At 43.2% G+C, this 48,724-nt stretch carries 49 protein-coding genes, 1 pseudogene and 1 riboswitch (1 of these 51 only partly in view); of the genes and pseudogenes, 23 read left to right on the plus strand and 27 right to left on the minus strand.

Annotation, left to right across the window (positions count from 1 at the left end):
* Window positions 1-1,411: the 5' portion of a DNA mismatch repair protein MutS gene (gene mutS, locus DU53_RS11065; protein WP_063728662.1), read on the minus strand. The gene continues 1,061 nt to the left of window position 1, outside the view; only the first 1,411 of its 2,472 coding nucleotides appear in the window; its start codon is at window positions 1,409-1,411; the stop codon falls past the left edge of the window.
* A 66-nt stretch (window positions 1,412-1,477) separates the two neighbouring features.
* A complete protein-coding gene (locus DU53_RS11070; protein ID WP_063728663.1) occupies window positions 1,478-2,095 on the minus strand; it encodes an ATP-dependent Clp protease proteolytic subunit in 618 nt (205 codons plus the stop codon).
* Between DU53_RS11070 and obgE the strand changes: the two genes are divergently transcribed.
* The 6 genes from obgE (at window position 2,094) to DU53_RS11100 (ending at window position 8,276) form a co-directional block, all read left to right on the plus strand.
* Window positions 2,094-3,407, plus strand: coding sequence for a GTPase ObgE (gene obgE, locus DU53_RS11075; RefSeq protein ID WP_063728665.1), 1,314 nt, complete (start codon window positions 2,094-2,096; stop codon window positions 3,405-3,407). The two genes, DU53_RS11070 and obgE, sit on opposite strands and share 2 nt — an antisense overlap.
* On the plus strand, window positions 3,391-3,987 hold the full coding sequence (gene nadD, locus DU53_RS11080) for a nicotinate (nicotinamide) nucleotide adenylyltransferase (RefSeq protein ID WP_063728667.1): 597 nt from the start codon (window positions 3,391-3,393) through the stop codon (window positions 3,985-3,987). The genes obgE and nadD overlap by 17 nt, the downstream gene beginning before the upstream one ends.
* Window positions 3,974-4,918, plus strand: coding sequence for a tRNA-dihydrouridine synthase (locus DU53_RS11085; RefSeq protein WP_015869442.1), 945 nt, complete (start codon window positions 3,974-3,976; stop codon window positions 4,916-4,918). The genes nadD and DU53_RS11085 overlap by 14 nt, the downstream gene beginning before the upstream one ends.
* 113 nt (window positions 4,919-5,031) lie before the next feature.
* Window positions 5,032-6,075 (plus strand): L-threonine 3-dehydrogenase, encoded by a 1,044-nt coding sequence (gene tdh, locus DU53_RS11090; RefSeq protein ID WP_041289055.1) that lies wholly within the window; start codon window positions 5,032-5,034, stop codon window positions 6,073-6,075.
* 2 nt (window positions 6,076-6,077) lie between these two features.
* Complete coding sequence (locus DU53_RS11095) at window positions 6,078-7,259, plus strand: glycine C-acetyltransferase (RefSeq protein ID WP_063728669.1); 1,182 nt, start codon at window positions 6,078-6,080, stop codon at window positions 7,257-7,259.
* A 66-nt stretch (window positions 7,260-7,325) separates the two neighbouring features.
* Window positions 7,326-8,276 carry a calcium/sodium antiporter gene (locus tag DU53_RS11100; protein ID WP_201030084.1) on the plus strand — a complete coding sequence of 317 codons (951 nt, stop codon included), beginning with the start codon at window positions 7,326-7,328 and terminating at the stop codon, window positions 8,274-8,276.
* Between the two features lie 83 nt (window positions 8,277-8,359).
* Here the strand turns inward: DU53_RS11100 and DU53_RS11105 are convergent, their stop codons facing one another.
* Window positions 8,360-8,812, minus strand: coding sequence for a ferritin family protein (locus DU53_RS11105; RefSeq protein WP_063728673.1), 453 nt, complete (start codon window positions 8,810-8,812; stop codon window positions 8,360-8,362).
* An 891-nt stretch (window positions 8,813-9,703) separates the two neighbouring features.
* On the opposite strand from DU53_RS11105, the gene DU53_RS11110 reads away from it, so the two are divergent.
* The 7 genes from DU53_RS11110 (at window position 9,704) to DU53_RS11140 (ending at window position 13,970) form a co-directional block, all read left to right on the plus strand.
* Window positions 9,704-10,048: a DUF1292 domain-containing protein gene (locus tag DU53_RS11110; protein ID WP_015869447.1), complete on the plus strand. Its 345-nt coding sequence runs from the start codon at window positions 9,704-9,706 to the stop codon at window positions 10,046-10,048.
* A 77-nt stretch (window positions 10,049-10,125) separates the two neighbouring features.
* Complete coding sequence (locus DU53_RS11115) at window positions 10,126-10,791, plus strand: 5'-methylthioadenosine/S-adenosylhomocysteine nucleosidase (protein ID WP_015869448.1); 666 nt, start codon at window positions 10,126-10,128, stop codon at window positions 10,789-10,791.
* Window positions 10,792-10,818: 27 nt separating this feature from the next.
* Window positions 10,819-11,157 (plus strand): histidine triad nucleotide-binding protein, encoded by a 339-nt coding sequence (locus tag DU53_RS11120; protein WP_015869449.1) that lies wholly within the window; start codon window positions 10,819-10,821, stop codon window positions 11,155-11,157.
* 4 nt (window positions 11,158-11,161) lie between these two features.
* Window positions 11,162-11,776: a class I SAM-dependent methyltransferase gene (locus DU53_RS11125; protein ID WP_153020858.1), complete on the plus strand. Its 615-nt coding sequence runs from the start codon at window positions 11,162-11,164 to the stop codon at window positions 11,774-11,776.
* A complete protein-coding gene (locus tag DU53_RS11130; protein WP_063728675.1) occupies window positions 11,757-12,434 on the plus strand; it encodes an energy-coupling factor ABC transporter ATP-binding protein in 678 nt (225 codons plus the stop codon). Before DU53_RS11125 ends, DU53_RS11130 begins: the two co-directional genes overlap by 20 nt.
* A gap of 36 nt (window positions 12,435-12,470) precedes the next feature.
* Window positions 12,471-13,292 (plus strand): energy-coupling factor ABC transporter ATP-binding protein, encoded by an 822-nt coding sequence (locus DU53_RS11135; protein ID WP_063728677.1) that lies wholly within the window; start codon window positions 12,471-12,473, stop codon window positions 13,290-13,292.
* Window positions 13,293-13,295: 3 nt separating this feature from the next.
* On the plus strand, window positions 13,296-13,970 hold the full coding sequence (locus tag DU53_RS11140) for a DUF554 domain-containing protein (protein WP_063728679.1): 675 nt from the start codon (window positions 13,296-13,298) through the stop codon (window positions 13,968-13,970).
* Here the strand turns inward: DU53_RS11140 and DU53_RS11145 are convergent.
* The 5 genes from DU53_RS11145 to DU53_RS11165 form a co-directional block, all read right to left on the minus strand.
* The gene (locus DU53_RS11145) at window positions 13,963-14,814 is read right to left on the minus strand and encodes a thiamine pyrophosphate-dependent enzyme (RefSeq protein WP_063728681.1); all 852 of its coding nucleotides are present in this window, start codon (window positions 14,812-14,814) and stop codon (window positions 13,963-13,965) included. The genes DU53_RS11140 and DU53_RS11145 overlap by 8 nt on opposite strands.
* A complete protein-coding gene (locus DU53_RS11150) occupies window positions 14,811-16,337 on the minus strand; it encodes a 2-oxoacid:acceptor oxidoreductase subunit alpha (RefSeq protein WP_369816085.1) in 1,527 nt (508 codons plus the stop codon). The genes DU53_RS11145 and DU53_RS11150 overlap by 4 nt, the downstream gene beginning before the upstream one ends.
* A gap of 191 nt (window positions 16,338-16,528) precedes the next feature.
* Window positions 16,529-16,690 carry a rubredoxin gene (gene rd / locus DU53_RS11155; RefSeq protein WP_015869456.1) on the minus strand — a complete coding sequence of 54 codons (162 nt, stop codon included), beginning with the start codon at window positions 16,688-16,690 and terminating at the stop codon, window positions 16,529-16,531.
* A 14-nt stretch (window positions 16,691-16,704) separates the two neighbouring features.
* Window positions 16,705-17,061 (minus strand): class II SORL domain-containing protein, encoded by a 357-nt coding sequence (locus DU53_RS11160; protein ID WP_063728683.1) that lies wholly within the window; start codon window positions 17,059-17,061, stop codon window positions 16,705-16,707.
* A gap of 119 nt (window positions 17,062-17,180) precedes the next feature.
* A complete protein-coding gene (locus DU53_RS11165; protein ID WP_063728685.1) occupies window positions 17,181-18,020 on the minus strand; it encodes a PHP domain-containing protein in 840 nt (279 codons plus the stop codon).
* Window positions 18,021-18,231: 211 nt separating this feature from the next.
* On the opposite strand from DU53_RS11165, the gene DU53_RS11170 reads away from it, so the two are divergent.
* The 3 genes from DU53_RS11170 to lnt are packed head-to-tail and all read left to right on the plus strand — an operon-like array spanning window position 18,232 to window position 21,529.
* Window positions 18,232-19,191 (plus strand): ExsB family protein, encoded by a 960-nt coding sequence (locus DU53_RS11170; RefSeq protein ID WP_063728687.1) that lies wholly within the window; start codon window positions 18,232-18,234, stop codon window positions 19,189-19,191.
* 2 nt (window positions 19,192-19,193) lie between these two features.
* Window positions 19,194-20,036, plus strand: a complete 843-nt coding sequence (locus DU53_RS11175; protein WP_063728688.1) for a Cof-type HAD-IIB family hydrolase — start codon at window positions 19,194-19,196, stop codon at window positions 20,034-20,036.
* Window positions 20,033-21,529 (plus strand): apolipoprotein N-acyltransferase, encoded by a 1,497-nt coding sequence (gene lnt, locus DU53_RS11180; RefSeq protein ID WP_063728691.1) that lies wholly within the window; start codon window positions 20,033-20,035, stop codon window positions 21,527-21,529. Before DU53_RS11175 ends, lnt begins: the two co-directional genes overlap by 4 nt.
* 5 nt (window positions 21,530-21,534) lie before the next feature.
* Here the strand turns inward: lnt and DU53_RS11185 are convergent, their stop codons facing one another.
* The 8 genes and pseudogenes from DU53_RS11185 to DU53_RS11215 all read right to left on the minus strand — a co-directional run bounded on the left by DU53_RS11185 (window position 21,535) and on the right by DU53_RS11215 (window position 28,259).
* Window positions 21,535-22,317, minus strand: a complete 783-nt coding sequence (locus DU53_RS11185) for an inositol monophosphatase family protein (protein ID WP_063728692.1) — start codon at window positions 22,315-22,317, stop codon at window positions 21,535-21,537.
* Complete coding sequence (locus tag DU53_RS13245) at window positions 22,310-23,065, minus strand: hypothetical protein (protein ID WP_304438657.1); 756 nt, start codon at window positions 23,063-23,065, stop codon at window positions 22,310-22,312. The genes DU53_RS11185 and DU53_RS13245 overlap by 8 nt, the downstream gene beginning before the upstream one ends.
* Window positions 23,025-24,671, minus strand: coding sequence for a phenylalanine--tRNA ligase subunit beta (pheT, locus tag DU53_RS11190; protein ID WP_255358916.1), 1,647 nt, complete (start codon window positions 24,669-24,671; stop codon window positions 23,025-23,027). The genes DU53_RS13245 and pheT overlap by 41 nt, the downstream gene beginning before the upstream one ends.
* A pseudogene (gene pheS, locus DU53_RS11195) lies at window positions 24,668-25,704 on the minus strand (phenylalanine--tRNA ligase subunit alpha). The gene pheT and the pseudogene pheS overlap by 4 nt, the downstream one beginning before the upstream one ends.
* 32 nt (window positions 25,705-25,736) lie before the next feature.
* Complete coding sequence (locus tag DU53_RS11200) at window positions 25,737-26,171, minus strand: Fur family transcriptional regulator (protein ID WP_015869465.1); 435 nt, start codon at window positions 26,169-26,171, stop codon at window positions 25,737-25,739.
* Window positions 26,172-26,269: 98 nt separating this feature from the next.
* The gene (locus tag DU53_RS11205) at window positions 26,270-27,157 is read right to left on the minus strand and encodes a hypothetical protein (RefSeq protein WP_015869466.1); all 888 of its coding nucleotides are present in this window, start codon (window positions 27,155-27,157) and stop codon (window positions 26,270-26,272) included.
* Between the two features lie 15 nt (window positions 27,158-27,172).
* Window positions 27,173-27,706, minus strand: a complete 534-nt coding sequence (locus DU53_RS11210; protein WP_015869467.1) for a hypothetical protein — start codon at window positions 27,704-27,706, stop codon at window positions 27,173-27,175.
* Window positions 27,699-28,259 (minus strand): RNA polymerase sigma factor, encoded by a 561-nt coding sequence (locus DU53_RS11215; protein ID WP_015869468.1) that lies wholly within the window; start codon window positions 28,257-28,259, stop codon window positions 27,699-27,701. The genes DU53_RS11210 and DU53_RS11215 overlap by 8 nt, the downstream gene beginning before the upstream one ends.
* A 105-nt stretch (window positions 28,260-28,364) precedes the next feature.
* Between DU53_RS11215 and DU53_RS11220 the strand changes: the two genes are divergently transcribed.
* Together DU53_RS11220 and nth are read left to right on the plus strand one after the other, a co-directional pair.
* Complete coding sequence (locus tag DU53_RS11220) at window positions 28,365-29,771, plus strand: aminopeptidase (RefSeq protein ID WP_015869469.1); 1,407 nt, start codon at window positions 28,365-28,367, stop codon at window positions 29,769-29,771.
* Window positions 29,764-30,396, plus strand: coding sequence for an endonuclease III (gene nth, locus DU53_RS11225; protein ID WP_015869470.1), 633 nt, complete (start codon window positions 29,764-29,766; stop codon window positions 30,394-30,396). The genes DU53_RS11220 and nth overlap by 8 nt, the downstream gene beginning before the upstream one ends.
* Here nth and DU53_RS11230 read toward each other — a convergent pair.
* Both DU53_RS11230 and DU53_RS11235 read right to left on the minus strand, forming a co-directional pair.
* Window positions 30,350-31,918, minus strand: a complete 1,569-nt coding sequence (locus DU53_RS11230) for an iron ABC transporter permease (RefSeq protein ID WP_063728696.1) — start codon at window positions 31,916-31,918, stop codon at window positions 30,350-30,352. The genes nth and DU53_RS11230 overlap by 47 nt on opposite strands.
* A gap of 20 nt (window positions 31,919-31,938) precedes the next feature.
* Window positions 31,939-32,925 carry a thiamine ABC transporter substrate-binding protein gene (locus DU53_RS11235; RefSeq protein WP_015869472.1) on the minus strand — a complete coding sequence of 329 codons (987 nt, stop codon included), beginning with the start codon at window positions 32,923-32,925 and terminating at the stop codon, window positions 31,939-31,941.
* A 37-nt stretch (window positions 32,926-32,962) separates the two neighbouring features.
* Window positions 32,963-33,065: riboswitch (TPP riboswitch) on the minus strand.
* 79 nt (window positions 33,066-33,144) lie between these two features.
* Here DU53_RS11235 and mfd point away from each other — a divergent pair.
* Genes mfd through DU53_RS11250 form a run of 3 tightly spaced genes read left to right on the plus strand, consistent with a single transcriptional unit; the run spans window position 33,145 to window position 38,178 of the window.
* Window positions 33,145-36,201 (plus strand): transcription-repair coupling factor, encoded by a 3,057-nt coding sequence (mfd, locus tag DU53_RS11240; RefSeq protein WP_015869473.1) that lies wholly within the window; start codon window positions 33,145-33,147, stop codon window positions 36,199-36,201.
* Window positions 36,182-37,513 carry a tRNA uridine-5-carboxymethylaminomethyl(34) synthesis GTPase MnmE gene (mnmE, locus tag DU53_RS11245; protein WP_148208044.1) on the plus strand — a complete coding sequence of 444 codons (1,332 nt, stop codon included), beginning with the start codon at window positions 36,182-36,184 and terminating at the stop codon, window positions 37,511-37,513. The genes mfd and mnmE overlap by 20 nt, the downstream gene beginning before the upstream one ends.
* Before the next feature lie 8 nt (window positions 37,514-37,521).
* Window positions 37,522-38,178: a hypothetical protein gene (locus tag DU53_RS11250; protein ID WP_063728698.1), complete on the plus strand. Its 657-nt coding sequence runs from the start codon at window positions 37,522-37,524 to the stop codon at window positions 38,176-38,178.
* 82 nt (window positions 38,179-38,260) lie between these two features.
* On the opposite strand, the gene DU53_RS11255 is transcribed toward DU53_RS11250, so the two are convergent.
* The 9 genes from DU53_RS11255 to DU53_RS11295 are packed head-to-tail and all read right to left on the minus strand — an operon-like array spanning window position 38,261 to window position 45,833.
* Window positions 38,261-38,803: a 2-oxoacid:acceptor oxidoreductase family protein gene (locus tag DU53_RS11255; protein WP_015869476.1), complete on the minus strand. Its 543-nt coding sequence runs from the start codon at window positions 38,801-38,803 to the stop codon at window positions 38,261-38,263.
* A complete protein-coding gene (locus DU53_RS11260) occupies window positions 38,800-39,555 on the minus strand; it encodes a thiamine pyrophosphate-dependent enzyme (protein WP_015869477.1) in 756 nt (251 codons plus the stop codon). The genes DU53_RS11255 and DU53_RS11260 overlap by 4 nt, the downstream gene beginning before the upstream one ends.
* A gap of 2 nt (window positions 39,556-39,557) precedes the next feature.
* The gene (locus DU53_RS11265) at window positions 39,558-40,625 is read right to left on the minus strand and encodes a 3-methyl-2-oxobutanoate dehydrogenase subunit VorB (RefSeq protein ID WP_015869478.1); all 1,068 of its coding nucleotides are present in this window, start codon (window positions 40,623-40,625) and stop codon (window positions 39,558-39,560) included.
* A gap of 13 nt (window positions 40,626-40,638) precedes the next feature.
* Window positions 40,639-40,866, minus strand: coding sequence for a ferredoxin family protein (locus tag DU53_RS11270; RefSeq protein WP_041289064.1), 228 nt, complete (start codon window positions 40,864-40,866; stop codon window positions 40,639-40,641).
* 4 nt (window positions 40,867-40,870) lie between these two features.
* On the minus strand, window positions 40,871-41,548 hold the full coding sequence (locus DU53_RS11275; protein ID WP_015869480.1) for a cobyric acid synthase CobQ: 678 nt from the start codon (window positions 41,546-41,548) through the stop codon (window positions 40,871-40,873).
* Complete coding sequence (gene buk / locus DU53_RS11280; protein WP_015869481.1) at window positions 41,526-42,617, minus strand: butyrate kinase; 1,092 nt, start codon at window positions 42,615-42,617, stop codon at window positions 41,526-41,528. Before buk (DU53_RS11280) ends, DU53_RS11275 begins: the two co-directional genes overlap by 23 nt.
* Window positions 42,618-42,619: 2 nt before the next feature.
* Window positions 42,620-43,522: a bifunctional enoyl-CoA hydratase/phosphate acetyltransferase gene (locus tag DU53_RS11285; RefSeq protein ID WP_015869482.1), complete on the minus strand. Its 903-nt coding sequence runs from the start codon at window positions 43,520-43,522 to the stop codon at window positions 42,620-42,622.
* On the minus strand, window positions 43,519-44,589 hold the full coding sequence (gene buk / locus DU53_RS11290) for a butyrate kinase (protein WP_015869483.1): 1,071 nt from the start codon (window positions 44,587-44,589) through the stop codon (window positions 43,519-43,521). The genes DU53_RS11285 and buk (DU53_RS11290) overlap by 4 nt, the downstream gene beginning before the upstream one ends.
* Window positions 44,590-44,600: 11 nt before the next feature.
* On the minus strand, window positions 44,601-45,833 hold the full coding sequence (locus DU53_RS11295; RefSeq protein WP_015869484.1) for a PLP-dependent aminotransferase family protein: 1,233 nt from the start codon (window positions 45,831-45,833) through the stop codon (window positions 44,601-44,603).
* 343 nt (window positions 45,834-46,176) lie between these two features.
* On the opposite strand from DU53_RS11295, the gene DU53_RS11300 reads away from it, so the two are divergent.
* Together DU53_RS11300 and DU53_RS11305 are read left to right on the plus strand one after the other, a co-directional pair.
* Window positions 46,177-47,547 (plus strand): ArsB/NhaD family transporter, encoded by a 1,371-nt coding sequence (locus DU53_RS11300; RefSeq protein WP_015869485.1) that lies wholly within the window; start codon window positions 46,177-46,179, stop codon window positions 47,545-47,547.
* A 13-nt stretch (window positions 47,548-47,560) separates the two neighbouring features.
* On the plus strand, window positions 47,561-48,724 hold a 1,164-nt coding region (locus DU53_RS11305; protein WP_235599828.1), incomplete at its 3' end, for an alanine--glyoxylate aminotransferase family protein.

The raw sequence follows: 48,724 nt of genomic DNA on the forward strand, positions 1-48,724 counted from the left end.
CTTTCGATACTTCGATGAAGTAACCAAAGACCTTGTTATATTTGACCTTTAGATTGTTTATTCCCGTCTTTTGACGTTCTCTGAGTTCAAACTCTTTCATTTTGTCCTGTGAATGCTCAAGAAGATCCATCAGTTCGTCGAGCTCTTCACTATAACCCCTGCGTATTACCTTTCCCTCACCGGGTGCAGCAGCAGGTTCATCACTTATTGAAGCTTCTAAAAGTTTTCTTTCCTCTTCAAACAATTCTATATCTTCAGCGATTACAGAAAGAACGTCATTGGAATACAAGAGTTCTTTTATCAGGGGTAAAACCTGCAAGGTAGTTCTCAAAGCTTGAAGATCACGTGGAATCGCTCGACCGGTAGCCAGCCTCGATGATATTCTCTCAATATCGAATGCTTGACGGAGATACTCCCGGAGCTCTTCGAGCAGCAACGGATCAGAATAGAAAGCCTCAACGATATCAAGCCTTCTCTCAATTTTCCCCAAATCCTTCAAGGGATTAAGAAGCCATTCCTTCAGCTTCCTTCCACCCATAGAAGTTACAGTAGCTTTTAAGGTTTGATAGAGGGATCCTCTTCTTTCTGAAGGCAAAATAGAGAGATTCTCTATTGTTGAAGCATCAAGATACATGTACCCGGATCTTCTCAGTACTCGGGGAAGAGAAAGATGCTTCAAGGGTTTGAATTGAGTCATCTCTATATATTTGAAAAGCGCACCAAGCACAATGATCTCAGCGGAAGAGATTTCAAGCGCATCGATAGAGGCAAGTTCGTAGAAACGTTTTACATATTCGACACTGGAAGAATACGCAAAATGCCACTCCTCAAGAAATTCCAAGAAAACATTGGAAAGTTCCCCCGTTATTTCCTTCTTCAACGGCTTTAACTTCTCGTTCATTATCAATTGAGAAGGTGCCGTTCTGTACAAAACATCTTTAAGATCTGAAAGGCTTTCGCAACTGGTTACCGCAACATCACCAGTGGATATATCTGCAATCACAAAGGGAAAAACTCCCTTTTCTTCAGATACTGCCGCTATGAAGTTATTTTCTTCAGACGATAAAAGATCATCTTCGATCAATGTACCAGGCGTGATCACTCTTGTTACTTCTCTTTTGACGAGTCCTTTAGCGGTTGCAGGATCCTCCACCTGGTCACAAATAGCAACCTTATATCCTGCAGAAATTAGCTTTTTCACGTACTGATCCAGTGCATGATATGGGACGCCGGCCATAGGATGGCCGTTTCGTGAAGTCAGGACAAGTTGAAGCTCTTCTGAAATAACCCTGGCATCTTCAAAAAATGTTTCATAAAAATCTCCGAGCCTAAAAAGAAGGATACAATCTTTATATTTCTCTTTTATTTCAAGATACTGTCTCATCATTGGTGTCAGACTTTTGTTCTTCATTGCTATCACTCCATATAAGCCTAAAAACCGGCGCTTAGCGCCGGCGATTTTTCAAAAAATGGATCGTCAAGCCTTCTTAGCAACCTTCAATTTTCTCGGCTCTATAACCTTATCTACCAGTCCATATTTCACGGCCTCTGCGGGGCTCATATAGAAATCTCTATCTGTGTCCTCTTCTATCTTTTCCTTCGGTTGATTGGTGTGATGACTGAGAATCTCGTTTATCTGATCCCTTATAAAGAGCAGTTCACGAGTTCTTATCTCAATATCTTTTGCTGTTCCTTCGGCTCCGCCCCATGGCTGATGAATCATTATTCTGGAATGTGGTAACGCAAATCGCTTTCCTTTGCTTCCGCCAGCGAGTATCACCGCAGCCATTGAAGCAGCCATACCAATACATATCGTGCTGACATCTGGTTTTATATACTGCATTGTGTCATAGATCGCCAGTCCTGAAGTTACAGAACCACCCGGGCTATTGATATAGATACTTATATCCTTATCCGGGTCTTGAGATTCTAAGAACAACTTAACTACTGAATTTTGCGCCGGCAAAACAGCCATAATCCTATCGGTTACCACAAAGGAGTCAAACCCTATGTTCACTATTCTTTCCATCATCACTTCCTCCTTTTGCTTAACAGTGTTATTATAACATATGAGAAGAATGCGGAGGTGTACCATGATACCCACAGGCGAGAGTTTAGTAGACACGGGAAAAATATTTGTAAAAGCCGGAAAAGGCGGCGATGGTGCTGTTTCTTTCCGACGTGAGAAGTACATACCTTTCGGCGGCCCAGATGGTGGCGATGGTGGCAACGGTGGTAATGTTTTCATTCGAGCGACCACAAGCAAGAATACATTGCTTGAATTCCAGAGCAAAAAGAAGTTCGAGGCAGAAGACGGTGAAAACGGGTCAGGAGGAAAAAAATACGGGAAAAAGGGAAAAGATGTCATAATCGAAGTTCCCGTAGGAACACTTGTTTACGACGCGGAAACCGGAGAATTACTCGCCGATCTATCTTCACCGGGAGACATTGTTTGTGTTGCAAGAGGCGGCAAAGGTGGACGTGGAAATGTTCACTTCGCAACCTCAGTTAATCAAGCACCAAGAGTAGCAGAAGCAGGAGAACCGGGCGAAGAACGCAAAATATATCTAGAGTTAAAACTTCTGGCAGACGTTGGCTTGATAGGTTTTCCAAATACGGGAAAATCCACGATCATTTCAAAGATCTCCAATTCGAAGCCAAAGATTGCTAACTACCATTTCACGACCCTTGTGCCAAACCTCGGGGTTGTGAAACTGTCTCCAGAACACGGGTTCATAGTCGCTGATGTTCCTGGACTCGTGAAAGGTGCCCACAAAGGAGCTGGCCTCGGGCACAATTTTTTGAAACATGTGGAGCGTTGCTACCTTCTCGTCCATGTGCTGGATATAGCAGAAACTGAAGATAGAGACTTCATTCAGGATTATTATGATATCCGCAAGGAACTGGAACTTCACAATGAGGAGCTGGCCAAAAAACCGGAAATTGTTGTCGGAAACAAAATCGATGTCCTCAGCGATGAAGAGATTGAAAAACGCGTAAAGCGGTTTTATGATAAAACCGGGAAAAAAATTCTACCTATATCGGCTATTCAGGGCAGAAATATAGACAAACTAAAATGGGAGATGTGGGAAAAGATAAAAACACAAAAAACATTTCTTAAAAAAACGGGTGTCGCTTCACAGAAAAAAACGCCAAAAGTAAAACCGGTATCGCGTGAAGCTCCGGATCCTTCCGAATTCTTCATACACAAAGATTCAAAAGGAAGGTATGTTGTCGAAGGACCTGCGGTTGATTACTACGCAGAAAAATTCAAGGTGGAAAATCAAGATAAATTCTTACTGGATAAGCTCGAAGCCGGAGGTCTTTCGGAGAGACTGAGAAAGATGGGAGCTCAGGAAGGTGATATCGTTGTGATCAGAGGGCGTGAATATGAATACATGGAATAAAAGATACGGCATCTTTGGGGGATCATTCGATCCGATACACGTTGGACACGTCATTATTGCGACGAGGGCCATTGAAGCCCTCTCGCTTGATAGATTATACATCGTTCCCGCGTATATTCCACCACATAAAACTTCATGTAATGCAGATTTCCAGACGCGTTTTAATTGGATAAAACGCGTTTTTAAAGGTGAGAATAAAATCTTCGTATCGGATTTTGAAGCCAGACGGGGCGATACCTCCTATTCCATCTTCACCATAAGGCATTTTGCAGCTCTTTATGGCGATAAACCTTTCTTTCTCATCGGTGAAGATAGTTTTTATGAGCTAGATGAATGGTACAGCTATCAGGCTATCCTGGAAGAAGCCATTCTCGTGGTTTATCCTCGGGTAAGGAAAAACGTCCCTGAAAGGAAACCTCCAATATCTCCTTCAGAAAGAAATGTGCATTTTCTCAAAGCACCTCTCATCGAGATTTCTTCAACTGAAATAAGAGAAAGGATCAAAGAAGGCAAAAGCATTCTGGGAATGGTTCCGTGTTCTATATCTGAGGAGGTAAGAGCATTTTATGCCAGAAAATGAAGTCGGTCTTGCACCCATGGCGGGCTATACGGATGAAGCAATGAGGGCCATCTCTCTCGAATGGGGAGCAGATTTTGTTTTCAGTGAAATGTTGAGCGTTGAAGGAGTTTTGAGAAATGATCGAACCACACAAAAAATCATTCCGGAAACCCCGTGCAGGATCCAGCTGTTCGGAAATGACATCGCGCGTCTTGCCATGGCTGCAAAAGCCGTTCTTGATAAAGCCACATGGTTTGACATTAACGCCGGTTGTCCAGTGAAGAAAGTTGTAAAACGGGGAGCGGGAGCTGCGCTTTTAAGAGAACCAGAAAAATTAAACGCCATGATTCAGACATTGAAAGGCATTTCAGATTTGCCAGTATCTGTGAAGATCAGGCTTGGGTGGGATAAAAACGAGGTGGTAAAGATCGTCGAAAGACTTGTTGAATCCAGACCTTTCGCGATAATGGTTCACGGCCGTACCGTCGTTCAAGGATATTCTGGTGTTGCAGATTGGGAATCAATCGGTAAAGTGGTAAAAATCTGCAAACCTCATGGAATAAAAGTTTATGGTTCGGGTGATGTCTTTTCTCCAGAAAAAATTGTAGAAGCTTTCGAAAAGTACGGAGTCGATGGAGTTTTAGTGGCACGCGGGGCAATTGGAAACCCGTGGATCTTCAGCCAATACAAAGAACTGAAGCAAAAGGGAAGTTACACAGTCCCGGATCCTCATGAACGCTTGAAGGTCTTTGCAAAACATCTCAAGAAGCTGATCGAATTAAAGGGAGAAGAAAGAGCGATAATCGAGTCGAGAAAACACTTTGTGGGTTATTGCAAGGGATTACTAAATGCAACAAAGATGCGAAGAGAATACATGAAATTGAAAAACAAAACGGATGTCGAGAATTTTCTTATGCAGTATGGATTAGATATAAAGAGCTTAAAACTATGAATCGCTCAAATAAGCAATTAGGGTGCTCTATTTGTTTTTTGAAAAGAATATTTCATAAGATAAACTAAAAATGAGAGATTATGAATAAGGAGGCTGGGGGCTTGAAAAAAACAATGAAAGCTATTGTCAAAGAAACATGTGGTCCCGGTTTTTCATTGAAAGAGGTTCCTGTTCCAGAGGAACTAGGGCCAAATGAGGTTCTTGTAAAAGTGGATAAAGCATCGATCTGCGGAACGGATGTTCACATCTATGAATGGAACGAGTGGTCTCAGCAAAGAATAAAACCGCCGCAAATAGCAGGGCATGAATTCACAGGAGAGGTTATAGAGGTTGGCGAAAATGTTTCCATGGTATCTGTTGGAGACAGAGTTGTTTCCGAAACGCACATCCCTTGTATGAAATGCTTACAGTGCAAAACCGGGAAAATGCACATCTGCAGAGACATGGAAATTCTCGGAGTTGACAGGGATGGTGTCTTTGCCAAATACGTAAAGGTACCTGAAATTGTTCTCTGGAAAGTGGATAAAGGGATTCCCGCAGAGTACGCTTCGATAATGGAACCCTTTGGAAATGCTGTACACACAGCTCTTGTAACAGATCTGACCGGTAAAAACGTTTTAATTACGGGTGCCGGGCCAATCGGCGTAATGGCTGCCGCCGTTGCGAAAGCCTCAGGAGCAGCCCGGGTCATAGTTACCGAACTAAAAGACTTCCGCAAATCACTTGCGAAAAAAATGGGAGCAGATGTCGTGCTCGATCCCAGGGAAATAGATGTTCCTTCAAAAGTAAAAGAACTAACTGAAGGTAACGGTGTGGATGTACTTCTCGAAATGTCCGGAAATGTCAACGCTCTTGTTCAGGGGCTTCAAAGCATAACCAACGGTGGAGTAGTTTCGCTCCTTGGAGTGTTCCCTGGCAGTATCAGCTTCGATATCAATTCCCTGATTATCTTCAAAGGCCTCACAGTTTTTGGAATCACTGGTCGTAAGATGTTTGAAACCTGGCAAATAGCAACCCAATTATTAAAAAACAACGTTGTGGATCTATCTCCTATTGTCACTCACATTGTAAAGATGGAAGACTGGGAAAAAGGCTTTGAAGCTATGATGAGTGGTAGTTCTGGTAAGGTAATAATAGATATTTCCGAGGGGGTGTAAGGATGTTCGATTATAACGAATTCTCAAAAGAGCTAAAAGAGCTCGAAGAAAAAGGTCTTCTCGTTAGAATTAGAACATTACAAAGTCCTCAGGGAGCCTGGTTAACGATCGACGGGAAAAAGGTTTTGAATCTTTGTTCCAACAACTATCTGGGTTTAGCGTTCAATGAAGAGCTTAAAAAGGCTGCCATTGAAGCAATAGAAAAATGGGGTGTCGGTCCTGGAGCAGTTAGAACGATAGCTGGAACACTCGAAATTCACGAGCTTCTTGAAAAGGAACTTGCTGAATTCAAGAAAGTAGAAGCAACCCTTGTACTTCAGTCAGGTTTCAACGCGAATCAAGCAGTTATTCCGGCAATAACCACAGCTGAAGATGCTATTCTCTCAGATGAACTAAACCATGCGAGTATAATCGACGGAGTCAGGCTTTCCAAAGCGAAACGCTACGTCTGGAAACACAGAGACGCTGAAGACCTTGAAGAGAAACTGAAGCAAGCCAAAGCTGAAGGTTCAAGAAGACTATTGGTAATCACTGATGGAGTCTTCTCAATGGATGGAGACCTCGCCCCGCTTCCTGAGATCGTCGAAAAATGTGAAAAATATGATGCTCTGCTCATGGTAGATGACGCTCACGGAGAAGGGGTACTCGGAAGTCATGGTCGTGGAATCGTCGATCATTTTGATCTTCATGGAAGAGTCGATATTGAAGTTGGAACCCTTTCCAAAGCCTTCGGAGTAGTTGGCGGATTTGTTGCCGGTAAAAAAGAGCTCATAGATTATCTAAAACAAAAAGCACGTCCTTTCCTGTTCAGTAGTTCGCTTTCACCAGCAGAAACTGGTGCCGCTCTTGCTGCCGTGAGAATGCTCAAAGCTTCCGATGAACTGGTTAAAAAGCTCTGGGATAATGCCAGTTATTTCAAAACGGAAATGCAGAAACTGGGATTCGATACAGGTCACAGTGAAACCCCAATAACTCCTGTCATGCTTTACGACGCCAAATTGTCATCTCAGTTCAGTAAAAAACTATTTGAAGAAGGAATATTCGCCCAATCTATCGGTTATCCAACCGTTCCAAAGGGTAAGGCAAGAATAAGAGTTATGATAAGTGCCGTCCACACGAAAGAAGATCTCGATTTTGCCCTTGGAAAATTCAAAAAAGTCGGTAAAGAACTTGGTGTGATATAATAATTACCAGTCGATACCATGGCGATGGTGGGATTTCCACCATCGCTTTTTATGGAGGCGAGCGTATTGCTAAACCTCTTCTTACTCGCGATTGGTATTTTTCTTCTATTAAAAGGAGCAGATTACCTCATAGATGGTTCGGTTGCCCTGGCTAAAAGGCTTGGCGTCTCAGAACTGTTTATAGGTCTTACAATAGTAGCTTTTGGAACGAGCGCACCAGAGCTGGCCGTTAGCATACAGGCAGCCGTTAAAGGGTCAGGAATAGCCATAGGAAATGTTCTTGGCTCTAATATAGCAAATGTCGCTCTGGTTCTTGGAGCCAGTGCCCTGATCCGGAAGATAAAAGTCTCGAAATCCACCATGCGCTCTGAGATTCCCTTTGTCATCCTCATATCTCTGGCCACGGGTGTGCTGCTGTTGAACGACGGATTCGTGATCAGCAGGTATGAAGGTATCGTTTTACTGTGTTTCTTCATCATCTTTATTGATTATGTGTACGGTATGGCAAAAAAAGACATCTTCAACAAAGAAACCGTCGTTGAATCGAAAGTCGAAAATATCCTGGAGAAAAACATCGCGCTTGCGTGGCTCGCTACTCTTGGTGGGATGGCAGGTGTTATTTTCGGTGGCGAGATGGTGGTCAAGTCAGGAATTGTACTCGCGAAAACTTTTGGTGTCAGCGAAACTTTGATTGGCGTTACCGTTGTTGCCGTGGGGACCTCTTTGCCTGAACTCGTTACCTCGATTGTTGCCGGTATCAAAAAACAGGCAGATTTAGCCGTTGGAAATATCGTTGGTTCAAATATTTTCAACCTTCTTGTGGTACTGGGCATATCCTCACTCGTATCTCCAATAAAAGCGGACAGACCCGTAACACAGGACATAATTTTCACCATCGCAACGGTTACGATCCTTCCATTTCTTGCAGGAAAAAAGAGGACTCTGGGAAGATTCTCGGGAGTAATATTGCTCGCTATCTACGTTCTGTATCTTTGCATGAGCGTTATAGCAAAATAATATGTTCTGTCCAGCCCAGTCTTCACAGCAAAATCTGCTATTCCAACAACATCATACTGATGTTATAGATGAAGAACAAAACCTTACACATAATTACGGAATGCTTTCGAAAGTTCTTCCAGATGCCTTTCTTCCTCTCTGATTATCCTTTCCAAGAGTCTCTTTTTTGGAATGTATTCTACCAATCTCTTGTAAAATTCGATAGTGTCTTTTTCAATTTGCACAGCAGCTTTCACCGCTTTTTCCAGATCATCTATAAACTTTTCAGCATCTTCAAAAGAGAAAATGGAAATCTCTGCGAGACTTTTTAAAAAATCAGCATTTTCAATCTCATAAGGCTCAGCGTCCGTTTGTTCATCTTTGAATTCTTTCATCAAATCTCGGAACCATTCCACATGCTCCTTTTCCTGCCTGGCAAGACTTTCAAATAAGACTTTATTATAACCAGGCGACCTATCCGCTAGCTTAGAATAATAGGAATAACCTTTCTCCTCAATTTCAATTGCAATCTCCAGTAGTTCTGTAATACCTATCATAAAATCCCCCTTTTCTAGCCAGAATTATAACTACTTCCATTATACAAACTATGCTCATCACAACCAAAGCCTATGTACACCGTGGAACGTTCAACCTAGAAGAAGAAAGCGAGATTGAATGTTGGAGATTGGAGAAAACTGCTTCGAAGCGGAAGTGCTGAGCTGCGCTCAGGAGGCTCACGACGTTGACGCTCACGAGGTTGAGGCTTGCGGACGCTGATAAAAGTCGAGATTCGAGAAGTTAAGTACTGTAGATCCTGAGTCAAGTTCAGGATGACGAGTTATATTTGCATGGCTGTAATAAAACGCTGTTTTTTTATTGTTGGGAAGAACACGTTCTGCCCTTTGTGGTTACAAGAATTTGCCGTTGGTCGTCTTACCTTCTCGGATTCTCTTTTCTCGGATCCCGGGTTTTAACAGCATGCTGTGCCCCTACATTACTAACCAACATGAACAAATCTAACCTGTCATCCTGAAAAACGCGTAAAGTACAGATTCTGGATTAAAGATTTCCAGAATGACAAAGAGGGGCAACGTGCCTCGTTAACCTGACACTTATTCCCTAACCTGTCATCCTGAACTTGATTCAGGGTCCCTCCTAGTCACCTGCGAAGCAGTTCGCACCCCTGACGTAGTCAGGCTTACCCCCAGCGTAGCAGGGCTTACCCACGCGCAGCGTGCTCACCAGCCGCACAGCGGCCCTCTCGGTTCTCGGACTCTCGGACTCTCGGTTCTCGATTTTTACGTACAACGCACAACCTACAACCGACAACGATTCTGGTCGTCGCACAGCAACGACCAGAACTCTGTAACACATTCTTAATAGTCAATAATTGATCATCGTGTTAGTATCTCTTGGTCGGTATTTTTTGATTTACGGAGGTATTTAACATGGTTGATGGAACAAATGATTTTCAGGATTTTGTTGCGGGACACGATTCTAATGGTCACGAGCATCTTGAGATGTTCGCTATAACGGATGAGGCTGGTCAGGAGCACAATTTTGCCCTTATCGAACAGTTTGAGCACAATGGCGGCCTGTATTGGGTATGTCAGGAAGCTTTCTTTGAGGATGATGACAAGATAAGATTCGACGAAGAATCCTTTGTGGTATTCAAAGCCGAACAGGACGACGATGGGAATCTTTACCTGAACTCCCTGGAAGATGAGGAATTCGAGTCATTCCAAAAAGCCTGGGAAGCTAGCTTCGAAGAAGAAGAAGAAGAAGAGAACTAAAATTTCAAAAAAAGATAATTGAGGGAGCGTAGCTCCCTCTTTTTTGTGGCGTTGTATAATTTAATAGGGGTGTTATTATGATTTTAGTGATGAGCGTTTTTAATCCTGAGGTCAAACCACTGCTTGAGGTAATGTTGAAAATCGAAGAAGGTGAGCTCCTTGGAAGGTCTTACACCAGAGGTCTCATCGGAAAAAATGAGGTAGTTGTGGCGAGCGGGTTCGTAGGAAAAGTGGAAACCGCAGCTCTGGCGCAGAAGTTCATCGATGAATTTTCACCAAGGTTGATCGTGATGACATCCGGTGCGGGCGCGATAGACAGTTCCATCGAACCGGGAACGGTTGTAATAGGGAGTGAATTTCTTGAGTATGACCTTTATTTGCCACTGCGTTCCGGACATATAAGCGTTCCCACAACTGCTTCGGTTGCCCTGGATCATATAAAACAGTTGATGCCCGATGCAACCTATGGAAGGATCATCACGGGGGATCAAATTCTGGCGGATACTAAAAAGCGCGATGAGTTGTTCAAACAGTATCACGCATGTTGCCTCGATATGGATTCAGCGGCTCTCGCGCGTGTTGCCAAAATGAACAGAGTACCCTTTCTGGTTATAAAGGTTATTCTGGACAAGTGCGATGAGAACAGTGAGAATGACTTCGGTATCAATTTCGAAAGATACGGGCAGAAACCGGCGAAGATTCTTGCTGAATTGCTGAGGACCCACGTTCTCGAAATTAAATGAATTTTCGATTTCGCAGGGAGGGATAAGATGAATTGTATTTTCTGTAAGATAATCGCTGGCGAGATACCAGCTGGCAAAGTTGCGGAAACGGAAAACTTCCTTGCTTTCAGAGACATCAATCCCGTTGCTCCTGCACACATTCTGGTTGTTCCAAAGAAACACATGGAAAAACCTGGTGAATTGGCTCTCCTAGACGGGGATATTCTCAAGGAACTTTTCAAACTCTTCCAGGATATAGCCGAAAAGGAAGGTATAGCGGAATCCGGGTTCCGCACTCTCGTGAATACCGGGCCAGATTCCGGCCAGGAGGTTAAGCACCTCCATTTTCATATAATTGGTGGAAGAAAACTCGGAAAGATAGGGTGAATAGATGAGTTTGGATAAGGATTTTGAGCATTATTATACATCGAAACCGACTTCACCTTTTAAGGTGAAGGAGGTTGTTCTTTCTTTGAAAAACGGGAGAATGTATAAATTCAAGACACCATCGGGAGTTTTTTCTTTTGGGCAGATTGACAAGGCGAGCAAGCTGCTTATTGAACATGCCATTATTGGTGAGACTGACCGGCTCCTTGATCTCGGCTGTGGTTACGGTGTTATTGGGATCACCCTGAAAAAAGAAAATCCTGATATCTCCCTTTGCATGAGCGATGTAAATGAAAGGGCTTTGGAGTTCGCAAAGATCAACGCTAAGAATAACAATATCGTTGCGGATATAAGGCTTGGAAATCTCTATGAACCGTGGAAAGACGAGATTTTTGACAACATTGTCTGTAATCCCCCTATCGCTGCGGGAAAGAAGGTCTGGGAAAAGATTATAGTTGAAGCACCGGATCATCTTTCAGCAAAGGGAAAACTCCAGTTGGTAGCTTATCATAACAAAGGCGGAGAAAGGCTCAAAAAAATCATGAAGTCCGTCTTTGGTAATGTGAGGGAAACGGTGAAATCAGGAGGAATAAGGGTTTATGTGTCCATCAAGCTCTGAGATTTTGCTAGAACTGGAAGATATTTCTTATGAAATAAATGGAAAAAAGGTACTCAATGGAATAGATTTGAGAATTTTTAAAGGGGAGTTCTTTGGGATTTTGGGATCAAACGGTTCGGGCAAGACGACTTTGCTCAGGCTTGTTCTCGACCTTATAAAATCTACAAAAGGTGAAGTTCGAAAAGCTAATACAGTTGATATTATCGGTTACATCTTTCAGAATCCTGATAATCAAATTGTTGGATCCAGTGTCGAAGAAGACATAATCTTTGGACTTGAGAATCTCGGGCTTACTGTTGAAGAGATTAAAACCCGTGTAGATGAGACACTCAAAACTATGGGATTGGAAGATTTAAGAGATGTTGATACCATCAGTCTTTCAGGAGGACAAAAACAGCTATTGTGCATCGCTTCCATCGTTGCTATGCGACCTGAAGTTATCCTGATGGATGAACCTTACAGTATGCTCGGCAGGGGAGAGCGGAGAAAGGTTAAGCCAGTTGTTGAAGGTCTGATAAATAAGGGAACTGCGATTGTTATGGCTTCGACCAGGCTGGAGGAACTCTGTAATTGTCATCGTGTTGCGCTTTTGGAATCAGGCCGTTTGGTTTTTCTTGGCCCTCCTGAAGAGCTCAGGAAAAAAACAAGAACTTCTTGAAAGAACTGGAATCTACATTCCGCTGGTGTGTTAGTTATGTTGAGATTTGAAGTGGTAACGCACATATACAATTTTGGAAGCCCTTACGAGCGAAAAGCTCTCGAGGTTGTATCTTTTGAAATACCCAAAGGTGGTTTTTTGCTGGTTTTAGGGGAAAATGGATCCGGAAAGACCACCCTTCTCATGCTCGCTTCCGGACTTATGAAGCCAACTTTTGGGGAGATTTATGCTTTCAATGAAAAGTTAGAGAATGGGGGAAGCAAGAATCTCAGGAAAAGGATAGGGATACTGTTTCAGTTTCCTGAAAACCAGTTTTTTGCCGAAACCGTTGAAGAGGAAGTTAAATACGCGGGAAAGAACTTTGAAATACCTTCTCTAGAGAAACGCTTCGATGAAGTTATGCAAATGGTTGGGTTGCCTGCTGAAAAAATTGCCAACCTTTCCCCTTTCAAACTTTCCGGTGGGGAGATGCGAAGAGTTGCCTTTGCCAGCGTGTTGATATATTCACCGGAACTGCTGATTCTGGATGAGCCAACCGCATCGCTGGATTATATGGGAATAATTCAAATTAGAAAAATCCTTTCTAAGATTCATGAAAACAACGGAACGGTGGTTGTTTCAACACATTGGCCTGAATATTTTCTTGATATGGCTTCCCATGTTTTAGTCTTGAAAGAGGGGAGGAAAGTGTTTTTCGGAGGCGTGCGCGAATTTCTTTTGCATTCTGAGAAAAAACTGTTAGAATATGGATTAACACTCGACGGCGAGTTGAGGTTATTGAAGCATTTTTTTGAAAAGCATGGAAGATTGCCTGAAAAAAGGTCTGAGTTGACTAAATTCAATGGAGGGGAAAGGTGATACATGTTCAACATCTCTGTTTTAGTCAATACCGCAGCTATCATAATTGGTTCAATCCTCGGAATCTTCTCGGGTAAAAATCTCAGCGACAGATACAAAGATGTTCTTTTCAAGATTATAGGTTTGCTTACCCTTGGACTGGGGGTAAAGATGTTCCTTGATTACCATAATGCAATGGTTGTTCTTGGAAGCATGGTTATCGGCGGTTTGATTGGTGAAAAGTTTGATTTAGAAACAAAGATAGGGCGTTTAACAGGGAATAAAAACAACCAGCTTTACGTGAAAGGATTCATAACCGCAACGGTGCTTTTTCTTGCAGGCCCTATGACCGTTATAGGTTCGATACAGGCGGGGGTACAGGGAAACAATGAGATTATATTTATAAAATCCCTTATGGACGGAATATCTTCAGTGATGCTCGCGGCCTCTTTTGGTACGGGAGTTCTTCTCTCTGCGGTTTCTGTGTTTGTCGTACAGGGGACCCTGGTTTCCCTTGCAGGGTTTCTCGAATTTTTGCAACAACCCGCCTACATGGGGGATTTCTCCGGAGTCGGCGGCCTCATGCTCCTTGGCCTGGGGATTCGATTGCTGGAGATAAAAGAAATCAAGGTTGGAAACTTCTTACTGGCTCTGATCATATCCCCTCTTTTGACTTATCTCACTCAGTTGTTCATTTGAAGCTTTCAAGCTCTTCAAGCACTTCTTCACTTTCCCTGATCTCAATGAGTTTCGTTCCGGATTTCAAAACCGGATGTAATTCGTGAAATGTGAGCTTTTTGTTGAGATAGATGATCCCCATGGGGATTTTATCACCAAATTCAAGTGCCTTTTCAAAGGCTTTTAATCTATCGGTCGGGTCGTATGAAGGGTCTTTTTCGTTGACGTCATAAAGTCTTGATTTGTACCACGCAAAGGTATTCACTTTATTGAAGGAAACACAGGGATGCATAACGTCCACGATAGAGAATCCTTTATGTTCAATAGCCGCGGAAAGGGTCTTTTTGAAGTGGTCTTTATCACCAGACCATGTTCGTGCGACAAAGCTGGCGTTAAGGGCTATTCCCATAGCTATGGGATTTAAGGGTTCGTTTATTACTCCCCAGGGTTGAGCACTGGTGATCTGGTTTAATTCGGTGGTGGGCGATCCCTGCCCCTTTGTGAGACCGTAGATTCTATTGTCGTGAACGATAACCGTTATATCCACGTTCCTCCTGATTCCATGAATCATATGATTTCCACCCTCACCATACATGCACCCGTCACCGGATTCAGCGATGACCACAAGATCCGGGTTGGCAACCTTTGCAGCGAAGGCAACGGGAATACTCCTTCCATGAAGACCGTTGAAGAAGTTGACGTTCAGGTAATGGGGCATCTTTGCAGCCTGGCCGATTCCCGTTACCATAAGAACCTGATCTGGTTCGAGCCCCATATCCTCAAGGGTTTCAGCGAGGAATTGCCTTATCGGAAAATTACCACATCCCGGGCACCAGGCTGGAGAGCTGTCTTTCAGGAATTTCATATTTTGCCCACCTCCTCGAGTTTTTTGTCAAGCCAGTTTGCGGTAATTGGTCTGCCATCGTAGCGACCAATGTGTTCCACTTTACGACAGAGCTTTGAGGCGAGCAATTCAGCGAATTGGCCGGTATAATTTCCTTCAACGGTTATAAGACGCTTGTTTTTGAGCTGGTCAAAAATACTTAAATTCAACGGGTAAAGTTCATTGTAATGGACATAACCCAGATTGCGTTTCCTTGCGAATTCATCGATGGCTCCCCAGGAGTCTCCCCATCCTACAAGAATCGTATCCGCCTCCAGGTTATACGTAAGAGGTGAAGCGATTTCCTTTTGCAGACTTTCAAGTTTTTTATTTCTTTTCTCTACCATTCTGGCGCGTATCTCCAGGTCTTCTGTGATGAATCCGTATTCATCGTGCTCATCGCTGTCAGCTCTAACTATGGCGTCGCCACCCGGAATAGCTCTGGGAGAAACCCCATTTTTTGTTAGTTGATAGCGCTTGTATTCAAGACCCTCATCACTTTTAATGAGAAATCTCTTTGAATACTCAGACCTGTGGTCAGGAGGTTCGATGGTAGCCTGAGAATCGACCAGCTGCTGGGAGAGAAGCACAAAGGCAGGCATTTGATATTTATCAGCAAGGTAAAAAGCTTTTTCAGTTAATTCAAAGGCTTCTTTGGAAGTTCGAGGAGCGCAAATATATCTTGGAAACTCACCGTGACCGGATTTAAGCACAAAATACAGGTCTTCCTGAGCCGTTCTTGTCGGCAAGCCGGTAGCGGGTGCCGGTCGTTGAGCATCAACAATTACCACCGGTGTTTCCGTCATTCCAGCAAGGCTTACTCCCTCCTGCATCAGAGCAAACCCGCCACCGGAAGTAGTTACCATGGAACGTACACCCGCAAATGAAGCACCTATAGCCATGTTTATTGCTGCTATCTCATCTTCGGCTTGTTCCACTACGATAGAATATTTTTCCGCACGTTTTGCAAGAAAGAGCATGACACCTGTTCCGGGTGTCATTGGGTAAGCCGAGACGAATCTGCAACCGGCAGAAATGGCTCCAAGACCGGTTCCTTCCGTTCCGTTGAGCAACAGCCTTTCACTTTCTCGATTCTTTGGAATTTCTTCAAAAGATAGATCGAGTGCTATCTCGTAGCCATTTTTAAGAGCTTTGATGTTTGATTCCAAAAGCTGTTCGCTGCTGGTGAAATAATCCTTTATAAGCTGAATGGGGATTTCAATCGGAACGTCCAAAGCTTTAAGGATTGCCCCAACTATCACAGTATTCAAAGTTCTTGGATTTCTCGCTCCCTTCGCTCTCTCTTTGAAATTTATCCGAATAGGTTCGAACTTGAGCCCAACATCCTCTTTATCAGCCACAATGACTGTGTTCGAATGGATGTAACGCTCTAAGGTGTCTGTAGTGACTGAACTTAATGAAGCAACAAGATCAACTTCCTCACGCATGGCATAAACAGGGTATTCTGAAACCCGGATTCTGTAAATGTATTCGCCACCACGTATTCTTGAATGGTAACTTTTATCTGTAAATACATTATATCCGGCTCATAAAAAGAGCTTTAGCAGCTAAGTTGCCCGCGGTTTGAATACCTTGTCCCGCTTCGCCGGAAATGGCTATCACAAGCTCTTTCATGAGGGTTCACCTCCAAATAACCAACAAAAAAGGCGGGGAACAATCCCCGCCTTTTTTAAATTCAATCGACTGGTTCAAAATCATCTTTACCTGCGCCACAAAGTGGACACACCCAATCCTCGGGAATTTCTTCAAAAGGAGTTCCGGGTTCAACTCCGTTGTCGGGATCACCGGTTTCAGGATCGTAAATATACCCGCATATGAGACATCTGTACTTCTTCACGATGCTCTCTCCTTTCACTTAACCTCAATTTTTTTAGAACTTTCCCATAAACCATGAAGATTACAATAACTCGTTGCTATCAGCGTGCCGGATTTCTCCAGTTTGATTGTAAGCGTAGCTTTAGGTTCGGAAAGCACGGGAGTTAGTTCAATGTGGCCAAGGTGTACAAGGAATTGGCTGTCATCGTACTTAACATAAAGGTCCATCCATTTAATATGGTGTTCAACTGTGTTAGGGTGAGGAATTTCCTTTCCCACAGAGAGTTCAACGGTAAAAGCCTTTGCAGCTTCAACCTGTTCCGGTGCTTCGATAAGCGGTGCATGTTTTTCGTTTTTCCAATCGGCAGTTTTTACAAATTCACCAATCCTCATATTTTCACCCTCCTTAATAAATGGTCTGCTATTACATCAGACCATTTTTTCGAGCTACATTACAATCTTACACCATTCTATTATTCTGAAGAAAGCCAAGCAGAGACACTTAATGTATTTTAAAGTACTCTGCAAAGGAAATCTGAGACAAATCTATATGGTACGTACATTCCCAATTCAAACGGAACGTCCGTTTCTCCATTGAGTTTGAGCTCGTTATACCCATGATAATCGCTTCCGGCAGTGACAACAAGTTCATATTTTTTCGCGATGTTCAAATAAAACTCGATCATTTCATCGGTGTGATAAGGATAAAAAACCTCGATACCAGCAAGGCCATATCCTTTCAGTTCTTTGATTAGCCCCTCAAACTCTTCGTCCGGTAACCCTGTTTGATACGGATGAGCTATCACGGGGATCCCATCAGCTTCAAGAATCATTTCTATAGATTCTTTTGGAGAAAGCCGCTTTTTGTCCACATAAAAAAGAGCACCCTTTTTGAGATATTTTTCGAAAGCTTCGTCATAGGAATCAACATAGCCTTTCTTGATCATAAGGGAAGCGAAGTGAGGACGGCCAATTAAGTCATCATTCCCGACTTCTTTTAGTTCTTCAAGGGTTATATCGAAGCCGTGGGACTTCATTTTTTCTATCATTATAAGGTTTCTTTTAAGCCTGTAATCCTGAAGCTCGGTTAATGTCTGATCTATCCTTTCGTTGTTTGGGTCCACACCATAACCGAGTATGTGGAGTACTCCGTTAAATTCGGCACTTATCTCAACACCTTTTATCACAATGACATCTTTGAAAACATTCGGAAGCTCTTTAACCCCATTTATTGTATCGTGATCTGTAATGGCAAGAACTTCAATCCCCTTATCGGCCGCTTCTTCCAATAATTCTTCCGGGGTACATGTTCCGTCTGACGCTGTGCTATGTACATGCAGGTCTATTAACATATATATATCTCACCTCTTTCTGCGTGTATTTAATTAATGATACAACAGATTTGACTTGCTTGAAATAACCGGATAAATCTACTTCGTTTCAACAGGAAGACAAAATGAAGATTTAGCGTAAATACAGCTATGCTATACTATATATGCGGAAAAAATAACCCTGTAAAGAGCTTGCCTTCAGGGCTGCTCGCACGGTGGATGGGAGATTATAATGCGCAATCCAGGGGAACTGATTGATAAATCTATAGCTGAAATAAGGACTTTTGCGAACAAACTTGTTGTTGCTTTTTCTGGTGGCGAGGATAGTACGCTTGTAGCTCTTCTGGCACGTGAGGCTCTTGGAAAAGACAACGTGAAACTGATCAACGTTTGTTTCGGACCGTACAGTTACAGCGCTGGACTTGAAATCGTTGCATCGTTAGCAGCTAAACTGGGTCTCAGACTTGAGTTTACTCCTGGATACGAGGAACAGGAAAGGATATGGAGGCATGGGCCTTCATGTAATCGTTGTACGCGTTTCGCAAAATTCAATTCCGTACGGAAGGCTACGACAGCGTTGATTGCCACCGGTGCTAATCAATCTGACACGTGGGGACAGACCGGTATCGCTTTGAGCAAAGGGCTTTATTCACCGATAAGAGACTGGACAAAGGAAGAGATAAAAAAAGCTCTCAATTTTTTCGGTGCAGAGGTTCCAAGGATAGGTGAGGCCCCCGTTCGCGAAGGCTGTAAGCTCAAGCATCTGCTGAAGATGATGACCAATCCGGGATACCACGGATACGCGGTTGCAGTGGCGAATGAGATACTCCTCGATAATTTAGGTGATAGAAAACATGAACTTGCTAATGTGAAGATAATCGGACCTCTTTCAAAAAATATTGCGCTGGTGAACGTTAGGCCTTTGCCACCTGAAAATGTCATTCAAAGGATCACAGAGAGGTTGACATCTGTAAATGCAATAGATGAGGTTCATTGGGTACAGAGACCAATAACACTTATAGTGACTGCCAATCCCGGAATATTTGGGGCAGAAAACTCTCGAAGGTGGATCTTAGAAGGCAGGTTACAGCCGGAAATAGCTGAAAAAATAGAAATTAAATGGATTAAATCTAAGAACAGAAGGCTGGCAACATTCCAGGTTGTCGGTTTTGAAGAGACGGAGGTGCACTAGATTTGATAAAGCTAATAGCTATTGACCTCGACGGGACATTATTGAATAACAAAAAAGAGATTTCCCATGAGAATACAGCTGCTCTAACGGAAGCAATGGAGAAAGGACTACATGTATCTATCTTTACGGGAAGAAGCTACATCTCGGGAAGCGAATATGCGAAAAGGCTTGGTCTGCGTGTTCCGGTGGTTTATCAAAACGGTGCTTTGATAATAAACTCAGATGATGGAAAGAAAGGCGTGATAAGGAAGGTCATACTTTCCGCAAAACGTGCCCGGGAAATAGTCGAAGCTGCTAAGAAATATGGGTTGACATACATTGTATTTACGAATTTTTTCGACCTGCCGGATATGTTCATGGAAAGGATACCTGAAAATTCTCCCTTTAAGGATTACTTTCGCGCCAATCTTTACAGAATCAATATTGTGAATGATCCCGCTGATTTCATCCGTGATGAAGGAATCGCAGAGGTGGCCGTTGAAGGTCCCGAAAATCGTATTCTCTCTATGGTTGAGGAGCTTGGTCAACCCATGAATGATCTTTCTATTGTGAAAAATAACAGGATTAATGAACACACTTTCTACGAGTTCTTCGGCCCGAATGTTGGGAAAAATCAGGCTTTAGATTATGTGGTGCATCATTTAGCATTGACCCCGGATGAGATCGCCTATATCGGGGATAACTACAACGATGTTGAAATAATGAAGGTAGTGGGTCTTCCCATTGCCATGGCTAATGCACCGAAAGAGGTCAAAGATTTTGCGAGATATGTTACCACAAGAACGAACAATGAACATGGTGTTGCGGAAGCTGTTAGAAAGATAATAAGGGAGGAGATAAGGTGATAAATGTACTACTATCTGCAGTTTTAACTGCTCTATCTATGCCGGGAATGCTGTGGGGTGGTTTGATCTGGATAGCTTTAGTGCCTCTGTTTTTAGAACTCAATAGATCAAATCTTGTTTCAGGAACCTTGAAATCCTTTCTCTTTGGATATATCTATTTGCTTCTTGCTCATTACTGGGTTTTTCCGGTTTTATCTGTGAATGTTCCCGAAGTCCTGAATAGCTTTCCTCCTTTTGTAGGCGGTATGACCTTCTTTCTTATGGGATTGATAATGGCGGTTTCCTTTCTTGGCTTTGGATTTATTTACTCATTGTACAGTAAAAAGTTTCAGGATTCGCTTTTGCTGAAATCAGTTTTTGTGGCAACACTCTACACGATCTTCGAGTACTTGAGAGGACTTGGACCTCTCGGTTTCACAGGTGGGAGACTCTCGGATGCCCTGGTCGATCAAAAAGGCTTATTACAGCTTTCTTCTCTTGGTGGACCGCTTCTACTTATTTTCATTGTGGCTTTTGTAAATGCATTGATAGCAGCCAGAGTAGGCGAACGACGCAGGGGAAGGCCCATGTTTGTGGTTACATTGCTCCTCGCAATTTTTGTTATCAACGGAGCTGTTGAAAGGTTAATACCTGTGGTAGATTTTGATCCCGAATATTCGAAGGAGATAATCGCTATCCAGACGAATTTTCCTCAATCCATTAAATACAACGGTTCTATTCAAGAAACGCTCAAGGTAGTTGAAGAGGCTCTTGAAGAGGTTCCCGATGGTTCTATTGTGGTGCTACCTGAGGCAACGTTTATGAATGATATCAGGCATAATTATGTTGGCAAAGAATTAATAGATATATGTGAAAGGAAGCAGCTTGAACTCTTCATAGGGTTCCCGACTTTTAATGAAGGCACCCACAACCAGATACGCGTTGTTTCGGGTGATGGATTTTCTTCCGAATCTTACGCAAAAATCAAATTGACTCCATTTGCAGAGTTTCTACCCTGGCCAAGACTTTTCGGCGTTTTTGGTTTTTTGCGTTTTCTTGATTTCTTTACCCCGGGTAATGAATACACTGTTTTCACTCTGAATGACCAGCGTATAGGGACACAGATATGTTTCGATTCATATTACCCATCGATTTCACGCGGTCTTACAAAAAATGGGAGTTTCATTCTGATTACCTCTACAAACGACGGCTGGTTTTCCTTTGATTCTGGCCTGAATTATCATCTATCGAAAAGCGTTATCCGAGCTGTGGAAAACAGAAGATTCGTGCTTCAGGTATCGAATACAGGAATAACAGCTTTAATAGATCCTTATGGGAGAATCATAAAAAGCTTGCCAACTGCCAAAGAAAAGAATGTGGATTTTCTGGTATCCACCTTTGAATATGTACCTCTTGCAGGCCAGAGTTTCTATACCAGGCACGGAGATTGGTTGTTCTATATTTTGCTCATAGTCGCACTGATAATGATTGTCTTCGGTGGTATATTGTTCTGAAATTTTTATAGTATTTTGTCCGTAAACTCCATGATTAGCTTTTTGTTTCCGTTATAAGCAAGAATGTCTGGCGCGAAGATATCAAATGTCTCTCCAGAGCAACTTTGTATATCTCCGCCTGCTTCTTTTACAAGCAGTATACCAGCGGCAACATCCCAGGGGTTTAACGCTTCCTCCCAGAACACATCTGCCCTGCCACTTGCAACGTAGCAAAGATCCAGGGCGGCGCTGCCAGTTATCCTCAGGGCTCTGCTGTGTTTTACCGCTTTTGATATTCTTTCAACAACCCTGGTATATGCGGTGTCTGAGGAATACTGAAGACCTGTATGAATAGAAGCTTCTTTCAATTCCGAAGTGCTGCTTACCTTCAATTTTTTTCCGTTAAGGTAAGAGCCTTTTCCGTTGACGGCCCAGAAAGTTTCCCGGGTATTCGGATCATATACAACCCCAAGAATGACGCTGTCTTTCTTCATAAGCGCCACCGAGGTACAAAAGTGGGGTGTCCCCCGGGAGAAATTCGTGGTTCCATCTATGGGATCAACAACCCACATCATCTCTTTGTTTGTAATACCTACAGTTTCCTCTCCAAGATAACCTGCACCAGAAAGGAGCTTACCGAGAAACTCTTTGAGTTCCTCTTCTATTTCTATGTCTATTGTTGTAACAATATCTCTAAAACTGGATTTTCTGTCGACTTTGAAATGGCGGGAAAACAACTTTTCCCGCCATATTTCGTACAACTTCTTTTTAACTTCGTCAACGATTTTCTCCAGAGAACCATTATCCACGTAACTTCACTCCAATTTCTTCCAGGGAGCTAATAATATTGTTTATCGCTGAATTGATCTCTTCTTCCTTCAGCGTTTCTGTAAAAGACTCGAAGGTAAGAGAGATTGTAATGCTCCTAAATCCCTTGGGGATTCCTTTTCCACGATATATGTCGGTAACCCTGATACCCGTCAGATATTTGCTGCCGGCTTTCTGAATTGTCTCTTTTATCTTTTCATAGGTGATTTCAGGGCTTATGAGGATCGAAAGATCTCTGAATACCCTCGGGAACGGAGACATATTTACATCAATACTCTTTTTCGTTTCTTTTTCCCCAAGGCTTTCAAGATCAATTTCAGCGACAAAGACCTCTGCGTTTTTTATTTCGTAAAGCCTATCGGCCAGACCACTGTCGAAAATCCCGAAAAAGCCTATTTTCTTTTCGCCTATATAAATATCCGCAGAAGCGCGTTTTTCCAGCCAGCTCTCTTCTGGTTCTTTGAAGGTAACGGAAACGCCGTAAGATTCAAGGACATCTTCAACAACTCCTTTGAAGGTGTAGAAAGAAACCATGCGTTTGTCTGTGTAATCCTCCTTGTTCTCTTTCCCCATGGCCAAAAATCCGAGAGACAGCGATTCAGGTTTTTTGGGATCCACCGAGAAAATCTTTCCCACTTCAAATATTTTGAGGTCTCTATTTTGCCTGCGATAGTTGTATGAAGCCACCTCAAGAAGTCCAAAAAGGAGAGAGGGTCTTAGCGCACTCATCTCGATTGAAAGAGGATTTTTCTAGTAAGGTGTATTTGAGATTCTTGTCCAGCGAGGTGATACTATCCGGATTGATAAAACTGTATGTGATAACTTCGTCATATCCCAGGGAAGTCATGGTATTTTTTACCCTTTTTATGGTTTTTACCTCTGAAGATTGTGAGCAGCCACCTGGAGTAATTCGCGGAAGCTCGCTTTCAATCTTGTCGTAACCATAGATACGGCCGATCTCTTCCACAAGATCGATCTCCTGCTCGATGTCGTGCCTGTGAGATGGTGGGGTAACATTCCAGCCATCACCGGATTCTTTGAGCGAAAATCCCAGAGATAGCAATATTTCTTCTACGTCTTTTATAGGAACCACAGTTCCAAGAACCTTATCCACAAACCATTTTCGCAGATGAATGGTTCCCGGTTCTGAAGATTGCCCAACGTCGATTATTCCGCTGGCTGTCTCGGCAGAAGCGAGTTGTTGCAACAGGGTGGCAAGCCTTTTGATGACATACAGCGAATCCTTTGCGTCTATCCCTCTTTCGAAGCGGTAAGAGCTATCAGTAGATATACCCAATCTCCTGGCCGTTTTTCTTATTCTGACAGGATCAAAGACTGCTACCTCTAATAGGACATCGGTGGTCTCTTCTGAGATCCCCGAATTCGCTCCTCCCATAATACCGGCCAGCGCTAGCGGTGTTTCTCCATCCGTTATCAGCAGATCCGTGTCAAGAAGCTCGATAACCTTACCATCAAGCAGTGTCATTTTTTCTCCCTGCGAAGCATTCCTAACCACGATTTTTTTGTTCGGGATTTTGGCCAGATCAAAAGCGTGAACCGGGTGGCCAGTTTCTAATAAGACATAGTTGGTGATGTCAACAACGTTGTTTAAGGGTCTCAATCCTGCAGCAATGAGGCGTCTCTTCAACCACAGTGGTGATTCTTTAACCCTGACGTTTTTCATCACAAGTGCTGTGTATCTCTGACATCCCTCATCTTCAATTCTTATTTCTACCGGTTTATCTGTTCCTTTGACTTCGTTAATCTCCGGGATTTTGAGAGGACGTTTGTATATAGCCCGCAACTCTCGCGCAATACCGATCATTGACAGACAATCACCTCTATTGGCTGTCAACTCCACCTCTATTACAGGATAGTTCAGTTTCAGGATATCTTTAACGTCTTTTCCCAGTGGTACCGCTTCGGAGAATCTGAGGATGTGTGTTGATTTTTCCTCGAGCCTTAACTCTTCAAATGAAAGGAACATCCCTTCAGACATCACTCCGCGAAAGTTTCTCTTTCTTATCTCCAGATCCCATAGCCTGCCACCTTCAGGAAGCACAGCCACGTATTCTTCAGGTTTGACGCTGAGATCAGCAGTAACTACCGTTAAAAGTTTGTCCCCTATATTCACCTCGGTGATAACGAGCTTATCTGCATTCGGATGGGGGATAACCTTTTCAATTTTTCCCGTTACCGCTCCTTCAAGATAATCCCATGGATATTCAACACCTTCAACCGCTGTACCGCTGAGTGAAAGCGCACTGGTTAACTCCTGAACATCTTTATCTGATAGATCTATTATCTCATTCAACCATTCGACGGGTATTCTCATGCATTCACCCCCATGAACTTTTTGAGGAATCTTCGATCATTTCTGAGAAGGTCTCTGATATCCCCGAGGTTGTATTTGAGCATCGCGATCCTTTCGACACCCGTACCGAGTGCGAATCCAGACCAGATCTCGGGATCGTAACCAACATTTCTGAAAACATTGGGATGAACCATTCCTGATCCGAGGATTTCCAGCCAGCCGGTACCACCGCAGCTACGGCAACCGGTACCACCACAAATTCCGCAAGACACGTCAACCTCAAAGCTCGGTTCAGTAAAGGGGAAGAAACTTGGTCTCAATCGGATTTTTCTGTTTTCACCAAACATCCTTTTCACGAAAACCTCAAGAACACCTTTCAAATGCGCCACTGAGACGTGCCTATCGACATACAAAACCTCAAATTGATGGAACATTGGCAGATGAGTACTGTCCGGGGTATCCTTGCGGTAACATTTCCCGGGTGAAAAGATCGCCAGAGGCGGCTTTCGCGACTCCATAACCCTTATTTGAACTGGAGAGGTATGGGTTCTGAGGAGCCAGCGTTCATCGAGGTAAAAAGTATCATGCATATCTCTTGCAGGATGCCATTCCGGAGTATTCAATGCTTCGAAGTTGTAGTAAACCTCCTCAATTTCCGGACCAAGCACAACCTCAAATCCCATGCTGCTCCAGATTTCCTGAACCTCTTCCATAACCTGCGTGAGAAGATGTAATGCACCTCTGTCGCGTCTAGCTCCAGGCAAGGAAACATCGTACCTGTCTTCAAGTTCCCTGATTTTTCGCGCTTCCATTTCGAGAACTCTTCGTTTTTCAGAGATTTTCTCTTCAAGGGTCCTTTTGAACTGGTTAACCATCTTCCGTAGCCCTTTCGCTCCTCTGGAGGGAGTTCCCGAATCTTTTTAAGCATGGAAGTCACGAGCCCTTGTTTTCCTAAATAGCGAGCTTTGATTACCTGAAGCTCGGCTGAGTTCGTAGCTTCAGAAATCTCTTTTAAGGCCTTTTCTAAATCAAATTCTCTGATATCTGACACCATAAGCACCCCCAGAAACGGCAAGTTGTTTATCTTCACGATGTTTGTTGTTGTGCACAGCGTTTACATATACCAAAAAAAGAGATATTGATTTGTTTAACTTCTGAACTATCCTCAGGTACAAAGAAAAGAAGTCCCTTAGAAAGGTTTTGAGAAAGTTCAACATCGAAAATTCTATTGCATCTTTCACATACGAAATGAGCGTGGAGTTCAGTGTTTGGATCGTATCTCCGTGTTCCATCCGGTGTCTGGAGCACCACTATGAATCCCTCTTTTTCTAGCATCTCCAGGACATTGTAAACGGTTGCTATCGAAACATTGGATTGCAGCTTCATGGTTTTTCTATGGATCTCTTCAGCGGTAGGGTGTTCCGTGTTGTTATGTAAAACGCGTAACACGGCAACTCTCTGTGGAGTAATACGATACCCTTTGCCTTTAAGCATACTTATGGCAGACTTAACATCAAACATATTTTGATGCCTCCATTATCATTTTCTTGATTATACAATGAAACAAAGGTTTTTTGTGAATATCGTACATGTCAGAAGACGGTTTGAGGGGCGGCGCATCAATGAGCAGCAATTAGATGCGAAAGAATATTCCTTAGTTCTTCAGAATCCCTGGAACCAATTATAATCAGAGATATTGAAGAGCCAAAAAGTTCATAATAATAGTTTAAGCCATTGGCAGCACATACATCTAATATCATTTTTAAGAGCGGATCAGGGTTGGCATTGAATAAAAGAAAAACTACGATTCTTCCTGAAATCTCTGAGTCAAGATATAGTGTATATAGCAGGTGACCGTCTTTGCCGTAGCTGAAGTCCATGGCATGCCACTGGAAATTCTCGTTCAGATAACTTTCGGATAACTGAATAGGCGGTCTGATGATGTTTACACCATTCAAAGCGTTCGATACCTTATCCGCGTCCTCCTGGGTAATCTTACGGTAATTGTTGTATTTAACCAGCACTATGTATGGTCCGAACCTTTTTACCAATTTTGTAAGCCTGAGCTTGTCATCAAAGGTTATCTCGTAGTTAATACCATCATTGCTAATAATGTATTTATGTCCGTAGGGTAAGTCGAGCACTAACCGTACATCGTAAACTCCGTTCTTGATGATATCTATCAATTTATCCTCCACATCCCTGATGGGTAGCAAAGGTTCGAAGGCATTCTTACCGAGAATAACAAATTCTCCCTGTGAATTTTTTACCCAAGTGTAACCGCCTCTGGATGAATGAACCTCCACAAGTCTATATGGACCTACATTTATAACGGATTCGCTCCTGTAAACGGTTTCAAAAAAACCTTTTTCAGTTACCATTCTCTCTACCTTGTAGGAGGATGAGGATAATTTTTCTACAAGATCCAAAAGTATTTCTTGAGCTTTTTGGGCAAAGCTTATGGACAAAAGCAAACACACGAAAATGACTGTGAGTATTCTCTTCATTCGACTCACTCCTGGTTAGAAGTTTGTATTAACCACGACAACATCGATGTTTTCAGCGGGTACTTTCTTTATGAAATCAACACTTTTCAACATTTTTTCCTGCAAATCGGTATCTGCCTGTGCGGAGGGTTCTGCGGAAATTGCTTTTTCTACACCGCCAGTCGTTGATAGTGCTAAATTCGGAAAGTCTCCAAGACCCTGTCTGGCATTGAGAACATTGATGTTGTATTCAAGAGGTGTTCTCCCTTCAGTGACAACAATAGGAAAATTTTTTCGGTGAATGTCGATGCTATTCTTTGAAAAGAAATCAATACCAATAAAAACGGCAATAAAACAGGCAGCCAGAGATATGTAGAGTCTGTATGGAAGCACTTTTTTCCTTCTGATGGCTTCCAGAGTTTTTCTTTTCAATTTTTCACCTGGATTATAGGCAGTTCTTTCTTTAAAGACCAAAAGTGCTCTAACATATTTCACCACGGCTTCTTTATCTTTTTCATTCAGAGCTTCTTTTGGAATTTCACCGTCAAGGAATCTGTCAAAATTACTCATTGTAACCTCCCTCCTCAAGGAGATGCCTGAGACGTTTCCGGGCATAGTGTAATCGGCTCTTTATTGTTCCGTTTGGCTTCCCGAGAATCTGGGCTATCTCTTCATATGAAAGCCCCTCAATATCTCTAAGCTTTATCAACAACCTATCTTCTTCAGGGAGTTTTGCGATTATATTTGTCAGTTCTTCATAGCTCAGCTCGTTCATTACTTCCCTGAACACATCGTTGGGCGCTGGAGGTTCGAGAAATGGTTTCTCGTCGTTTTCCTGGAAGTCCGTCAAGTACTCCCGGTTTCTCTTCCGTTTTGCAATAATGTCATTACACACGTTGATTGCGACCCTATAAAGCCATGTAGATAGTTTCGCTTCGCCACGGAACTTTTTTATATTTTTAAACACCTTTATAAAAGTCTCCTGAAGGACGTCATCAACATCATCTGTGCCGAGGTAGGAACGAATAACACTCCCCAATCGAGGAGCGTATTTGTCGTACAGTACCTCATAAGCCCACATTTCTTTCTTTTTCAGCCCTTCGATCAATTTTTTCTCGTCCAAGGGAATCCCCCTGTCATGAATTTTGACACCACTTTTGCTGTTACGGTTCATACTAATTATACTATAAAGAATTCTTATCCTCTGATAGAATATTACCGGGGAGGTGTGAATGTGAATAGTAAAGACGAGCTCGTATTTAAACACAAAACAGCATGGAAAGATTTAAAAAGAGCTTCTATTGAGGAGTATTCTGGAGAATATCTTGCCTTCTTAAAGGAAGGATTAACCGAAAGAAAGGTTGTGAATTATTTAGTTGAATACCTTAGAGATAGAGGCTTTCTTTCGTTGGATGAACTTGAAGAAAAACCAGAAAAACTCTCTGGCGTTACCGGGGTTTATAACTCAAGGTCGGGCAAAACCCTGGTTGCGTTGCGCCTCGCTGAGGATTTTGAGAACGGATTCAGATTTGTGGGAGCTCATGCCGACGCCCCAAGACTTGATTTGAAACCATTACCGGTGGTTGAAAAACAGGGACTTGTCCTTCTAAAAACCCACTATTACGGCGGCGTCAAAAAATATCAGTGGTTGAATATTCCTCTTGCGCTTGTTGGGGTCGTGGTGAAATCGAATGGCGATGTTGTAGAGATTTCTATAGGAACAGAACCGGGTGACCCGGTGTTCGTTATAAGTGATCTTTTGCCTCATCTTGATAGGCGAAAAGGCGATATAAATGATGTTTTCAAAGGAAAGGATTTAAACGCGTTAGCTGCTTCCATACCGATAGATCTGGATAAGGATTCGAAAGAATCTGTGAAACTCCATTTTCTAAAACTCTTAAACAACAAATATGGTTTAACCGAGGAAGATTTTATCAGTGCCGAACTCCAGTTGGTTCCAGCCATTGAGCCGAGGGAAATTGGGCTGGACAGGTCCATGATTGCTGGATACGGCCACGACGATAGGGTTTGTTCATTTGCAGCAATCACAGCTCTGGCTGATTCGAAGGAATTAAGAAAGAATGCCTGTGTCCTTATCTTCGATAAAGAAGAGATAGGAAGCGACGGTTTAACGGGAGCTAAAGGAAGTTTCTGGATAAACACCCTCGTTAGAGTGGCGAGGTTGTTGAAAGCGTCTGATCCAGTTATGACGGTAAATTTAGCCCTTGAAAAGTCCTATATGTTATCCGGAGATGTTTCTGCTGCCATTAATCCAATGTTTGCAGATGTTCACGATGTGGAAAACGCTCCACGGCTGGGTTATGGAATAGTTCTGATGAAATATACAGGACGCGGCGGAAAATATGGTACCAGTGACGCCAGTGCTGAATTCGTCGCAAAGGTGAGAAAGATACTAAACGAAAATGAAATTCACTGGCAAACAGCGATTCTCGGTGAAGTAGATCAGGGTGGCGGTGGAACGATTGCCAAATTTTTTGCAGAAAAAGGTATAGAGGTCATTGATGCAGGCCCGGCGGTTCTTGGAATGCATTCACCCTTTGAAATAATCTCAAAAGCTGATCTCTATGAAACATACAGAGCGTACAAAGCCTTTCTGGAGGGAAAGGATGAATAATTGTAAACCGGAAGTTGTAGCGGCAAAAATAATCGAGCTTTTTCCGCGGATTCATCAGGACAGCGATCCTTACAGGGTCCTGGTTTCCACTGTGTTGAGTCAGAGGACGCGGGATGAAAACACAGAGGTGGCATCAAAAAAACTTTTCTCGGTCTACCCTGATGTTTTTGCTATAGCAAAAGCAAAACCTGAGGATCTTTACAATCTGATTAAAGCGGCCGGGATGTATCGACAAAAGGCAGAAAGGATAGTCGAAATCTCAAAGATTATTGTTGAGACATACAACGGGAAAGTTCCGGATACCCTTGAAGAATTAACCAAATTGCCCGGAGTAGGAAGGAAAACCGCGAATATCGTTCTCAACGTTTCTTTTGGGAAAGCAGCACTTGCTGTTGATACACATGTTCATAGGATCTCAAACAGGCTCGGGTGGATAAAGACAAAACAGCCGGAACAGTCTGAATTTGAGCTTCAGAAGATTTTACCGGAGGAATTGTGGGGACCTTTGAATGGTTCTATGGTGGAATTCGGCCGAAGGGTGTGCAAGCCTGTAAATCCACAATGCAATGAGTGTCCCATCAATTCCTGCTGCCGGTATTTCTCAGATGTTCAGAAAAAGAGGTGAAGAAACCGCCTATCAGTGCCAGTGAGACCAGAACGACAATCACCAGCAAAGAGCTCAGAAATCTCGCTTCGATGAGATGGCGGCTGGACATCAACCGATATATGGCAACGGTTATTGTGGGATAGCTATCTCCACCGAGGATTAGAGACCCGCTGAATTCGCCCATAGATATCGCAAAGATCACGCTGAAGGATGCGATAAGCACCTTTCTGAAAAGAGGAACGATAATATGCCACAGAATTTGCAATGAGCTGGCACCATCTATTTTTGCCGCTTCTATTGCCGTTACGCTCACACCAGCGGTTCCAGCGTGGATCAGGTTCAGATTGATTGGAAGGGATACCACAAGGTAGAGCAGAATCATGGCCAGCGGTGGTGCAATAAACTTAAAAGAAGTGCTGTAAGATAGAGCAAGTATAGCCGGGGTTATTGATATACTTAGAAGAGAAATACCTCTTAAAATAAAGCTTCCACGAGGTGTATCTCTTAATCCCCAGATCATAGAAAAACCGAGAACCATTCCTATTAAGGCTGTGGTTGCTGACAATAGCAGCGATCTTAAAATTGCCTCCGGGATGGTAGAACCCACGATAGGAATCTGCGATGATGTAAAGATGGTCACTATCCTGTCAAAGAGAAATTCTTTCCTTCGAAAATCGTAAACCGATCCAGCAAAACCCGCTATAACCGGCGCGCTTTCAAAAATCAGAAAGAGAACGGAGTAAACCTTCAGGTATTTTCTTTTTTCAATGTACCGTTCTCCATATTGAAAGCTCTCTCTCTTTTCGAAGAAAGAAAGAAAAAATCCAAAGGCAAATATGAAAAGAAATTGGAGTATTGCCAGAGAAATCGCGATATTTGGTTTGGCAAGTAGTTTGAGGTACATGTAAATCGCAACCTCCAGGGTCGCGTACTGCGAGCCACCGAGAATCAAAACAACAGCAAAGGAAGTGAAGCAGTAAGAAAAAATGAGAATAGTTCCGGCCACTAATGCAGGAAGAACCAGAGGAAATTCAATCTTCCAGAATATCTTCCATTTATTCGCACCATCAGACAGTGCGTTTTCTATCTGTTCTTTTGGGATTCCTGCAAGTGCATCACCGAGAACTCTAACAAGTATCGGGGCGTTGTAAAAAATATGTCCAAGCAAGATCGCGGTGAAGGTGTAAAGAATCTGAAGCTTGATCCCAAAAATCCCCAGGAAGGAATTGAGTATACCATTTCTTCCGTACATTATCAGAAAACCTACAACCGCTGATATCCCCGGTAAAAAAAACGGAATGAACGTCGTTATGTAAAGGAGTTTCGCTAGAGTATCATTGTGGTGGGCATAGTAATAAGCAGCCGGAAATCCAACAAGAACAGCCAGCAGCGTGCTTATTGTTGCCTGAAACACAGTAAATTTCAAAATCTTCTGAATTGTATTGCTTCTTATTATTGTCAAAACTTCGCTTCCTCTGGCGGAGCCAAAGGAAGCGAACAATGGATAAAGTATAAAGAGAACCGCGATTGCTAACGTCAAAAAAAAGAGCCAGATAGAATTTATTCGTAGATAACACTCTCCCAGAGGGCAATAATTTTTTCAATATCGATATTTTCAGGAACAGAGAGAAGTTCGGTAGGTTTCACCGCGTAGTTAAACGCTTCTGGCAGATCAATTTCTATAACCGGGAACATCCACTGATTCAGCGGAATGCTGTTCTGGCATTCCGGGGAAATAAGAAAATCGATGAATTTTTGAGCAGCCTCTAAATTATCCGTCCATTTGCAGATTCCGGCTCCCTCGATTTGAACGTAACCTTTTCCACCTGGAATGATGGCTCCATAATATACCTTTCCATAATAGTGGTAGGAGTACGCTCCGTCGGTTGCATAGCTAACCATCATGGGTGCTTCTCCGGCTTCAAACTTTTCAAAAGCATCATCCCAACCAAAGGTAATTGTAAGTATAGAATCCTTTAAATTTCGCCAGAATTCGACAAAATCCTCATCTTCCTGGTGTAATAGGTATGTCCACATTACAAAGGACAACCCTGTACTGGAAGTTCTTGGATCCTGAATGATGAGGCTTCTTCTGAATCGTTTTTCGGTTAGCTGGTCAAGAGATTCGATATCGAGTTTGCCATATTCTGCGTGGTCATAGATTATTGCAATCGCTCCGTAGTCATAAGGTGTCAGTCGCCACTGGGGGTCAAAAATCAGGGACTTATCGACAATCGAATCTGCATTCTTTGGTTTGTAGCTAAGGAAGATATCCTCTTCAAAGGCTCTCTTTGCCAGTAGGTTGTCGATACCTATGACCACATCAACATCTGACTTTTCCCTCTCCGCAATGACCTTTGACAAAACCGCTCCGGCGTCACCGTAGGTTCTCACCACAACCTCTATCCCGGTGAGCTCTTCAAATTTTGGAAAGGCTTCTCGCGCGAGAGGAAGCAGACTGTCGTAGGTGTAAACCACCAGTTTTTCAGATAAAACCAGTGAAGACACAAGGAACATCAGAAGAATCAGCAACACAGTCCTTTTCATTTTAAATCCCTCCCTAAAAAAAATGACCGTCCGGGGGACGGTTCGAAAACGCCCTCCCTTCGCCGGTATTACCCGGATCAGGTTCAAGGGGTCTGCGCCGAACGCACTCTCAGCCTGTACAGGCTCCCCCGGCAGTTCCATTATAACAGTTTTATTGTTATCATGGAAGTGATAGAATCTATACTCAGGCTTTGAGGTAGTATCAAAGGAGCGTTCAACTTGAATGAGAAAGAACTGATAATAACAAAGGATCCATTTCTCTGGGTAATCGAAAATCTCGAAAGAATCCCCGAAAGTTCTGTAATCATTTTCCCTTCGGAAAGGGAATTGCAAAGATTCCTATCCTTTCATTCACCATCAGGAGATGAAGGGATTTTCTTTTCACATGATGTTTTTCCCTTTGAAGACGTCAGGGTTTCCGCATATGTGAGAAATCATCGTATGAGCTGCTTGAGCAACCTTCAGAATAAAAACATCAAAAGGATCTACACCAGTCTGGATGCGATTCTGAGGAAAACGCTTCCTCCTGAAGCAATGAAAGGAAGTACGAAAAAGATTAGAATTGACGATCCTTTTGGATTTCATCCAGACAAACTCGTCGAGATGGGTTACGAAAGGGTTTTTACCGTTGTTGAACCCGGGCAGTTTTCCTGGAAAGGCGAAGTCGTTGATATTTTTGTTCCAGGCAGCGTTTTACCGTATAGATTGATTCTCTTCGATGACATAGTCGAGGAGATAAAGCTTTTTGACCCGGGAAACCAAAGAAGCGTAAAACACATTAGTGAAATTGAGATCTTTCCAGCTGGTGAAGTACTTACAATTGAAGAAAACGTCTCTTTGGCAAAACTCAGAATAGAAAACGCGGAAAAAGCTACCGGAAAAAGGTTTTCCATCAGCCCTCTCAACTGGCAAAGGATGGATACAGTGGTGGGGCTTTTTTACAGGCAGCAGGCCTGGCTGGGAGATTATCTTGGCGATGACTGCTTTTTCCTTTTTGTAGATCCCGAAGAAGGACTGAAAGACTTTGAACTCAGGGAAAGAGAAACCCTAGAAATTCTCTCGAACAAAGAAGTCGAAAAATTCATATATAGGAGGTTCGGAACCTTTTCACCTACTCTGCTGTATTCGGTGAAAAAGTATGGATTGATTTCTAAGAGAGAGGTTGAGACTTTCGAGTGGACATCTTTAAAGTACGAAGATGTTAAAGCAACCAGGAAAAATCTGCCGAGAAAACAAGAAAAATACGTTCCCAAGGCCCCTGTTTTTGACTGGAGCGAGCTTGAAGAAGGTGATTTTGTCGTTCATATTGAGTACGGCATTGGAAAGTTTCTTGGAATAAGAAAGATTAACGGCGTTCTGGGAACCCGGGAATACCTCACTATTGAATATCGCGAAGGTTCGAAGATTTACGTTCCGATAGAACGCCTCGACCGTGTCCATAAGTATGTTGGGGATACGGATAATATACAGTTGAATTCATTAAGAGGGAACGCCTGGAAGAAACGAAAGAAACGGGTTGAGAAAGAGGTAAAGGAAAGGATAAAAGAACTGGCGTTGCTGTACGGTACGAGGGAGCATTTAAGGGGATTGAGCTTGAAAGGAGATCCCACCCTGGAGGATGCGTTCAAGAGAAGTTTTCCCCATCTTGAGACAGAAGATCAGGCAAAGGCTATAGAAGAGGTACTCGACGACCTTGCTGACGAAAAACCAATGGACAGGCTTGTTAGCGGCGATGCGGGTTATGGCAAAACAGAGGTTGCTTTGAGAGCAGCTTTTCGAGCGGTGGTTTCAGGAAAGCAAGTTTCGATTCTCGTTCCGACGACAGTTTTGGCGCGTCAGCATTATGAAACCTTCAAAAACAGGCTTGAACCCTTTGGAGTTAACGTAGATATACTCGATAGATACCGCACACCGAAAGAAAGACAGAAGATACTTCGTGAGTTGAAGAATGGAAAAATCGACGTAATAATTGGTACTCACAGCCTGCTCTCTAAAGACGTGCGTTTCGCTGATCTGGGGCTGGTAATAATCGATGAAGAGCAGCTCTTCGGGGTAATGCAGAAGGAACATTTGAAGAAACTCAGGCTTGAGGTCAACGTTTTGACCATGAGTGCCACACCAATTCCCAGAACACTTTACATGGCACTTTCAGGGCTCAGAGAACTTTCCATGATCGCGACTCCACCCATTGGGAGAACCATGCCGGAAACGTATGTCGGTCCCGTCAACGACAGGTTGATCAGAACGGCTGTTTTGAGAGAGATCAATCGTGGGGGTCAGGTTATATACGTCCATAACAGGGTAAACGAGCTCAACAAACTCGAAAATAAGATCAGAACATTGCTTCCTGAGGTTGAAATTGGAGTGGCGCATGGCCAGATGCCCAAAAGGCTTTTCGAAAAAAATGTGGGTGATTTCTACTCTGGCAAGCTTCAGATGCTGTTATGCACAACCATCATAGAAAGCGGTGTTGACATTCCCAATGCGAACACCCTTATAGTTGATGATTCTCAGAGATATGGGCTGGCTCAACTTTATCAATTGAGAGGAAGGGTAGGCAGAAGCACCAGAAGAGCATTTGCGTACTTTTTGTACAATCCTAAACGTCTGACGCCAAAAGCAAAAGAACGTTTGAAGGCTTTGAGGGAATTTTCCGGACCAGGGAGCGGAATGAAACTCGCCATAAAGGATATGGAAATAAGGGGATTCGGAGAATTACTTGGCAAAGAACAGCACGGAAATATTTCCTCCATCGGGTTGTACCTGTACAAAGAGATGGTGGAGAGAGCTGTAGCTGAAGCCAGAGGCATAAAGGAACTCGAACCACTGGAAGAAAAATTCATAGATACCGAATTGCACAATATACCCTATGATATGGTAATCCCTGAGGAATACATCAACGATTCTTTTGAAAGGATGAAGATTTATAGGCGGATAGCAATGAGCAGGTCCGTTGAAGAGATCACAGAAATCGAGGAAGAATTGAAGGATAGGTTTGGCACTTTACCCGATGAAGTAAGATCTCTTCTCGATGCTGCGAGAATAAGAATAGCCGCTTATAACCTATCAATAAAGTTCATAGAATACGACCCGCATTCTGAAGCGGTTATTATCGGATTGAAGGAAAGCGGGAAGAAAAATGTAAAGATATTCGATGGTTTAAGAAACATTTTCAACGAGAAGGAGTCAAAGGTTATCCTGTACAATATCAAGGAAGAAAAACTCCTTGATACAATAAAAGCTATCTTTCTTGGAGATGATAAAGATGATTCATGACCCTATTTGTGCCATTGCCACATCTCCCGGCATTTCTGCGTTGGGAATAATAAGGTGTTCCGGTGAAGGAAGCTGGGAAAAGCTACTTCCCTTTGTCAATGTCACCGATCCCAAACCGTGGCGGCTGTATCTCACCCCCTTTACGATCAATGGTGAGATGATAGATGAAGTGATGATTGCGTTTTATAAGTCGCCAAAGTCCTACACTGGCGAGGATATGGTCGAGCTTATTTCACACGGGAGCCCCCTTATTCTGAGAATCATTCTGCAGGAGCTCATCAAAGTGGGGTTCAGGCAGGCGCTTCCGGGAGAGTTCACAAAACGGGCCGTACTCAATGGCAAAATGGATTTGATAAAAGCAGAGTCAATAGAGACCCTTGTAAGTGCCCACAGCAAAAAGGCATTGAAAGCTGCTTTATCAAATTATTCTGGCAGACTTAGCCAGACTATAAATAGGATAAGAGAAACTCTTTTGGAACTACTCGCAAAAGTTGAGGTAGAGCTCAATTATCCTGACGAAATTGAGGGCTCCGATGATGAAATAATTCGGGAATTGGAAAAGACCCTGAGCAGGGTGAAGAAGCTGATCAGACACGGAGAAAACGGTATTGTGGCTGTCAACGGTGTAAAAACAGTCATCGCGGGTAGAACGAATGTAGGGAAATCGACTTTGCTGAACGCTTTACTGAGACGAGACAGGGCAATTGTTACCGATATTCCCGGAACAACCCGCGACACCATCGAAGAAGACATAAGTATCAACGGTATATACTTTCGATTGGTTGATACGGCGGGGATTCGTGAGTCATCGGATAAAGTCGAAAGAATCGGTATTGAAAGAAGCTTAAAACAGATAAAGGAGGCCGACCTTGTTCTTTTTATGGTCGATCTGATCGAACCCGAAAATGATCTAGAACTGTACGAGAAGCTGAGGAAAGAATTCAGGCACAGTATATTGATAGGCAACAAACTCGATATGGTCGAAAAATGCCCGGATGGATTCGATGTGTGTATAAGTGCAAAAACAGGAAGAGGGATCGATAAACTTGAAAATCTCATGGTAGAAAGAACTCAGGATATCACTGAACTCTATCCAGATGAGGTCTTTGTCACCGAAAGGCAACTTGCGCTTGTGCAGAGATCTGTGGAAATGATTGAAGAAATTCTTGAAGCCTTAAAGTCAGGTATTACTCCCGACGTTGTTGGATCATATCTTCAACAAATCATCTTTATCTACGATGAATTGACGGGACGATACTCCGCTGAAGATTTGCTGGACAAAATCTTCGGAAACTTTTGTGTAGGAAAGTAGGTGCGAAAATGATTTTAGGAATAGCTCTTCTGATAGCTGCCATGGTTTCCAGGTTTTTCCTTTCCCCGTTGTGGTACTTTCTCGTGGCTGAAGCCCTTACGGTGGTTTTTGTAACCCTCAGGAAAAGGTTCGAGTACCCTGTTATCGTTTTTTCAACCGTGGCACTACTGGTAGCGGAAGCGGTGGCCATATTCTTCAATATCGGTTCGGCCGGTCATCTCTTCGGGACCATTGTCGGAACGATTACCGCTCTCCTGGGATTTGCGGAAGAACGTTCGAAAGAGAGATTTATACAAAGCCTTGGTCTCGAAGGAAAAGAATACAGAAAACAGGTAAAATCCTTTCTCTACACCTTCGGCGAGGTCGAGAGGATAGAAAAGATTCGAATGACCCAGTGTTATGCCATCCTGTTCAAGAGAAAACTTCACTTACTGATAGAGACCTTTCAGGGTGGCAAGGTTCCGGTTGAGCTTAAGATGAAAGATATAGTTGAAACAGGCGTTCATCAGGCGATTTCAGAGAATCCTTTATATTATCCGAGGCTAAGAGATCTCTTTCTTCCCATTAAAAACTTCCGAACCATTGGAAAACCTAAAGAGAAGGACTACTTTCTTGTAATAAGAACGGGCGACGGTATCTGGACTTTTTTCGTAAGAGCCCGATAAACTTTTAGAATTCAGGGAGGAAATAGAAAAAGCGCGGAACAGCTCATGAGCTCCCGCGCTTTCTAATTTTTATTCCTTTTTCTCAATCTTTTACCGCTCTCATTCCGGCCTCAATGGCTTTGAGGTTCAAATCGATCAATTCGACCTTTTTCCCGGTGAGCTTTTTCCTCAGTGCTTTTTCGATACTTCCGGTTGAAACAGCTCCGGTCATTGCGAGATAAGCGCCAAGAGCAACCATGTTCGCTATTTTCAGATTGCCGATTTCTTCGGCGATTTTGTTGGCATCGACTTTTGCGACCTTTATATCCGTCCTGGTTGGTTCTCTGTCTACGACGGAGGTATTGAGAATCATGATACCTGAGGGTGTCAGGTTTTTTTCGAATTTCAACAGTGATGGGATGTTCATTATTATTAGTTCATTCGGGGTATCAGAAATCGGCGATGCGATGAATTCATCGCTGATAACCACCGTACAGTTTGCTGTTCCTCCGCGCATTTCAGGACCATAAGAGGGTAACCAGGTGCTGTGTTTGTCTTCAAACATGGCCGCTGTTGCCAGTACCTGTCCAAGAAGCATTACACCCTGACCGCCAAATCCGGCTGCTATCAGTATGTGTTCGCTCATTTCACGTCACCAACCTTATCCACGAATACTCCCATTGGATACTCTTTTTTCATGTTCTCATTTAGCCATTTTATGGATTCTATCGGGCTCATTCCCCAGTTGGTTGGACATGTAGAGAGAACCTCTACCAGAGAGAATCCCAGTCCTTTTATCTGTGCGATAAACGCTTTTTTAATCGCTTGTTTGGCTTTTCTAACCTCGGCCGGGGAGCTTACAGCAACCCTTTCAAGATAAACAACTCCTGCAGCTTCCTTCAGAATCTCTGACACGTGTATCGGGTATCCTTCCCTTTCTGATGTTCTGCCGTATGGGGAGGTTGTTGTCTTCATGCCGAGAAGTGTGGTTGGAGCCATTTGACCTCCGGTCATACCGTAAATGGCGTTGTTTATGAAGATAGTGGTTATCTTTTCGCCACGATTGGCCGCATGGATTATCTCGGCAGTACCTATGGCAGCAAGATCACCGTCTCCCTGATAGGTAAAAACAACCCTATCCGGCATTGCTCGTTTCATACCGGTAGCCACCGCGGGCGCTCTTCCGTGTGGGGCGACCGTACCGTCAACATCAAAGAATTCATATGCAAAAACCGAACATCCAACAGGAGCCACCATTATCGTTTTTCCCTGAATACCGAGTTCGTCTATCACTTCGGCAATCAGTCTATGAACGATCCCGTGATGGCATCCAGGACAGTATGTAAAATCTCTTTTTGCTAAGGATTTAGGGCGCTGAAATAGAGTAACTTTCGCCACCTTCATTCACCTCTTTCAACGATTTTCTTGAGTTCACCGAAGACTTCCTGCGGTGTCGGTACAACTCCTCCGGTGCGTCCGTAGAAATGTACAGGAACGTTTCCCTCTACAGCAAGCCGCACATCTTCAACCATTTGCCCGGCAGACATTTCAACGGTTAGCACAGCTTTCTTTCCCTTCGCCGCTTCTTTGAGTTCTCTATAAGGATAAGGCCAGAGAGTGATTGGCCTGAACAGGCCGGCCTTTATTCCCATTTCTCTGGCTTTTCTTACAACGTTTCCAAGAATTCTTCCCATGGTTCCGTAAGCAACAAGAAGATATTCAGCGTCATCAACCATTTCTGTTAAATAACGAACCTCATTTTTCTCAATCTCTCTATATTTTTTCTGATAACCTAGGTTCATTTCTTCAAGACAGTGAGGATCGATGTTAAATGAAGTTACTTTATGGGGTTCTCTTCCTTCACATCCCTGCAACGCCCATGAGCTGTGATCAGGCAAGGTGCTTAAATCACGGAATTCAGGGAATGAAACAGGTTCCATCATCTGGCCAAGCATACCGTCTGCGAGAATAAGCACGGGGTTTCGATATTTATCAGCCAGATCGAATGCTAGCACCACAAGATCAACAGCTTCCTGAATTGAACCCGGTGAAAGAACTATCAATTTGTAATCCCCATGTCCGCCGCCCTTTGTGGCCTGGAAATAATCGCTCTGGGCCGGTTGAATGTCACCGAGGCCCGGGCCGCCGCGAACAACATTTATGAAGACTGCCGGAAGCTCCGCACCAGCAATGTAGGAAACACCTTCCTGCATCAAACTGAATCCGGGGCTTGAGGTTGAAGTCATAACGCGAGTTCCCGTGCTGGCAGCACCGTAAATCATATTGACAGCAGCTACCTCACTCTCAGATTGCAGGAATGTCCCTCCAACCTCCGGAAGGCGTCTGGCCATATACTCAGTTAATTCGGATTGGGGAGTTATGGGATAACCGAAATAAAGTCTACATCCTGCCCTTACTGCCGCTTCCCCCATAGCTTCGTTGCCTTTAACCATCACTTTTTCTTCCATCGCAACTCCTCCCTTATTTTGAAACCTCAGCTGTTTCACGATAGACGGTTATAGCAGTGTCAGGACACATCATATAACAGAAGCCACAACCTATACAGTTGTCCGGATCATGCTGTTGGGCTGGGTGATAACCTTTGCTATTGAATTTCTTAGAAAAACTCAATACCTTCTTAGGACAGGCATTTATACACAGTCCACAGCCCTTGCAGCGTTCTTCATCGATAACAACGTAATTCATCATCATCTCATACCTCCCATGGGGTTTTCAGATGTTTTTTCAAATTAAAAACCGGGAATTGTAATTTTTCTTCCTTTAATCCGTCAATAACGATAGTCATTGCCACCGGAATTTCCGTGGCCTTTGAAACTTCCTTGATGAATTTCTCACCATATTTCACATTTTCTGGTGTTGTTTCATTTCCAAGATTAGCATTGTTGATGAGATAATCAATTTTCATTCGGGCTTTTGATGATAGCCTTTCGATATGCTCGACTGTTTTCTGGACGGTGTCTGTGAAAGGTCTGAAAGGATTGATAACAAAAAACGTGGAGACATTCACTTTCTTCAACAAATAACTCAATGAACCAAGAACCACAGCACCGTCATCGTTACCTCCAACATCAAGAACGAGGCGATATTCATTGTTTTCAATAAAGCCGCGAACTGCAGGAGAAATGATGGGTAAATCTGCATGCATAAGCTGTCCAGGAGGTGTGATCACTTTTATTCCCTTCTTTTCAAGTTCAGCAGTGTGGTCACGTGAACGAAAATAGGGACTTATTACGTCGATATCTGCAATGGCAACTTTTTCAAAACTTTCTTTAAGATGAAAGGCTACGTTCAGTGCGATCTCCGTCTTACCGCTCCCGAACATTCCCATGAATATTAAAATCCTGTTTTCAAACCATGGCAACAGTTTCATAAATCTTCGCCTCTTCCTCTCCATTCAAAACCCTTAATGCAGCAATTGCGAGAGCCTCTTCCTCATTTCCGCCAGCCACTACCTCTATCGGAGCGATGAAGGAAACCTTTTCCTCGATCCACTTCACCATGAATTCATCATCGTAAGCGATTCCACCTGTAAGAACGATAGCGTCCACATCACCCTTTAGTACAGCTGCCATTTTTCCGATCCACTTTATAATTTGATATGCCATACCGCGGTAGTAGAATTCCCATTCTTTGTTTCCGTCGCTAATGGCGTCCTGTATCTTTCTACAATCATTTATGCCTGTGTAGGCTACCAGGCCACCCTTTCCTTTGATGAGTTTCTTTATCTCGGCTTTTGAGTATTTTCCACTGTAACAGAGTTTTATGAGCCCGGTCAATGGAAGCGTTCCAGCGCGTTCAGGGGTAAATGGTCCATCGCCGTTGAGTGCGTTGTTCACATCTACTACCCTTCCCTTCCGATGGGCACCTATCGAGATTCCACCACCCATATGAACGACGATAAGGTTCATTTCTTCATATTTTTTACCGTGTTTTGCTGCGACATATCTTGCGACGGCTTTTTGATTGAGTGCATGAAATATAGATTTTCTAGTGAAGTCCGGATGCCCGGAAAGTCTCGCCACTTCCTGCATTTCATCGACAACAACAGGATCGGCTATATATGCCGGGATCTCCTTCTTCGATTCCATAGATAACTCTTTTGCTAATATTCCACCAAGGTTGGAAGCGTGTTCACCATACTTCGCTTCCTTCAAGTCCTGTATCATTCTTTCTGTTACCAGATAGGTTCCACCGGGAATAGGAGCTAAAAGACCTCCTCTACCCACGAAAGCGTCGAAATCTTCAAGGCAATAACCGGAATCCTTCAGAAAGTTTATTATCAAATTTTTCCGAAAATCCTTTTGTTCGTACAAACTGTTGAAGGGAGATAATTCTTCAACCGAATGCCGGATAGTTTTGTCAACAACGGCGCGTGCATCTTCAAAGATAGCCAATTTTGTCGATGTGGATCCAGGATTTATCACGAGAATTCTCTTCATTGTCATCCCTCCGAAAGAAGAACGTTGAGAGCGATGGAATAGAGTTTTGTTCTGTCGGAATCTGCTCGCGAAGTCAGAATTATCGGGATTTTACCACCGACGATACTGCTTGCAACCTCGGCTTTGCCCAGGAAAACCATGGCCTTATAAAAGATATTACCGGCTTCAATGTCTGGCATTATGAGAATATCAGCTTGTCCGGCCACAGGACTTTCTATACCTTTGTGTTTGGCTGCTTCTATCGATACCGCATTATCCAGTGCAAAGGGACCGTCAACGACAACCTTGCCGAGCTGACCTCTCTGGGACATTTTGGAAAGAATGGCCGCATCCAGCGTTGCCGGCATCTTTTCGTTAACAACCTCTATTGCACCAAGCACAGCGACTTTCGGAGGTTCTATCCCTAAGGCCCTGGCAACGATAGAAGCATTGACAATTGAATCGGCTTTTTGCTTCAGATCCGGAGCTATAACCATACCTGCATCAGTAACCACAAGTAAACGAGAATATTCAGGAATCTCAAATACACTGACAAGGTTCATGGTTCTGCCCGTTCTGAGCCCATACTCCTCTTTAAGATAGACACTTAACAAATCTCCAGTTTTTACTTTACCTTTCATCAGCAGACTGGCTTCCCCTTTTGCAACGGCTTCCACTGCTTTTTTGACAGCGTCAGCGTTGCTCTGTGTTCCTACAATTTTGTAGCCGTGATCAAGCCCGATTTCTCCGGCAATTTCTTCGATTTTTCTCTGATTTCCGAAAAGAAGAAATTCGGCAATTTCTTCGTTAACAGCCGCTTTTATCGCTTTTAAAACAACGACATCTTCAGCTACAGCAACAGCCACAATCCCCTTTCTTCCACGAACACGTTCAACTATCTCTGAAAGAGTCCTTATTGTACTCATATAGTTTCACCCACCTTGAAACGCTTTGGGTTCTCTTTCCCTGTTAAAACACGTTTAGCACCTTCAGCTAACGCAAGGAGTTCATTTTCTCCAGGCTCAACGACCACCAACGCAAAACGGGCAACGTAGCTCTTGATTTTCTCCACGAAGTCCGAGTTATAAGCCATACTACCCGTAAGAATTATCGCGTCAATATTTCCACCGGCTACCGCACACATTCCACCGATCTCTTTGGCAATTTGATAAGCCATTCCTTCAATTACAAGCTCTGCCTTAGGATCATTTGCAGCAAGTTTCATCGCTTTTCTCAAGTCGTCTGTTCCCAGATAAGCCAGAAGCCCTCCCTGCTTGGTGTATCTTTTCAGAAGCTCCTTTTCGGTATATTTTCCACTAAAAGCCAGCTCTACTACATCGCCAACAGGAAGCTCTCCAGTCCTGTTAGGACTAAAGGGGCCTTCATCGTTTGCATTATTTACATCCACCATTTTTCCTTTAACCTGAAGCCCTACGGAGATCCCGCCGCCGAGATGAGCTATCACAAAATTCATTTCTTCCAGAGGCTTTCCCATTTCTTCTGCTACCTTCCTTGCAACCGCTTTCATATTAAGGGCATGAAAGAGGCTCCGGCGCTCTATTTGCGGAATCCCTGAAAGCCTTGCTTCATCCCAAAACTCGTCTACTGAAACCGGATCGGTTATGTAGACGGGGATATTTCCTCTGGAAAGCAATCTTCCAATTGGCGCTGCCAGGTTTGAAGGGTGGTCAACACCTGTTTTGTGAAGCAAATAGTCAACCATTTCTTCATCTACCTCATAGGTCCCACTTTCTAGCGGCGGGAGTATGCCGCCTCTACAGGCTATAGCATCAAATTCTTCTATTTTGAACCCCTCTTTTGACAGAAGACCTTCGATTTCCTTTGCTCGAATTTTCACCCTTTCCTCGGGTGTCAATAAATCTTCAGTGTGAGCGGAATGTTCAAAATTCTCTTTCCAGATGATCTCATCGTTTTCATAGATACCAAGTTTCGTTGAAGTGGAACCCGGGTTTATAATCAATATTCTGGGCATAAAATCACCTCTTACAGTAAACCTTTCATTTTTCCGTATTCGAGAACAGTTTTCTTAAGCCTGGCAACTCCTTCTATGATTTCCTTCTCAGGAGGCAAACAGAAAGAGAGTCTCATGCAGTTTTCACAGGAGTTATCTATCGTAAAAGCCACACCGGGTATAAAGAGGACACCGTTTTTCTTACCGTATTCCATCATTTCAAGTGTATTGAAGCCCTCTGGTAAACAGAGCCAGATGAAAAGGCCGCCGGAAGGTTTTGTCCATTTAACTCCCGGTATATCTGAGAAGTCCTTTTCAAGTTCATCAAGCATAAGCTTCATCTTCTTTTTATACAAGGCGATGGTGGGTTTGAGTGATTCTCTGAGGTCATATTGTTCAAGATATCGTCCGGCGATTCTCTGAGTGAGACTTGGTGAACAAAGATCGGCTGCTTGCTTTGCCTGGGTAACCTTTCTCACAAGATTCTCGTGGCCTACCACCAGACCTATTCTCATTCCAGGGGACAAAACCTTACTGAAGGTTCTGAACATCAGGACCCTTTCTTTACCGGCGAGTTTGAACAACGAGGGGATATGTTCACCTTCATAGCGAAGTTCACCGTATGGATCATCTTCAATTATTAAAAGATCGTATTTTTCAGCTATCTCGATCAACCTTTTCCTTTTCTCAAGGCTTAGACTAACGCCGGCTGGATTGTGGAAGTTTGGAATGACGTATATGAATTTAACTTTGTCCATCTCTCCGGCCTTTTCAATTTCGGCTAACCGCTTTTCTAATCTATCCAGATCGATCCCATCGTCTTGAAGTTCAAGATCTTCGTGATTCAATGACCGCAGTGCAAAAGCGCTTGCAGCTCCCAGATATATTGGTTTTGAAACAAAATATATGCTATCCTCGTCAAGAAGGATTTCAGAGATTAGATGCAAGGCGCTTTGAGATCCCACCGTGACTATAATGTTATCGAGATTCAACCCTGTAATTCCCTCTGCCCTTTCGAGATATTTGAGATAGGCCTCTCTTAAGACAGAATCTCCTTCTGTAGGGCAATATTGAAGAGAGTGGCTATATTCCTCTCTTATCACTTTATCGGCAACCTTTGCAAGTTCTTCGCGTGGAAAGGTTTCAGGATCAGGAACCCCCCCGCCAAAAGAAATCATTCCCGGGTTCATGGCTTCCTTTAAGAGTTCACGGATAATGGATGACTTCATTCGCAGCGCTGTACTCGAAAATTTATAATCTTTCATGTACTCACCCCCTAAAATATTATTATTATTGGCACAATGATTCATATAATAGTAAAGCAATTCAATGCCATCTTGAAAAAAACAAGGTATAACCTTCAAAGCGCTGTACTCGAAAATTTATAATCTTTCATGTACTCACCCCCTAAAATATTATTATTATTATTGGCACAATGATTCATATAATAGTAAAGCAATTCAATGCCATCTTGAAAAAAACAAGGTATAACCTTCAAAAGGGGGATTTTAAACCCATTCAGAGTATCGCGGAAAAACATATATGAAATTTCGTGCATGCAAGTATTTGCAAAGATGAAAATACCTTCATATTAGAGGAGTGGTTATAGTGGCTTTTGTCTACGGAGCAATTGTATTGTTCTTGATGGGTATTGTGTATTACTTCCTGATCAGTAACAAGATGGACAAAGCCGCGAGCGCTTTTGCCGCTGGAGCGATCCTTCTGTTTTTGACCGCTATTTTTACAAACACTTATCCTGAACTCGTCCCGGAGGCTATCAAGAAAATTAGTCTCGATGAGCTTAGCGAATTTGTGGACTTTAAAACCCTTGGATTGTTGCTTGGTATGATGATAATACTCCCTTTCATAGAAGAATCCGGATTTTTCCAGTTCGTTGCGATAACCGTTGTGAAGTTAAGCCGAGGAAATTTTCGCCTGCTTTTTGTGGTTACTTCGGTTATTGTTGCCATCTCTTCCGCTTTTTTGAACAATGTCAGCACCGTTATGGTTTTTGTCCCTGTGGTTCTTGCAGTTACCGAGACCATTGGCAAGAACCCTTTCCCCTATCTCGTAATGATAATCCTTTCTGCGAATCTCGGAGGTGCTGCAACCCTGATTGGTGATCCACCTAACATGCTTGTGGGTTTTGCAGCTGAAAAGAGTTTTAACGATTTTCTGGTAAATGTAGCTCCCGTAGTAGGAATAACAATCTTTACTGTGATTATTCTGCTATTGTGGAAAGAGGGAAAATATTTTAAACTGGATGCAGAAGAAAAAGTTATTCTGAGAAGGTTTTCTCAGACCAATCCTAAAAGTCAGATTCGTGATAAGAAATTGATGGCAAAATCTCTGCTGGTCTTTGTTGGTGCTTTAATAGGATTCATGCTTCCACCGTCTCTGGGAATAGATCCGGCACTTGTATCACTCCTGGCTGCAGCTGTACTTCTCTTCTTGCTCAGGGTTGACTCCGAGACGATGGAGAAAGTGTTTAAGAAAATAGAATGGGGAACTATTTTCTTTTTCCTTGGAATGTTCACCCTTGTCTACGGTCTGGAAGCTGTGGGGGTTATGGAGTATCTCGTGAATGGACTTGTTCATCTGTTTCCATCGCCGATTTTCCTGTTACTTTTTGTTCTATGGTTCCCGCTATTGATGGCTGGATTGGTTAGCGCTGTACCAATGGTGATGATAATGATACCAATCGTCGAAAACATAATCCATAATAGTAGTCTTATTTTTTCAACGAACACCGGCCTGGCAGATACTTTGTGGTGGGCTCTCGTTCTTGGAGCATGTTACGGTGGAAATGGTACAATCGTTGGAGCAGCAGCAAATATAGTGGTAAGCGGAATGAGTCAGAAACTCGAGAGAGGAAAACTTACTTTTTCAGAGTATTTCAGATACAGCTTCCCCATAGTCATCGTTACAGGAGTGATAGCGAGTTTGTATGTTTTATTCAGATACTATATTGCGCTATAAGGAGGTGCTTGAATTGTCAAAATTAGTAAAGAAAAATTATCTTCTCGCTCCCGGCCCTACACCCGTGCCAATTGATCTTTTGCTGGAAGGAGCTCGGGACACGATTCACCACAGAACTCCCCAGTTTAAAAAGATCATGGATGAGGCAATTGAAGGAACTAAATATGTTTTCCAGACCACAAATGATCTCTTTCTTCTTTCTTCTTCGGGGACCGGTGCCATGGAGATGGCTGTTGCAAACCTCGTTTCTCCCGGTGAAAAGGTTATTGTTGTGGTTGGCGGTAAGTTTGGCGAACGTTGGGAAAAGATATGTAAGGTTTACGGCGCCCAGGTAGTACCGATCAAGATTGAGTACGGTGACTATGCCACCCCTGAAATGATCGATGATGCTTTACAGGCGAATCCGGATACAGTTGCAGTTTTCACAACCCTCAGTGAAACCTCTACCGGAACGGTAATGGACATTGAAGGGTTCAGTAAAGTTGTCAAGAAACACGGTAAGTTGATCGTTGTTGACGCCATCAGCGGTTTGATTGCCCAACCTCTCAAGACCGACGAATGGAACCTTGACGTCGTTGTAGCCGGTTCTCAGAAAGGATTCATGTTGCCTCCGGGTCTTGGATTCATTACATTCAGCGAAGATGCATGGAAAAAGGTTGAAACCACAACAACTCCACGTTTCTATTTCGATGCCCGCGCATACAAAAAGAATCCAGCTCCTTATACACCCGCTGTCAATCTCATTTATCAGCTGAAAAAGGCTGTTGAAATGCTGAAAGAAGAAGGTATGGAAAACGTCTGGGAACGCCATAGAATCCTTGCGGATGCCACCAGGGCAGCTATAAAAGCGCTTGGTTTGGAGTTCTTCTCCAAAAATCCAGGAAATGTTTTGACTGCGGTTAGAGTGCCTGAAGGCGTTGATGGCTTGAAACTCGTTTCTATCATGAGAGATGAGTACGGAGTTACTATCGCAGGTGGTCAGGGAGACATGAAGGGTAAGATATTCAGAGTGGCTCATCTCGGTTACATGAGCAAATTCGATGTGATTATTGCCGTCTCCGCTCTTGAAATGGTATTGAGAAAACTCGGATACAACATAGAATACGGCATCAGGTGTAGAAAGCAGTCAGAAGAGGGATCTTTGAGAAGGAGGGGGTTTGATGTTCAGGCTTCATGC

Origin of the sequence: Kosmotoga sp. DU53, assembly GCF_001639905.1 — a bacterium.
GTDB lineage: Bacteria > Thermotogota > Thermotogae > Petrotogales > Kosmotogaceae > Kosmotoga > Kosmotoga olearia.

Excerpts from the sequence above, each read along its gene's own strand:
- obgE (WP_063728665.1), top strand. The coding sequence starts at position 2,094 with ATGATACCCACAGGCGAGAGTTTAGTAGACACGGGAAAAATATTTGTA.
- DU53_RS11070 (WP_063728663.1), bottom strand. The coding sequence starts at position 2,095 with ATGGTACACCTCCGCATTCTTCTCATATGTTATAATAACACTGTTAAG.
- nadD (WP_063728667.1), top strand. The coding sequence starts at position 3,391 with ATGAATACATGGAATAAAAGATACGGCATCTTTGGGGGATCATTCGAT.
- DU53_RS11085 (WP_015869442.1), top strand. The coding sequence starts at position 3,974 with ATGCCAGAAAATGAAGTCGGTCTTGCACCCATGGCGGGCTATACGGAT.
- tdh (WP_041289055.1), top strand. The coding sequence starts at position 5,032 with ATGAAAGCTATTGTCAAAGAAACATGTGGTCCCGGTTTTTCATTGAAA.
- DU53_RS11095 (WP_063728669.1), top strand. The coding sequence starts at position 6,078 with ATGTTCGATTATAACGAATTCTCAAAAGAGCTAAAAGAGCTCGAAGAA.
- DU53_RS11105 (WP_063728673.1), bottom strand. The coding sequence starts at position 8,812 with ATGATAGGTATTACAGAACTACTGGAGATTGCAATTGAAATTGAGGAG.
- DU53_RS11110 (WP_015869447.1), top strand. The coding sequence starts at position 9,704 with ATGGTTGATGGAACAAATGATTTTCAGGATTTTGTTGCGGGACACGAT.
- DU53_RS11115 (WP_015869448.1), top strand. The coding sequence starts at position 10,126 with ATGATTTTAGTGATGAGCGTTTTTAATCCTGAGGTCAAACCACTGCTT.
- DU53_RS11120 (WP_015869449.1), top strand. The coding sequence starts at position 10,819 with ATGAATTGTATTTTCTGTAAGATAATCGCTGGCGAGATACCAGCTGGC.
- DU53_RS11125 (WP_153020858.1), top strand. The coding sequence starts at position 11,162 with ATGAGTTTGGATAAGGATTTTGAGCATTATTATACATCGAAACCGACT.
- DU53_RS11130 (WP_063728675.1), top strand. The coding sequence starts at position 11,757 with ATGTGTCCATCAAGCTCTGAGATTTTGCTAGAACTGGAAGATATTTCT.
- DU53_RS11135 (WP_063728677.1), top strand. The coding sequence starts at position 12,471 with ATGTTGAGATTTGAAGTGGTAACGCACATATACAATTTTGGAAGCCCT.
- DU53_RS11140 (WP_063728679.1), top strand. The coding sequence starts at position 13,296 with ATGTTCAACATCTCTGTTTTAGTCAATACCGCAGCTATCATAATTGGT.
- DU53_RS11145 (WP_063728681.1), bottom strand. The coding sequence starts at position 14,814 with ATGAAATTCCTGAAAGACAGCTCTCCAGCCTGGTGCCCGGGATGTGGT.
- DU53_RS11160 (WP_063728683.1), bottom strand. The coding sequence starts at position 17,061 with ATGAGGATTGGTGAATTTGTAAAAACTGCCGATTGGAAAAACGAAAAA.
- DU53_RS11165 (WP_063728685.1), bottom strand. The coding sequence starts at position 18,020 with ATGTTAATAGACCTGCATGTACATAGCACAGCGTCAGACGGAACATGT.
- DU53_RS11170 (WP_063728687.1), top strand. The coding sequence starts at position 18,232 with ATGCGCAATCCAGGGGAACTGATTGATAAATCTATAGCTGAAATAAGG.
- DU53_RS13245 (WP_304438657.1), bottom strand. The coding sequence starts at position 23,065 with ATGAGTGCGCTAAGACCCTCTCTCCTTTTTGGACTTCTTGAGGTGGCT.
- pheT (WP_255358916.1), bottom strand. The coding sequence starts at position 24,671 with ATGAGAATACCCGTCGAATGGTTGAATGAGATAATAGATCTATCAGAT.
- DU53_RS11200 (WP_015869465.1), bottom strand. The coding sequence starts at position 26,171 with ATGTTTGATGTTAAGTCTGCCATAAGTATGCTTAAAGGCAAAGGGTAT.
- DU53_RS11205 (WP_015869466.1), bottom strand. The coding sequence starts at position 27,157 with ATGAAGAGAATACTCACAGTCATTTTCGTGTGTTTGCTTTTGTCCATA.
- DU53_RS11210 (WP_015869467.1), bottom strand. The coding sequence starts at position 27,706 with ATGAGTAATTTTGACAGATTCCTTGACGGTGAAATTCCAAAAGAAGCT.
- nth (WP_015869470.1), top strand. The coding sequence starts at position 29,764 with ATGAATAATTGTAAACCGGAAGTTGTAGCGGCAAAAATAATCGAGCTT.
- DU53_RS11235 (WP_015869472.1), bottom strand. The coding sequence starts at position 32,925 with ATGAAAAGGACTGTGTTGCTGATTCTTCTGATGTTCCTTGTGTCTTCA.
- mnmE (WP_148208044.1), top strand. The coding sequence starts at position 36,182 with ATGATAAAGATGATTCATGACCCTATTTGTGCCATTGCCACATCTCCC.
- DU53_RS11250 (WP_063728698.1), top strand. The coding sequence starts at position 37,522 with ATGATTTTAGGAATAGCTCTTCTGATAGCTGCCATGGTTTCCAGGTTT.
- DU53_RS11255 (WP_015869476.1), bottom strand. The coding sequence starts at position 38,803 with ATGAGCGAACACATACTGATAGCAGCCGGATTTGGCGGTCAGGGTGTA.
- DU53_RS11265 (WP_015869478.1), bottom strand. The coding sequence starts at position 40,625 with ATGGAAGAAAAAGTGATGGTTAAAGGCAACGAAGCTATGGGGGAAGCG.
- DU53_RS11270 (WP_041289064.1), bottom strand. The coding sequence starts at position 40,866 with ATGATGAATTACGTTGTTATCGATGAAGAACGCTGCAAGGGCTGTGGA.
- DU53_RS11275 (WP_015869480.1), bottom strand. The coding sequence starts at position 41,548 with ATGAAACTGTTGCCATGGTTTGAAAACAGGATTTTAATATTCATGGGA.
- buk (WP_015869481.1), bottom strand. The coding sequence starts at position 42,617 with ATGAAGAGAATTCTCGTGATAAATCCTGGATCCACATCGACAAAATTG.
- DU53_RS11285 (WP_015869482.1), bottom strand. The coding sequence starts at position 43,522 with ATGAGTACAATAAGGACTCTTTCAGAGATAGTTGAACGTGTTCGTGGA.
- buk (WP_015869483.1), bottom strand. The coding sequence starts at position 44,589 with ATGCCCAGAATATTGATTATAAACCCGGGTTCCACTTCAACGAAACTT.
- DU53_RS11295 (WP_015869484.1), bottom strand. The coding sequence starts at position 45,833 with ATGAAAGATTATAAATTTTCGAGTACAGCGCTGCGAATGAAGTCATCC.